Source organism: Roseibium sp. AWQ4_254 (assembly GCF_056161025.1).
In genome coordinates this window covers 1-57,671 of record NZ_JBSWYH010000022.1, presented here as the reverse complement: position 1 = coordinate 57,671, position 57,671 = coordinate 1, and the positions used below count along the sequence as shown (strand labels likewise).

At 60.4% G+C, this 57,671-nt stretch carries 53 protein-coding genes (1 of these 53 running past the window's edge); 30 read left to right on the top strand and 23 right to left on the bottom strand.

Annotation, left to right across the window (positions count from 1 at the left end; genetic code table 11):
• On the bottom strand, positions 1-290 hold the beginning of the coding sequence (locus ACXAIC_RS17135) for a V-type ATP synthase subunit B (RefSeq protein WP_475182609.1). The gene continues 1,081 nt to the left of window position 1, outside the view; 290 of the gene's 1,371 nt are visible here — the first part of the coding sequence; the start codon lies at positions 288-290; the stop codon falls past the left edge of the window.
• 890 nt (positions 291-1,180) lie between these two features.
• On the opposite strand from ACXAIC_RS17135, the gene ACXAIC_RS17130 reads away from it, so the two are divergent.
• Positions 1,181-2,968 (top strand): ethylbenzene dehydrogenase-related protein, encoded by a 1,788-nt coding sequence (locus tag ACXAIC_RS17130; RefSeq protein ID WP_475182606.1) that lies wholly within the window; start codon positions 1,181-1,183, stop codon positions 2,966-2,968.
• A 29-nt stretch (positions 2,969-2,997) separates the two neighbouring features.
• The gene (locus ACXAIC_RS17125) at positions 2,998-4,014 is read left to right on the top strand and encodes a 2Fe-2S iron-sulfur cluster-binding protein (protein ID WP_475182601.1); all 1,017 of its coding nucleotides are present in this window, start codon (positions 2,998-3,000) and stop codon (positions 4,012-4,014) included.
• A 203-nt stretch (positions 4,015-4,217) separates the two neighbouring features.
• On the opposite strand, the gene ACXAIC_RS17120 is transcribed toward ACXAIC_RS17125, so the two are convergent.
• The 3 genes from ACXAIC_RS17120 to ACXAIC_RS17110 all read right to left on the bottom strand — a co-directional run bounded on the left by ACXAIC_RS17120 (position 4,218) and on the right by ACXAIC_RS17110 (position 9,293).
• On the bottom strand, positions 4,218-7,109 hold the full coding sequence (locus ACXAIC_RS17120) for a bifunctional diguanylate cyclase/phosphodiesterase (protein WP_475182598.1): 2,892 nt from the start codon (positions 7,107-7,109) through the stop codon (positions 4,218-4,220).
• A 14-nt stretch (positions 7,110-7,123) separates the two neighbouring features.
• Complete coding sequence (locus tag ACXAIC_RS17115; protein ID WP_475182594.1) at positions 7,124-7,927, bottom strand: PstS family phosphate ABC transporter substrate-binding protein; 804 nt, start codon at positions 7,925-7,927, stop codon at positions 7,124-7,126.
• A gap of 331 nt (positions 7,928-8,258) precedes the next feature.
• On the bottom strand, positions 8,259-9,293 hold the full coding sequence (locus tag ACXAIC_RS17110) for a LacI family DNA-binding transcriptional regulator (protein WP_475182590.1): 1,035 nt from the start codon (positions 9,291-9,293) through the stop codon (positions 8,259-8,261).
• A gap of 186 nt (positions 9,294-9,479) precedes the next feature.
• On the opposite strand from ACXAIC_RS17110, the gene ACXAIC_RS17105 reads away from it, so the two are divergent.
• From ACXAIC_RS17105 to ACXAIC_RS17065, 9 genes are all read left to right on the top strand, one after another.
• Positions 9,480-10,712: an ABC transporter substrate-binding protein gene (locus tag ACXAIC_RS17105; RefSeq protein ID WP_475182588.1), complete on the top strand. Its 1,233-nt coding sequence runs from the start codon at positions 9,480-9,482 to the stop codon at positions 10,710-10,712.
• 72 nt (positions 10,713-10,784) lie between these two features.
• On the top strand, positions 10,785-11,678 hold the full coding sequence (locus ACXAIC_RS17100) for a carbohydrate ABC transporter permease (RefSeq protein ID WP_475182584.1): 894 nt from the start codon (positions 10,785-10,787) through the stop codon (positions 11,676-11,678).
• 88 nt (positions 11,679-11,766) lie between these two features.
• Positions 11,767-12,594 (top strand): carbohydrate ABC transporter permease, encoded by an 828-nt coding sequence (locus ACXAIC_RS17095; RefSeq protein ID WP_475182784.1) that lies wholly within the window; start codon positions 11,767-11,769, stop codon positions 12,592-12,594.
• A gap of 83 nt (positions 12,595-12,677) precedes the next feature.
• Positions 12,678-13,766, top strand: a complete 1,089-nt coding sequence (locus tag ACXAIC_RS17090; protein ID WP_475182780.1) for an ABC transporter ATP-binding protein — start codon at positions 12,678-12,680, stop codon at positions 13,764-13,766.
• 31 nt (positions 13,767-13,797) lie between these two features.
• The gene (locus ACXAIC_RS17085) at positions 13,798-14,544 is read left to right on the top strand and encodes a sugar phosphate isomerase/epimerase family protein (protein ID WP_475182580.1); all 747 of its coding nucleotides are present in this window, start codon (positions 13,798-13,800) and stop codon (positions 14,542-14,544) included.
• A 9-nt stretch (positions 14,545-14,553) separates the two neighbouring features.
• Positions 14,554-15,690 carry a Gfo/Idh/MocA family protein gene (locus tag ACXAIC_RS17080; RefSeq protein ID WP_475182577.1) on the top strand — a complete coding sequence of 379 codons (1,137 nt, stop codon included), beginning with the start codon at positions 14,554-14,556 and terminating at the stop codon, positions 15,688-15,690.
• On the top strand, positions 15,687-16,730 hold the full coding sequence (gene mgrA / locus ACXAIC_RS17075) for an L-glyceraldehyde 3-phosphate reductase (protein ID WP_475182574.1): 1,044 nt from the start codon (positions 15,687-15,689) through the stop codon (positions 16,728-16,730). Before ACXAIC_RS17080 ends, mgrA begins: the two co-directional genes overlap by 4 nt.
• Positions 16,730-18,325, top strand: coding sequence for a glycoside hydrolase family 43 protein (locus ACXAIC_RS17070; protein WP_475182571.1), 1,596 nt, complete (start codon positions 16,730-16,732; stop codon positions 18,323-18,325). The genes mgrA and ACXAIC_RS17070 overlap by 1 nt, the downstream gene beginning before the upstream one ends.
• 44 nt (positions 18,326-18,369) lie before the next feature.
• Positions 18,370-19,425 (top strand): sugar phosphate isomerase/epimerase family protein, encoded by a 1,056-nt coding sequence (locus ACXAIC_RS17065; protein ID WP_475182566.1) that lies wholly within the window; start codon positions 18,370-18,372, stop codon positions 19,423-19,425.
• Positions 19,426-19,695: 270 nt separating this feature from the next.
• Here ACXAIC_RS17065 and ACXAIC_RS17060 read toward each other — a convergent pair whose 3' ends face one another.
• The 7 genes from ACXAIC_RS17060 to ACXAIC_RS17030 form a co-directional block, all read right to left on the bottom strand.
• Positions 19,696-20,820, bottom strand: coding sequence for an enolase C-terminal domain-like protein (locus ACXAIC_RS17060; RefSeq protein ID WP_475182562.1), 1,125 nt, complete (start codon positions 20,818-20,820; stop codon positions 19,696-19,698).
• Between the two features lie 60 nt (positions 20,821-20,880).
• The gene (locus ACXAIC_RS17055; protein WP_475182559.1) at positions 20,881-21,315 is read right to left on the bottom strand and encodes a universal stress protein; all 435 of its coding nucleotides are present in this window, start codon (positions 21,313-21,315) and stop codon (positions 20,881-20,883) included.
• A 71-nt stretch (positions 21,316-21,386) separates the two neighbouring features.
• Positions 21,387-22,700 carry a TRAP transporter large permease gene (locus ACXAIC_RS17050; RefSeq protein ID WP_475182556.1) on the bottom strand — a complete coding sequence of 438 codons (1,314 nt, stop codon included), beginning with the start codon at positions 22,698-22,700 and terminating at the stop codon, positions 21,387-21,389.
• A 4-nt stretch (positions 22,701-22,704) separates the two neighbouring features.
• Positions 22,705-23,232, bottom strand: coding sequence for a TRAP transporter small permease (locus tag ACXAIC_RS17045; protein ID WP_475182551.1), 528 nt, complete (start codon positions 23,230-23,232; stop codon positions 22,705-22,707).
• A 69-nt stretch (positions 23,233-23,301) separates the two neighbouring features.
• Positions 23,302-24,300: a TRAP transporter substrate-binding protein gene (locus ACXAIC_RS17040; RefSeq protein ID WP_475182546.1), complete on the bottom strand. Its 999-nt coding sequence runs from the start codon at positions 24,298-24,300 to the stop codon at positions 23,302-23,304.
• A 66-nt stretch (positions 24,301-24,366) separates the two neighbouring features.
• Positions 24,367-25,620: an NAD(P)/FAD-dependent oxidoreductase gene (locus tag ACXAIC_RS17035; RefSeq protein WP_475182543.1), complete on the bottom strand. Its 1,254-nt coding sequence runs from the start codon at positions 25,618-25,620 to the stop codon at positions 24,367-24,369.
• Between the two features lie 4 nt (positions 25,621-25,624).
• The gene (locus ACXAIC_RS17030) at positions 25,625-27,322 is read right to left on the bottom strand and encodes a thiamine pyrophosphate-binding protein (RefSeq protein WP_475182776.1); all 1,698 of its coding nucleotides are present in this window, start codon (positions 27,320-27,322) and stop codon (positions 25,625-25,627) included.
• Between the two features lie 280 nt (positions 27,323-27,602).
• Between ACXAIC_RS17030 and ACXAIC_RS17025 the strand changes: the two genes are divergently transcribed.
• Positions 27,603-28,301, top strand: a complete 699-nt coding sequence (locus tag ACXAIC_RS17025; RefSeq protein ID WP_475182539.1) for a GntR family transcriptional regulator — start codon at positions 27,603-27,605, stop codon at positions 28,299-28,301.
• Positions 28,302-28,325: 24 nt separating this feature from the next.
• Here the strand turns inward: ACXAIC_RS17025 and ACXAIC_RS17020 are convergent, their stop codons facing one another.
• The 9 genes from ACXAIC_RS17020 to ACXAIC_RS16980 form a co-directional block, all read right to left on the bottom strand.
• Positions 28,326-29,069, bottom strand: a complete 744-nt coding sequence (locus tag ACXAIC_RS17020; RefSeq protein WP_475182535.1) for an aspartate/glutamate racemase family protein — start codon at positions 29,067-29,069, stop codon at positions 28,326-28,328.
• Positions 29,070-29,225: 156 nt separating this feature from the next.
• On the bottom strand, positions 29,226-29,777 hold the full coding sequence (locus ACXAIC_RS17015; protein WP_475182531.1) for a cytochrome b: 552 nt from the start codon (positions 29,775-29,777) through the stop codon (positions 29,226-29,228).
• A 247-nt stretch (positions 29,778-30,024) separates the two neighbouring features.
• Positions 30,025-30,810, bottom strand: a complete 786-nt coding sequence (locus tag ACXAIC_RS17010) for an SDR family NAD(P)-dependent oxidoreductase (protein ID WP_475182527.1) — start codon at positions 30,808-30,810, stop codon at positions 30,025-30,027.
• 8 nt (positions 30,811-30,818) lie between these two features.
• Entirely contained in the window at positions 30,819-32,057 is a 1,239-nt protein-coding gene (locus ACXAIC_RS17005; protein WP_475182523.1) for a Tm-1-like ATP-binding domain-containing protein, read from the bottom strand.
• Between the two features lie 17 nt (positions 32,058-32,074).
• Positions 32,075-33,031, bottom strand: a complete 957-nt coding sequence (locus tag ACXAIC_RS17000; RefSeq protein ID WP_475182520.1) for a phosphotransferase enzyme family protein — start codon at positions 33,029-33,031, stop codon at positions 32,075-32,077.
• Complete coding sequence (locus tag ACXAIC_RS16995) at positions 33,028-34,323, bottom strand: aspartate aminotransferase family protein (protein WP_475182517.1); 1,296 nt, start codon at positions 34,321-34,323, stop codon at positions 33,028-33,030. The genes ACXAIC_RS17000 and ACXAIC_RS16995 overlap by 4 nt, the downstream gene beginning before the upstream one ends.
• Positions 34,316-35,806 (bottom strand): tripartite tricarboxylate transporter permease, encoded by a 1,491-nt coding sequence (locus tag ACXAIC_RS16990; RefSeq protein WP_475182513.1) that lies wholly within the window; start codon positions 35,804-35,806, stop codon positions 34,316-34,318. The genes ACXAIC_RS16995 and ACXAIC_RS16990 overlap by 8 nt, the downstream gene beginning before the upstream one ends.
• Positions 35,807-35,812: 6 nt before the next feature.
• A complete protein-coding gene (locus tag ACXAIC_RS16985; protein ID WP_475182509.1) occupies positions 35,813-36,355 on the bottom strand; it encodes a tripartite tricarboxylate transporter TctB family protein in 543 nt (180 codons plus the stop codon).
• 65 nt (positions 36,356-36,420) lie between these two features.
• Positions 36,421-37,356, bottom strand: a complete 936-nt coding sequence (locus ACXAIC_RS16980; protein ID WP_475182505.1) for a tripartite tricarboxylate transporter substrate-binding protein — start codon at positions 37,354-37,356, stop codon at positions 36,421-36,423.
• A 119-nt stretch (positions 37,357-37,475) separates the two neighbouring features.
• Between ACXAIC_RS16980 and ACXAIC_RS16975 the strand changes: the two genes are divergently transcribed.
• The 4 genes from ACXAIC_RS16975 (at position 37,476) to ACXAIC_RS16960 (ending at position 42,120) form a co-directional block, all read left to right on the top strand.
• A complete protein-coding gene (locus tag ACXAIC_RS16975) occupies positions 37,476-38,285 on the top strand; it encodes an IclR family transcriptional regulator (protein ID WP_475182501.1) in 810 nt (269 codons plus the stop codon).
• A gap of 307 nt (positions 38,286-38,592) precedes the next feature.
• Positions 38,593-40,077, top strand: a complete 1,485-nt coding sequence (locus ACXAIC_RS16970; protein WP_475182497.1) for an aldehyde dehydrogenase — start codon at positions 38,593-38,595, stop codon at positions 40,075-40,077.
• A 31-nt stretch (positions 40,078-40,108) separates the two neighbouring features.
• Positions 40,109-40,765: an HAD-IA family hydrolase gene (locus tag ACXAIC_RS16965; RefSeq protein ID WP_475182495.1), complete on the top strand. Its 657-nt coding sequence runs from the start codon at positions 40,109-40,111 to the stop codon at positions 40,763-40,765.
• Positions 40,765-42,120 carry an aminotransferase class III-fold pyridoxal phosphate-dependent enzyme gene (locus ACXAIC_RS16960; protein WP_475182491.1) on the top strand — a complete coding sequence of 452 codons (1,356 nt, stop codon included), beginning with the start codon at positions 40,765-40,767 and terminating at the stop codon, positions 42,118-42,120. The genes ACXAIC_RS16965 and ACXAIC_RS16960 overlap by 1 nt, the downstream gene beginning before the upstream one ends.
• 54 nt (positions 42,121-42,174) lie before the next feature.
• Here ACXAIC_RS16960 and ACXAIC_RS16955 read toward each other — a convergent pair whose 3' ends face one another.
• A complete protein-coding gene (locus ACXAIC_RS16955) occupies positions 42,175-42,660 on the bottom strand; it encodes a MarR family winged helix-turn-helix transcriptional regulator (protein ID WP_475182489.1) in 486 nt (161 codons plus the stop codon).
• Positions 42,661-42,832: 172 nt separating this feature from the next.
• On the opposite strand from ACXAIC_RS16955, the gene ACXAIC_RS16950 reads away from it, so the two are divergent.
• From ACXAIC_RS16950 to fahA, 6 genes are read left to right on the top strand one after another with little or no spacing between them, the layout of a single operon-like run.
• On the top strand, positions 42,833-43,783 hold the full coding sequence (locus ACXAIC_RS16950; RefSeq protein WP_475182487.1) for an MBL fold metallo-hydrolase: 951 nt from the start codon (positions 42,833-42,835) through the stop codon (positions 43,781-43,783).
• A gap of 23 nt (positions 43,784-43,806) precedes the next feature.
• Positions 43,807-45,429, top strand: coding sequence for an FAD-dependent oxidoreductase (locus ACXAIC_RS16945; RefSeq protein ID WP_475182484.1), 1,623 nt, complete (start codon positions 43,807-43,809; stop codon positions 45,427-45,429).
• Between the two features lie 3 nt (positions 45,430-45,432).
• A complete protein-coding gene (locus tag ACXAIC_RS16940; RefSeq protein ID WP_475182480.1) occupies positions 45,433-45,627 on the top strand; it encodes a DUF2783 domain-containing protein in 195 nt (64 codons plus the stop codon).
• A 19-nt stretch (positions 45,628-45,646) separates the two neighbouring features.
• Complete coding sequence (hmgA, locus tag ACXAIC_RS16935) at positions 45,647-47,005, top strand: homogentisate 1,2-dioxygenase (protein ID WP_475182475.1); 1,359 nt, start codon at positions 45,647-45,649, stop codon at positions 47,003-47,005.
• Positions 47,002-47,631, top strand: a complete 630-nt coding sequence (maiA, locus tag ACXAIC_RS16930; RefSeq protein ID WP_475182469.1) for a maleylacetoacetate isomerase — start codon at positions 47,002-47,004, stop codon at positions 47,629-47,631. The genes hmgA and maiA overlap by 4 nt, the downstream gene beginning before the upstream one ends.
• A gap of 18 nt (positions 47,632-47,649) precedes the next feature.
• A complete protein-coding gene (gene fahA / locus ACXAIC_RS16925; protein ID WP_475182464.1) occupies positions 47,650-48,885 on the top strand; it encodes a fumarylacetoacetase in 1,236 nt (411 codons plus the stop codon).
• 40 nt (positions 48,886-48,925) lie between these two features.
• Here the strand turns inward: fahA and hpaR are convergent, their stop codons facing one another.
• On the bottom strand, positions 48,926-49,378 hold the full coding sequence (hpaR, locus tag ACXAIC_RS16920; RefSeq protein ID WP_475182459.1) for a homoprotocatechuate degradation operon regulator HpaR: 453 nt from the start codon (positions 49,376-49,378) through the stop codon (positions 48,926-48,928).
• 102 nt (positions 49,379-49,480) lie between these two features.
• On the opposite strand from hpaR, the gene ACXAIC_RS16915 reads away from it, so the two are divergent.
• The 8 genes from ACXAIC_RS16915 to hpaI are packed head-to-tail and all read left to right on the top strand — an operon-like array spanning position 49,481 to position 57,162.
• A complete protein-coding gene (locus tag ACXAIC_RS16915) occupies positions 49,481-49,867 on the top strand; it encodes a 5-carboxymethyl-2-hydroxymuconate Delta-isomerase (protein WP_475182455.1) in 387 nt (128 codons plus the stop codon).
• 3 nt (positions 49,868-49,870) lie between these two features.
• Positions 49,871-51,382 carry a 5-carboxymethyl-2-hydroxymuconate semialdehyde dehydrogenase gene (gene hpaE / locus ACXAIC_RS16910; protein ID WP_475182452.1) on the top strand — a complete coding sequence of 504 codons (1,512 nt, stop codon included), beginning with the start codon at positions 49,871-49,873 and terminating at the stop codon, positions 51,380-51,382.
• A 39-nt stretch (positions 51,383-51,421) separates the two neighbouring features.
• Positions 51,422-52,276: a 3,4-dihydroxyphenylacetate 2,3-dioxygenase gene (gene hpaD, locus ACXAIC_RS16905; protein ID WP_475182448.1), complete on the top strand. Its 855-nt coding sequence runs from the start codon at positions 51,422-51,424 to the stop codon at positions 52,274-52,276.
• Between the two features lie 17 nt (positions 52,277-52,293).
• Positions 52,294-53,274, top strand: a complete 981-nt coding sequence (gene hpaD, locus ACXAIC_RS16900) for a 3,4-dihydroxyphenylacetate 2,3-dioxygenase (protein ID WP_475182442.1) — start codon at positions 52,294-52,296, stop codon at positions 53,272-53,274.
• 53 nt (positions 53,275-53,327) lie between these two features.
• On the top strand, positions 53,328-54,725 hold the full coding sequence (locus ACXAIC_RS16895; RefSeq protein WP_475182440.1) for a pyridoxal phosphate-dependent decarboxylase family protein: 1,398 nt from the start codon (positions 53,328-53,330) through the stop codon (positions 54,723-54,725).
• On the top strand, positions 54,722-55,576 hold the full coding sequence (locus tag ACXAIC_RS16890) for a fumarylacetoacetate hydrolase family protein (RefSeq protein WP_475182436.1): 855 nt from the start codon (positions 54,722-54,724) through the stop codon (positions 55,574-55,576). Before ACXAIC_RS16895 ends, ACXAIC_RS16890 begins: the two co-directional genes overlap by 4 nt.
• Positions 55,573-56,373 (top strand): 2-oxo-hept-4-ene-1,7-dioate hydratase, encoded by an 801-nt coding sequence (hpaH, locus tag ACXAIC_RS16885; protein WP_475182432.1) that lies wholly within the window; start codon positions 55,573-55,575, stop codon positions 56,371-56,373. The genes ACXAIC_RS16890 and hpaH overlap by 4 nt, the downstream gene beginning before the upstream one ends.
• Before the next feature lie 12 nt (positions 56,374-56,385).
• Positions 56,386-57,162, top strand: a complete 777-nt coding sequence (gene hpaI / locus ACXAIC_RS16880; protein WP_475182428.1) for a 4-hydroxy-2-oxoheptanedioate aldolase — start codon at positions 56,386-56,388, stop codon at positions 57,160-57,162.
• A 5-nt stretch (positions 57,163-57,167) separates the two neighbouring features.
• On the opposite strand, the gene ACXAIC_RS16875 is transcribed toward hpaI, so the two are convergent.
• Positions 57,168-57,473: a hypothetical protein gene (locus tag ACXAIC_RS16875; protein ID WP_475182425.1), complete on the bottom strand. Its 306-nt coding sequence runs from the start codon at positions 57,471-57,473 to the stop codon at positions 57,168-57,170.
• Positions 57,474-57,671 lie beyond the last annotated feature (198 nt).

Sequence of the window (57,671 nt, the reverse complement as noted above, 5' to 3'; positions counted from 1 at the left end):
TCAAACACCCGTCCAAGGATATTACCGGAATAGGTCACCTTGGCCGCTTCGCCGAGAAACCGCACAGAGGCGTTGTTGGCCAGCCCCTTGGTGCCCGAATTCACCTGGAGCGACACCATTTCCGCATCAATATTGATGACCTGGGCGAGGGACGCCGCGCCATTGCCGGCGTCCACCACGGCCAGATCACCCAGACAGGGGCGGCCTTCAGAGTCCGCGTTTGAAGCAGACACCTGAATGCGGATGATATCTCCGACAATGTCGACAATTCGGGTATGCGAGACGAGCATGACGGCCCCCTGGGAATGCACTGCTTTTTTCAAGAGCCTGATCCGGCCCATCGGATAAAACACGGCCCTGCAATCGCAAAACTCATTCTAGACGTGCAATTGACACCACAACAACCCGTTTCAAGCCTCTCCGGATTACTCTTAAAGAAACCGGAGTGAGCGTAAGCGAGAATAGATTACGCCAGTATGACCTGGATCATTGCCGGACCAATCATTCTGAGGAAGGCCAGAGGCTTGTCTCGAACAACACGACGCAAGGGCAAATGCTGAGGCGAGGTTATACCAACCTCACTAGATAGGAACCGATCAATCCGGGAATGAAACTTTGGGAAGTGGCTGCGTCTCTTTCCAAGACCCGGCGCAATGCGGCACAGCAGCGAGAGGACAGCAGCAGAAGGATCCACTTGCGGCAGTCTCATCTGCTTGTCATTCCTGCGGCCGCAGAAACTCAGCAAACATCTTCAATCCCACACATTGCGGTCCCTGCAGCAAGCTGAATCGCGGCATTTTGCTTCTCGGCGACCGGCACGCACTGGAGGCCGCAGCCCTTTCCTTCGAAATTGTCCCCTTGCGATTTTCACCTCTGCGAAAATTAGGAAATTACCTTTGATTATATTCAGTAAACCAATCAGCATATCTGCAAGTCAAAACTGCAACCCGCATCACAATTAACAGTTATGAACGCTTCTCTTTTTGCACTATTTTGCAGATAATGCATGCATTGCTTCGCTTTTTTGCTTCCGTAAATTTCAGAATAGCGGTTTTATCCTTTCCTTTTCTGTTGAAATCAGCTTCTTAGACATCAAGAGAATAGTGTTCGATTAGTCATTGACTGACGAATCGAAACACAATCCTGAGATGCGGTGCCAAGACGATGTCGGGAGAGGCCTTTGTCGGATCACGTAAACGAGCGCAACCTTAACCTAACGGACGCACAAAGCTCCGCTAGGAGAGTTTCTGCAGACACGGCCGCAGGGCATTCCGGCCGGGCGTCCCGGAGCCCGAACGCTCCGCAAGCCGTGGTGCGCAGCGATGTCGGCACAATTGTGCTGCACTGGACCCTTGTGGCCGCCATTGTCACCAGCCTCGTAACCGGCCTCCGCCTGTCTTCGGACGCGGAAGGCGCGTGGTTCTCAAAACTGTTCGAGCCGATACTTCCCCAAGGGGAAATCTGGACCTGGCACTATGTGTCCGCCGTCTTCGTGCTTGCTCTGATCTTTTCCTATGCTCTCTACATGTCCGCCGCCCGGCTGAAGCGGCGGATATCGTTGAAAAAAATCGTGGTGCTGTCCCTTCCGGCCAGCACCAAACTGCGCCTTGCCGCAGTCAATGTGATTGCCTACTGGCTGATGTTTGCCGCCATTCTCACCCTGACCGCCACTGGCGTTCTTCTCTATCTCGGCCATGGAGGGGGCTGGGTGACCGTGCATTATGTCTCTGCCCTTATGGTGATGGGCTACATGGTGGCCCATGTGGGGCTGCATTATTTGTACGGTGGCCTTGCCCAGCTTGTGCGCCTGTTCCGGCCGCAAAGCCTTCGCCAGTTCCCCGGAATGAGCCGCTATCCGCTGCTGAAATCGGCGGCCATCGGCGCGGTCGTGATTGCCGCAGCCGTGTCGCTGGATTTTGCCACGCGCGGAAATCTGGTGGTCGCTCAGGCCGAGGCCCTGCCCAAGCTGGACGGGATCCTGGATGACCCGGCCTGGCGGGATGCCCGTCCGGTGTCCTTAAGGACCCACCAGGGCTCCAATCTGGATGGCATCGGGACCTCCAAGGTCGAAGCCAGAGCCGTCCAGGTCGGCGACAAGATTGCCTTCGCCTTCCGCTGGCAGGACGCGAACCGCTCCTTGAAACGCCACCCCCTGATCAAGACCGGAGACGGCTGGAAAATGCTCAACAACCGAGCGGATATGTCCGATGAAACCGCCTACTATGAGGACAAGTTCTCCATCGCCTTTTCGAAAACGGATACGTTTGGCGGTGGCGGCTCAACCCATATGGGCCCCAAACCGCTGGCAGGAAAACCGTCGGCCTTTCACGGGCGTGGCCTGCATTACACGACCGATGGCAGCCTTCTGGACGTGTGGCAATGGAAAGCCTCGCGCGGGGGCATGCTGGGCCGGGTCGACGACATGTGGTTCGGCACGCCGAAAGAGCCGGACGAGGCCCATTTGGCCGGGCAGAAGCGATACAGCGCCGGCTATGGCGCCGACAAGGGCACCTCCTTCTATGTCTATAACTACAAGAAGCGCAGCGGCTCGGACTACAAGCATGCCGTTGACGTGCGCCGCCTGCCGGCCGACTACCGCAAGACTGCGGCCCTGATGGGCAAGATCGATCTGGATCTGGAAGCCAGTGACGATGCAGGCTCGCAATGGTGGATGTTCGACGCGGAGAGTGTTCCCTATTCACCGGAAAAAGATGCCGAAATTCCCGTTGGCACGATCATTCCCGGCGTCCTGATTACCGGAGACTATACCGGCAGCCGGGCCGACCTGACCGGCGGCGCCAGATGGCAGGACGGCTACTGGACCCTGGAGGTGATCCGGGCCATGGACACCGGCCACGTCCAGGATCTGGCCATGGCGGACGGGCTTTATGTCTGGCTGTCCGTCTTTGACCACAACCAGACCCGCCACACGCGGCATTCCCGGCCGCTCCGCCTGACCTTCAACTGATGCCGCAACGCCCAGCACGGACCCTCTTCATGTCAAAAAGCACCTGCACCGTCACCATCAACGGAAAGAAAATAAAGGCCAATGTCGGCAACACGCTGATCGATGCAGGGCTGGGAGGCCGGCTGGTCCTGCCCCATGACTGCTGTTCGGGCCAATGCGAGACCTGCCGTGTGCGCGTTCTGAATGGCAAGGTGGACGCCCTTGGAACCGAGGAGAAGAGCACCGTCCTGGGATGCCTTGCGGTGCTGGAGGGGGATGCGGAGATTTCCTACGATCCGGTGCCGATTGTCAAAACCGTCAAGGGAACGGTGGACAGCATCCGGACCATCAAGGAGGGCTATCTGGAAGTCAGGGTCCAGGTCGACAAACCGGTGCCGTGGCTGCCGGGGCAATATCTGCGCACCACATTCTCCGGCTTTCCTTCAAGGGACTACAGCCCGACCACCCCTCTCAATCTGGATGCGGAGCAGGATGTGGTCGCGTTTCACATCAAAGTCTATCCCGGCAGCGTCGTCTCCTCCCGGCTGGGAACGGAGATCGGCAAGGGCCACAGCGTCAAACTGCGCGGACCCTTTGGCAACGGCTTCCTGCGCCGCCAGTCGGAACCTCTGGTCCTGACCTCAACCGGCACCGGCTTTGCTCCGATCTGGGCCATCGCTGTTGCCGCCGTGATGGGCCAGCCGGAGCGGGACATCCGGATGATCGTCGGCGCCCGAGCACGAGACGGCCTTTATATGCGCGATGCCATCCGCTGGCTGCGCAACCGCGGTGTCGATGTGACCCTGACCGCGGGCGATGGCGACAACGAAACGGTCATGACCGCCCGGCCTTATGAACTTCTGGGCGCACTGACACCTGACCATGTTGTCTATTCGGCAGGGTCGCCGTCCCATGTGGAGACCACGCGCGACGCCGCCCGCCACGCCGGGGCCGTTTTCTATGCCGATCCGTTTTATGTGGCGGAGGAAAGCTCCGGGCTGCGCAGCCTTGCCACCCACTTGCTGCGCAAGGCCAGAACCCCGTTCTCAGGCGCGCCTGTCAATTAGAGCGCCCCGCTTTCCTATAGGGCAGAAGCGTTTTGGCTTTTGCATCGAAATCTTTTTCTTCAGACAGCGAGCGGCCAATCGATCGAATGCGGACTGCACTCAAACAAACTGCAAGCTATAGGGGCAGTTGCGCCCAAGTGCGTCCGCGCTCCCTCAAGGGCAGGCGAAGTCACCTGTGACGTCCACCGGGACCGGCCGGCTCCTTATTGGGCAGCCACAGTCAGGGGCCGCCTGCATTCAAACAGCAACTCATCCATTTCGCAGACGGGCATGGGACGGCCCAGGAAATAACCCTGCGCATCGGTGCAGCCGATATCCTTGAGCATCTCCAGAAGAAGCTCGGTTTCCACGCCCTCGGCAGTCGTGGTCATGTCCAGGTTCTTGGCCAGGTCGATCACCGCCTTCACGATGGAGACGGATTCGTCCGAATAGGCCATGGAACGCACGAAAGACTGGTCGATCTTGATCTTGTCGAAAGGGAATTTGCGCAGATAGCTGAGAGACGAATAGCCCGTCCCGAAGTCGTCCATCGACACTTTCACTCCAAGCGCCTTGGCATGGTGCAGCGCATCCAGAATTTCCTCTGAATCGATCAAAAGGACACTTTCGGTCACTTCCAGTTCCAGCCGCTCCGCTTTTAGGCAGGACTTGGTCAAGGCCCCGATCAGAACCGGCCCGAACGCATGGCCGCGCAACTGGCGCGGCGACAGGTTAACGGCCACCCGCAAATGCCCGGGCCAGCTGGCCGCAAGCCGGCAGGCCTCGTTCAGCACCCATTCGCCAAGCTGCACGATCAGGCCGGTATCCTCGGCAAGCGGAATGAACTCCATCGGCGGCACCTTGCCGCGTGTTGGGTGATTCCAGCGCAACAGCGCCTCAAACCCGGTTACCGTACTGGTTTTCAGCGCATATTGCGGCTGGAAATACAGCTCAAACTCCTCATTGGCGATCGCCCCGCGCAGGTCGGTGATCAGCTCGCGCCGCTGATTGACGGCCGTGCCCATGTCCGCCTTGAAGAAGCGGTGGGTGTTGCGCCCATCTTCCTTGGCCCGGTAGAGTGCCAGATCAGCCTGTTTGAACAGGTCGTCTCCCGCAACCCCGTCGCCCTTCGATACGGCAATGCCGATGCTCGCGCCGATGACGATCTCGTGGTCGGCGATACGGAATGGTTTCGACAGGTCCCAGATGACCGACTGGGCCAGTTCATCCACGGTGTATAGGTCCACGGGCAGACTGGTGAGGATGGCAAATTCATCACCGCCGAGCCGCACCACAAGCTCCCGTTCGCTGACCAGTCTCTTCAGGCGTTCGGCAACCTGGCGCAGCAACTCATCTCCGATCGGATGGCCAAGGGAATCGTTGACCGTCTTAAACTCATCCAGATCCAGGCAAAGGATCGCGAACTCGCCCCCGAAGGACTCCTGCCGCTTCAGCAGCGCGTCCAGCTGGTCGCGAAATTCGATCCGGTTGGGCAGTTGGGTCAAGATATCGTGCCGGGCCAGGAACGCCAGCCTATCCCGGGCCTCCTGGCGCTCAGTGATATCTTCTGAAATTTCAACCCAGCCTCCGTCGGACAGGGGCTGGCGGGTGGTCAGTATGATCCGGCCGGAGCGCAACTTGACCATTTCCGTGCTGTGCGGGACCGATCCCGCGCGCGCACCGGGAAGGCGTCCATCCACGGAAACCGGCGCGTCTGCCTCAATAGGCTCCACTTTCAAGATCGCGGCAAGATCGGCGGCCGTCATGCCCGGCAGGACCGTTTCGGGGGCCAGATCAAACAGAGACGTGTAGCGCTGGTTGGAGACGATCAGTTTGCCCTTGGCGTCAAACATGCACAGACCGTGGGACATGTTGTTCAAGGCTGCATCAAACAGGACATTCTGTTTCCGCAGCTTGGTTTCCTGGGATTTCAGGATCGTGTTCTTCTCATGCACCCTTGCCCGCAGCGCATCGCGCTCACGCACCGACTGCTGCAGGGAGACCACAGAACGGGCGATATCCCCGACTTCATCAAGGCGTTCCGTACCTGCCACCCGGTTCTCAAAGTCACCATCCACAATCCCGGACAGGACCCGGGTGATCTTGGTCAGGGGCGAGGTGATCCGGCGGGACAGGAGATAAGCCATCGCCGCAAAGGCAATCAGGGCCAGACAGCCGAACAGCAGCAGCTTCTGCAAAAGCTTTGCCTCTTCTTCCGCCCCGATCCTGGTCAGCTCGCTCTGGGTTTCCGTCAGCTTCCCGATGGGCAGAAGGGCGCAGATCTCGATCGGTGGCACCGGCATACCGCATTTGATGACATGTCTGCCATTCAGCGTGATATTGGGTGTCTCGGGAGACACTTTCAGATCGGCCAGACTCCCATTGAACCCGGCTCTTGAAATGATCCGGCCCTCGTGAACAATCACCAGACCAAAGGCGTTGATGCTGGTCAGATCCGCCAGCAGGGGCTCGTTCTCCCGCAGCCAGCGCTGCGCCAGCAAGCCACCGATCACATAGCCGAAATCGTCAAAGACAGGCACGAACATAACTTCCGAAACGGTGTTTTCGTTCCGGCCCGGAACAAACACCTGACTTTCGGAAACCGGCAGGACCGCGCTATAGCTCAGCTCCGTTCCGGGCAGGCTTTCCTCAAGCGATCTGGTGATGTCCTCATAAAAGTCCAGTTTGGTGAGTTTCGCGCCCAGGGCCACCATGTCTGTCTCATAAGACGACGCGCCGATGATCCGGCCCGCCTCATCCAGAACAACGATGCCGTCAATATCGTCCAGCGCGGCCAGGGGCCCGAGCAATTCGGACATGGCCACATTGTTCCGCGATTCGATGGCCCGGACCGTATCCGGATCCGCGCCAATGGCGCTGAGGCGGCGCAGCCGGTCCTCGAACAGGAAGTCCAGGCGCTTTCCGGCCAGTTTCACATCCGCCGTCAGCGTCTCCAACAGACGGGTATGGGATAGTCTTAGCAGCTCCGTCTGCTGGCGCTGCATGCTGTCTTCCAGCTGATAGGCCACCAGTCCGATCAGCCCCGCAAAGGCGCAGAGCGCTGTGAAGACGGCGCCGTAGGTAAAGTGCCAAAGAAGAGACGCGTGACGGATCATCAGAACTGCAAAGGTCAGGGCGCGGCGGGAACGCCGCCAAAATCCCGGATCAGTTCTTTCGCTTTTCCGGAACGGATGAAGTCGATAAAGGCCTGCATGGTGTCATCCATGGTGCCTTGCTTGTAGATCAGGGCCAGGGTGACGGTACTCGGATAGGCCGCATCGGTCGGATGGTGACCATCGATCTTGAGCACGGACAGCCCTTCCTCCAACGGACGTGAATAGGGTCCGAACGCAATTGCTCCTTCCACGTCCCGGGCCGTGGAAATGGCCTCCTGGGTTGTCACAGCCGTTTTCGAGCGGGGCGAGATTTTCAGATCTGTCCAGCCGGGCATGGTGGCCCTGAGAACCTGCAGGGTGCTGTCCGCATCTTCCCTGCGCACGATCTTGACACGCAAGTCCGCCCCTCCCAGTTCGGACCAGTTCTGGATCTCACCCGCATATAGCTTCGCGAGATCTGCGCTCGACACTTCTGTGACCCCCGTCGAGGGATGTGCAAAAACAGCGCTCGGGATCTTTGCGACCGGCACATAATTGAGACCGAACTCGACTTCGCTGTCCTTCAGCGGCCGTGCGACCCGGCCCATACGCTCCGTGCCGGAACTGACGGCGGCAATCCCGCCCCCAGAGCCAATACTGGGAGGAATCTTGATACCGATGCCAGGATGGGCTGCCTTGAAACCTTCACCGATCTCCTGAAGCATCTCCAGACCATCACCTGTTCCGACAACGTTCAGAACCGGCCCTGCATGCGTTTTTTCTGAAAGCAGCGCTATGACGCAGAGAAACAGCGCCCTCTTCAGGCTTAACATCCGCATTTTTGACAATCCCTGTATATTTTACTGAACATACTGGCGGACCTAAGTTAATTAAGGGCTAAATTACCGACATTTTTCACTATAACGCTGCTGTATGCGGCCAGAATGATAATAAATACCAAACCATTTACAACCTCGACGCAACTCTGGACTGTGAAATTTTCATGAGACTGGCAAATAGTTTCCCGATTTTTCATTGCCTCGACCCTCTTCCACGCTGGTTAAATTTGAGATTAAACATATTTTAAACAGATTTTTCCGTTCTCTTCTCCCTGCGTTGTGAGAAATCATTGGACAATCCAGAATTCTCTGCGCGGGAGAAATGATCTGGTCATGACGAAAGCCTTGCCGTGCTTTCGCGAACCACCAGTTCAACCCCTATTATCATCGGGCCTTCCGGCTCCGGCCCGCCTGCATGTGGCTGGCTGATACGCTCCAGAAGCAGACGGGCCGCCCCCGCCCCCAGCCCGTGCCGGTCCTGCCGGATCGTGGTCAAAGGTGGTCCGAAATATTCCGACAGCTCGATGTCATCGAACCCGATAACCGAGATATCCTGCGGCACCTGAAGACCCTGCGCGTTCAAGCCCGAGATCAGACCAAAGGCCACCTGGTCCGACGCGCAAAAGACGGCGGTCGGACGGTGCTCCATGCGCAAGATGGCCTCTGCCGCCTGTCGGCCAGAGGCCAGGGAGAAGTCACCGCGCAGGATCCAGTCCTGCCGAAAGGGCAGGCCCAGACGGGCCCGCTCTTCCAGCATGCCCTTGCGGCGCGCATGGGTTAGGACATTGTCTTTCGGCCCGGTCACATGCGCGATCTCGCGGTGGCCCAGATCATAGAGATGCCGGACCGCCAGGCGCGCTCCTTCCCGATTGTCGCTGCGCACGGACGGCATCAGCAAGCCCTGAGGCCACTCACAGGCAAAGACAATCCTGCCATCAACCCCATGGTCCCGGCACCGCAGAAGCTCCTCCTCAGGCAGCGCTCCGTCCAGGCAGATCACTCCGTCAATCCGGGCATCTTGGAAATAATCCTCCAGAGAGGTCCCGGAGGCCGCACCGTCCTTTGTGTCTGCGATCAGAACCGATATGTCATGCTCCCCCAGATCCGCACTGATCCCCGCCAGAATTCTGGAAAAGAACGGATTACCGAGATTGGGTACCAGAACCAGAACGGCGCCAGCCCGGCGGGTTCTGAGCGTGCGTGCCGCCTTGTTAACCCGGTAGCCGGTGGCCCGGATCGCTTCAAACACGGTTGTGCGGGTGCCTTCGCTGAGCAATTCCGGATTGCTGAGTGCGCGGCTGACGGTCGCGGTCGACACTCCGGCCGCTGCGGCAACATCGCGTATGCGTGCGTTTTTCTGAACCAACCCCATCTCCGGTGCTTGCGATGCCCCTGTCTCACATTCCGGGTTGACAGAAAGACGTTTCGGGCAAATGATGATGAATGTAATCGATTACATGATACATACAACAAAATGTAATCGATTACAAAATCCGGCTTCTGTTCCGCCGGGAGGAGATTTCGAACAGCCAAAGTTCGATGGGAGGAAAACATGAAAGCTTTACGCGCGGCTCTTGTCGCAACAACAACCTTTTGCCTGGCCGGAGCGGCCCAGGCGACGGATCTTGAAGTGACCCACTGGTGGACCTCCGGCGGCGAAGCGGCCGCTGTGGCTGAATTCGCCAAGGCCTTCAACAAAACCGGCAACAAATGGGTGGACGGCGCCATTGCAGGCGGCGGAGGCACCGCGCGTCCGGTCATGGTCAGCCGCATCATTGGCGGAGACCCAATGGGAGCAACGCAGTTCAACCACGGCCGCCAGACCGAAGAACTGATTGAAGCCGGCCTGCTGCGCGATCTGACCGAGCTTGCCGAAGCCGAAGGCTGGAAGGATGTGGTTAACCCGCCTTCTCTCCTGGACAGCTGCACCAAGGACGGGCGGATTTACTGCGTTCCGATCAACATCCATTCCTGGCAGTGGCTGTGGCTTTCCAACGAAGCCTTCGAAAAGGCCGGTCTGCCTGTGCCGAAAAACTGGGATGAATTCGCCGCTGCCGCGCCCAAGCTGGAAGACGCCGGGATCATCCCGCTCGCCCTCGGTCAGCAGCCCTGGCAGAATTCCGGCCTCTTCAACGTTCTGATAGCCACCCTTGCCGGCCCGGAGACGCTGGTTCAGGTCTATGGCAACAAGGATACGGAAGTCGCCGCAGGCCCGGAAATTGCCCGGGTGTTCAAGGCCGCCGAAGATGCCCGCCGCATGCGCCAGGGCTCCAAGGTGCAGGACTGGAACCAGGCCACCAATCTGGTCATCACCGGCAAGGCAGCCGGTCAGATCATGGGGGACTGGGCCCAGGGTGAATTCCAGATCGCCGGAAAGGTCGCCGGAAAAGACTATACCTGCCTGCCGGGCCTTGGGGTCCATGAGGTGATTTCCACCGGTGGTGATGCCTTCTATTTCCCGGTGATTGACGATCCGGAGGTCAAAGAGGCCCAGGACCAGCTGGCAGCCTTGATGATGTCCCCTGAGGTCCAGGTCGCCTTCAACCTGAAGAAAGGCTCCCTGCCGGTGCGCGGTGACGTCGATCTGGATACGGCCAATGACTGCATGAAGAAGGGACTGGACATCCTGGCCTCCGGCAACACGCTGCCAGACGTCAACCAGCTCAACACCGAAGACACGAACACGCAGCTGAATGATCTTTTCGTTGAGTTCTTCAATGACGAGAGCATCACGCCGCAGGACGCCCAGGCCCGGTTCGTGGATATCATCGCTCAGGCGGATTGAGCCCATTCCGCCCAACTCCGCAGGGCCCGGAGGGCTCTGCGGTTTTTCTCTCCCTTCTTCAGGACGTAGCAGATGGCGACCGCAAACCGCCCGTTTCAGCCGTTCCGGAACCTGAATGCCAAGATCGCCTCAATCCCCATGGTGCTGACCGCACTGGTGATCTTTGTCGGGTGTACGGCCTGGACGATCTTTTATTCGTTTACCAATTCAAAGCTGCTGCCAAAGGCCAAGTTCGTCGGCTTCGACCAGTATGAACGGCTTTGGGGCGCCCGCCGCTGGCTGGTGTCCATCGAAAACCTTCTCATCTATGGCAGCCTGTCCCTGATCTTCTCCCTGGTGATCGGCTTTCTTCTGGCCGCCCTTCTGGACCAGAAGATCCGGTTCGAGGACACGTTCAGAACAATCATGCTCTACCCCTTTGCCCTGTCCTTCATTGTCACAGGGCTGGTCTGGCAATGGCTGCTCAATCCGGATCTCGGCATCCAGAACGTTGTGCGGGGCCTTGGTTGGGAAAGCTTCAGTTTCGACCCGCTCTACAATGCCGACATTGTCATTTACGGGGTTCTGATTGCCGGCCTATGGCAGGGCACGGGCTTGGTCATGTGCCTGATGCTGGCGGGGCTGCGCGGCATTGACGAGGACATCTGGAAGGCGGCCCGGGTCGACGGCATTCCCATGTGGAAGACCTATCTTTTCATTGTCATTCCGATGATGCGGCCGGTCTTCATCACCACCATCGTCATCATCACTTCCGGCATTGTGCGGGTCTATGATCTGGTGGTGGCCCAGACGGGCGGCGGGCCGGGCATCGCCTCGGAAGTGCCCGCCAAATATGTCTATGACTACATGTTCCAGTCGCAAAATCTCGGCCAGGGTTTTGCCGCCTCCAGCATCATGCTGCTGACGGTCGCCATCATCGTCATTCCCTGGGCCTATCTGGAATTCGGAGGGAAGCGCCGTGCTTAAGACCACGACCGAACCCGGAGCGTCCACGATCTATGTGCAAGGTCCGCGCGGGCAGCGGCCAAAACCCGTTCTGTCCCGCCGCAACATCATGCTCTACGGCACACTGATCGTGATCAGCCTCTACTATCTGCTGCCGCTTTACGTGATGGTTGTGACCTCATTGAAGGGCATGCCGGAAATCCGCCTTGGCAACATTTTCGCCCCGCCGGTCGAAATCACCTTCGAACCCTGGGTCAAAGCCTGGGCGGAGGCCTGCACAGGGCTCAATTGCGACGGCCTCAGCCGGGGGTTCTGGAACTCGGTCCAGATCACCATTCCCTCCGTGCTGATGTCCATCGCCATTGCCTCGGTCAACGGCTATGCGCTGGCCAACTGGCGCTTCCGCGGATCGGAAGTGTTCTTCACCATTCTCATCTTCGGGAGTTTCATTCCTTATCAGGTGATGATCTACCCGATCGTGATCGTGCTCCGGGAGATCGGCGTCTATGGCTCGCTGAGCGGACTGGTGATCGTGCACACGATCTTCGGCATGCCGATCCTGACGCTGCTGTTCCGCAACTATTTTGTTTCAGTTCCCGAGGAACTGTTCAAGGCGGCCCGGGTCGACGGGGCCGGGTTCTGGGGCATTTATTTCCGCATCATGCTGCCCATGAGCCTGCCCATCTTCGTGGTGGCGGTCATCTTGCAGATCACCGGGATCTGGAACGACTTCCTCTTTGGTGTCGTCTACACCAAACCGGACACCTACCCGATGACTGTGCAGCTCAACAACATCGTCAACTCGGTCCAGGGCGTGAAGGAATACAACGTCAACATGGCCGCAACGATCCTGACCGGCCTTGTCCCGCTGCTGGTCTATTTCGTCTCCGGTAAACTCTTTGTGCGCGGCATCGCCGCAGGCGCTGTGAAAGGCTGAGCCCCATGCAACCGACAACCGCATCTGTTCCCGCCACTCAAGACACCGAAGAGCCGGTGAACACGAGCGCAGCCGGGCAGGCTCTGACACCCAGCATCTCGATCAACAACCTGTGCCTGAGTTTCGGTGCCCTGGAGGTGCTCAAGGATCTCAGTCTGGATGTGCACCAGGGAGAGTTCCTGGTCCTGCTCGGCTCCTCCGGCTGCGGCAAGTCCACTTTGCTGAACTGCATTGCCGGACTTCTGGACATCACCGACGGCCAGATCTTCATCGGCGGCCGCAATGTCTCCTGGGAGGAGCCGGCCAAGCGCGGTATCGGCATGGTCTTTCAAAGCTATGCCCTTTATCCGCAAATGACTGTGGCAGGGAACCTGAGTTTCGGCCTGAAAAATGCCGGTCTGCCCAAATCGGAGATCAAGGAGCGGGTGGCGCGTGCGGCCAAAATTCTGCAGATCGAACCGCTCCTGAACCGCAAGCCTGCGGCCCTGTCCGGAGGACAGCGCCAGAGGGCCGCCATCGGCCGGGCCCTTGTGCGCGATGCCGATGTCTTTCTCTTTGATGAGCCGCTGTCCAATCTGGACGCCAAACTGCGGGCGGATCTGAGGGTCGAGATCAAGCAGCTGCACCAGAAGCTGAGCAACACCATGATCTACGTCACCCATGATCAGGTCGAAGCGATGACCCTGGCCGACCGGATCGCCATCATGCGCGGCGGCCAGATTCTGCAGCTCGCCCCCCCGAAAGAGATCTACAACCACCCGGCCAGCAAATATGTTGCCGAATTCATAGGGTCCCCGACCATGAATTTCTTCGACGGCACGGTGACCGGCGGAGACGCACCGCGCTTTCTGAGCGGACCGCATGACTTCGCCCTGACCGGTTATGCCTTCAAGACCGGCAAAGCCCTGCCGGGAGACGCCTGGCTCGGCATCCGGCCGGAACACATGGTGACCAGCGCAGAGGCGGACACCGCCCCGGTCCGCCTGTCCGGCAAAGTTGTTCTGGTCGACCCGCTCGGCTCCGACACCCTGGCTCAGGTGGCTCTTTCAGACCGCTCTGTCTGGGTGCGCCTGGACGGGCAGGCCAATGTCGCGCCCGGTGACACCCTTCAGGTCGGTTTCGAACCGGCCCGTGCCAATCTCTTCAGCAAATCCGGTGAAGACCGGATCTGATCGTCTTCCTCCAACCTTCAGGACATCAGTCATGGACGTTTCCTTTCAGCTCTATTCCGCCCGCAACTTTGCCCCATGGGACGGGGTGATCGCCTATCTGGCCAAGACCGGCTACACCCAGGTCGAGGGCTTCGGCGGCAACTACGAAGACCCGGCCGCCTTCCGCAGCCTGCTGGATGAGCACGGGCTGACCATGCCGTCGGGCCATTTCTTCCCGCTGGCCCAGTTTGAAGACGACCCGGACACGGTTCTGGCCACCGCCAGGACCCTTGGCATGGAACGCCTGTTCTGCCCGGCCTTGCCACCGGAAGAGCGGGTGGCCGATCCGGACGCCTGGGTGGCCGTTGGCAAGCGGCTGGAGGCCATCGGCGCACGGGTGCGGGACGCCGGCCTGCGCTTTGGCTGGCACAATCACGATTTTGAGTTTGCCGCCTGCTCAGACGGCCGCCTGCCGATGGACATTCTGCTGGACAGCGCCCCGTCCATTGAATGGGAGGCCGATATTGCCTGGATCGTACGCGGCGGACAGGACCCGATTGCCTGGATCGAACGCTATCAGGAGCGCATCACCACCGCCCATGTGAAGGACATTGCCCCGGACGGCCAATGTGCGGATGAGGATGGCTGGGCCGATGTGGGCCACGGGGTCATGGACTGGAGCGGCATCATGGCGGCCCTTCAGAAGGCCGGTGTCGATCTGTTCGTGATGGAACACGACAACCCGTCCGATTTCGAACGCTTCGCCCGCCGCTCCCTGGCAACGCTCAAGACATTCTGAGGACACACCATGACGGAGAAACTCGGTATCGGCATTCTTGGATGCGGCAACATCTCGGCGGCCTATATGCGCCTTGCACCACTGTTCCGCGGCATTGAGGTGCGCGCCTGCGCCGATCTCAACCCGGACGCCGCCAAATCCCGTGCTGAAGAATTCAATCTGCGGGCAGAGACGGTGGACGGGCTGCTGGCAGCACAGGACATTGACATCATCGTCAATCTCACCGTTCCGGCGGCCCATTTTGAGGTGTCCCGGAACATCCTGACAGCCGGAAAGCACGTCTATTCCGAAAAGCCGTTTGTGCTGAGCGTGAACGAGGGCAAGGCGCTTGCGGCCCAGGCGTCGGAAATGGGTCTTCGGGTCGGGTCCGCCCCCGACACGTTCCTGGGCGGCGCCCACCAGCTGGCCCGCCAGCTGATCGATGACGGCTCTGTCGGCAAGGTGACCTCTGGCACCTGTTTCGTGCAGAGCCCGGGTATGGAAATGTGGCATCCCAATCCGGACTTCTTCTTCCAGCCCGGCGGCGGCCCGGTCCTTGATCTCGGCCCCTATTACGTTTCCAATCTGGTGCAGCTTCTGGGCCCTGTGAAGCGGGTGACGGCCATGAGTTCATCCGGATCGGAGTACCGCACGATCACCTCCGAGCCGCGCTATGGCGAGAAGATCAAGGTCGAGACCCCAACCACGATCCACGCCATCCTGCAATTCCATTCCGGTGCCCAGGTGACCTATTGCGCCAGCTGGGATGTGTGGCAGCACGGCCATTCCAACATGGAGCTTTACGGCCAGGCAGGCACCTTGCATGTGCCCGACCCCAATTTCTTCGGCGGTGAGGTGCGCATGACCGAGCAGGCCGGGTTTGTGAATGTGTCCCGGAACTGGGATCACCCGTTCTCCAAGGTCAATGACAGGGGCCATGCGAACTACCGCACCGCCGGGCTCGCGGATATGGCGCTTGCAATTCTGGAAAACCGGCCGCACCGGTGTTCCTGCGAGTTCTCCTTGCATGTTGTGGACGTGATGACCGCCATTCTGGCCTCCGGGGAGACCGGCAACGGTGTGGACATCGGCACGACCTGCGACCGGCCGGCCGCCCTGGATCCACAGGCGGCCAAGAGCCTTCTGGCCCCGGTGGAGAGCGCATGACCTGGCACGCCGCATCTTCCCGCTATGATCATATGGAGTACCGACGCTGCGGACGGTCTGGCCTGAAACTGCCGGCCGTCTCGCTGGGTCTGTGGCACAATTTCGGGGACGACACGCCCCATGCGCGGAAACTGGAAATTGCGCGCACGGCCTTTGACCTCGGTATCACCCATTTCGACCTGGCCAACAATTACGGGCCGAAACCGGGGGCGGCAGAGACCGCCTTCGGCGACATGCTGAAACGGGACTTCAAGCCCTACAGGGACGAGATGATCATCTCGTCCAAGGCGGGGTATCTGATGTGGCCCGGACCTTACGGAGAATGGGGCAGCCGCAAATATCTGATTGCGTCCTGTGACCAGTCCCTGAAACGGATGGGTCTGGACTATGTCGATATCTTCTATTCCCACCGCTACGATCCTCAGACGCCTTTGGAAGAAACCATGATGGCGCTCGACCATATCGTCCGCTCCGGCCGGGCGCTTTATGTGGGCCTGTCGTCCTACAATTCCAAACGGACCCGGGAAGCAGCCGCGATCCTGAAGGAACTGGGCACCCCCTGCCTCATTCATCAACCGAGCTATTCCATGCTCAACCGCTGGGTGGAGGAGGACGGGCTTCTGGACACGCTGGATGATTTGGGCATCGGCTCCATTGCCTTTACCCCGCTCGCTCAGGGCATGCTGACCAGCAAATATCTGAACGGCATTCCAGAGGGCAGCCGCGCCACCCAGGGCAAGTCTCTGAAAAACGAGTTCCTGACCGAAGACACCCTTGCCGCGATCCGGGGCCTGAATGCCATAGCCGAACGGCGCGGGCAGACCCTGGCCCAGATGGCTCTTGCCTGGGTCCTTCGCAACGGCCGGGTGAGCACGGCCCTGATCGGCGCCAGCCGGGCCGAACAGGTGCGCGACTGCGCGGCTGTGGTCAACAATATGGACTTCACCGAAGCGGAGCTTCAGGAGATCGAGGCCACCACCGTGGACGCCAATATCAACCTGTGGGCTGCCTCTTCGGAACGCACGGGGCCGTCGCGCTGATGATCCGCAATCCGATCCTGCCGGGCTTCAATCCGGACCCGTCCATCTGCCGGAAGGGCGATGAGTATTTCATCGCGACCTCCACATTCGAGTGGTATCCGGGCGTTCAGCTCCACCGTTCAAAGGATCTCGTCAACTGGGATCTTGCCTGCCGGCCGCTGTCACGGGCCAGCCAGCTAGACATGCGCGGCAACCCGGATAGCGGCGGGGTCTGGGCGCCCTGTCTGAGCTATGCGGATGGGCGATTCTGGCTGGTCTATACAGATGTCAAACGGCTGGACGGCAATTTCAAGGACGCACATAACTACATCGTCTCTGCCCCTGACATTGACGGCCCCTGGAGTGATCCTCTCTATGTATCCTCCCACGGCTTTGACCCGTCCCTGTTCCACGATGACGACGGCCGTAAATGGTACATGGTCCTGCAATGGAACCATGTGTCGAATTCCGTCGGCGGCAAACCCCGGACGTCCGCCTTTGACGGCATTTTGCTGCAGGAGTGGTCGGAAACAGAGGGGCTGATCGGGCAACCGAAAAAGATCTTTTCCGGCAGCGCTCTCGGCCTGACCGAGGGACCGCATCTTCATAAGCGCAACGGCTGGTACTATCTGACCGTGGCCGAAGGCGGCACAGGCTATGGCCATGCGGTGACCATGGCCCGTTCCCGGTCGATTGACGGGCCCTATGACTTGCACCCGCAAACCCATCTGATCACCGCCAGGGACCGGGAGGACTGGCCGCTTCAACGGGCCGGTCACGGCCAGATCATCGAGACACCCGAGGGCGCAGTCTATCACACCCACTTGTGCTCCCGGCCCCTGCCCGGCCGGTTCTCGCCGCTCGGGCGCGAAACCGCCCTTCAAAAGTGCGTCTGGAAAGACGATGACTGGCTCTATCTGGAGAGCGGCGGCACATTGCCGCAAATGGAGGTGCCCGCCCCGTCCGGGGCCCAGCCCCGGCCGCCGAAAAAAATCGTGCGCCGGTTTGAGGACAAGATCCTGCCGCCGGAATTTCAGTGGCTGCGCACGCCGGAGCCCTCGCGGCTCTTTTCCCTCACCGGCTCGGCCCTGCGCCTGACCGGACGCGAAAGCGTCGGCAGCTGGTATGAACAGGCACTGGTTGCCCGCCGCCAGGAGCATCTGGCCTACTGGGCCGAAACACTGCTCACAGCCTTTGAGCCGGACACCTATCAGCAGGCGGCAGGCCTTGTGACCTATTACAACCGGCACAAGTTTCACGGACTTGTCGTGAGTTGCACGGAAGAGACCGGGCGCTGCCTGATGCTGCTGTCCTGTCCCGGCGTCTGGCCGGACAGCCGGATGGAATATCCTGCAGATCATATCCCGGTCAGCGAGGGTCCGGTTGAGCTGGCCGTTGAGGTGGACGGAGCCAGCCAGCAGTTTTTCTGGCGCCAGGAGGGCAGCTGGCTGGCCGCCGGCCCGGCGCTTGATGCCAGCGTGATTTCAGATGAGGGTGGCCGTGGGGAACACGGCTCCTTTACCGGCGCTTTTGTCGGCATGCTGGCATTTGATGTGACAGGTCGCGGCAAGACGGCCGATTTCCTCAGATTTACATATGCGCCTTCCGGAACCTGACCGGCTTTGCCGCCGCTCTTTCCAAGGACAACAGGGAGACACCCATGGCTGGACTGATCAAAGGCCCCGCAATTTTCCTCGCCCAGTTCGGCGGCGACGACGCCCCGTTCAACACCCTGCCCTCCATTGCAGAATGGGCGGCCGGTCTTGGCTATAAAGGCATCCAGATCCCCACCTTCGACAGCCGCCTGTTTGATCTCGACAAGGCTGCAGACAGCCAGACCTATTGCGACGAAGTCAAGGGTATCTGCGCGGATGCGGGCGTGGAGATCACCGAATTGTCGACCCACCTCCAGGGCCAGCTTGTTGCCGTTCATCCGGCTTATGACCTTGCCTTTGACGGCTTTGCCCCGGCCTCTGTTCACGGCAACCCGCAGGCCCGTCAGGAATGGGCTGTCAGCCAGATGAAAAAGGCCGCCGTAGCGAGCCGGAACCTGGGCCTCGATGCGTCGGTCAGCTTTACCGGCTCGCTCGCCTTTCCCTATCTCTACCCCTGGCCCCAGCGTCCGGCCGGGCTGATCGAAGAAGCTTTTGCGGAACTGGCCCGGCGCTGGAAGCCGATCCTCGATGTCTATGAAGACAACGGGGTTGATGTCGGCTACGAGATCCATCCGGGGGAAGACGTTTTTGACGGGGCGACCTTCGAGATGTTCCTGGAGGCCCTTGGAGGACACAAGCGATGCCAGATCAACTATGATCCGTCCCATTTCCTGCTGCAGCAGCTCGACTATCTGGCTTTTATCGACATCTATCACGAGCGCATCTGCGCCTATCATGTGAAGGATGCGGAGTTTAATCCCGATGGCCGCCAGGGGGTTTATTCCGGCTATCAGGGCTGGGTGAACAGGGCCGGACGGTTCCGCTCCCTCGGCGACGGGCAGGTCGATTTCTCCGCGATTTTCTCCAAGCTCGCCCAATATGGTTATGACAGCTGGGCCGTTCTGGAATGGGAATGCTGCCTGAAGTCCCCGGAACAGGGCGCAGCCGAAGGTGCACCTTTCATCGAGAGCCACATTATTGAAGTCACCGACAAGGCCTTTGACGATTTTGCCGGCGGCGAGACGGACCGAGACCAGATCCGCAAAATGCTGGGCCTTTAGAGCGCCTCGGGCGATAAGTCTGCACAACGTAAGTGAGCCCGGAGCCAGATCGCCCTCCAGCCCCTCCCCACAAGGGGCTGGAAGGCCAGAGAGAGAGTGGTTTTCTTCAAGAAAAGTTCGCTCTCTCTGCTTTTGCTGAATGAAGGTCAGACCCTTTGAAAGGGTGATCTAGCGCAAATTGCGCGTCATCGGAGTTGCCGTGCCAAGCCTGACATCAGAGTTTTCAACGCAAAAGACAAAAAACTTGAAACCGGATCGACGCGGCACGCCCTAAACCAAAGGCTCCGTGACCGCATATTTCGCAAGCTTGTCCGGATCGACCTCAACGCCGAGCCCTGGACCTTCGGGCACATGGACCCGCCCGTTCCGGACTGGAAACGGCTCGGTGAGGATATCGTCCTCGGCGTAATAGGTTGCCATATAGAACTCGCATTGAAGGATCAGGTCCGGAACGGCGGCCATCAGATGCGCACCTGCGGCATGGGCAAGACCGGTCTCGAACATGCAACCGCCGTAGATTTCGATCCCGGCCGCCCGGGCAATGGCCGCAACTTCCAGTGCGCGGCGGATCCCGCCGGATTTCATGATCTTCAGGGAAAAAATATCTGCCAGCCGGATCTGCGCCCCATAAAGCGCACCTTTCGGGTCAAAGACACTTTCATCCGCCATGACCGGTGTATCGATCACCCGGCTGATATGGGCCAGCGCCTCGCGCTCGTGCATCTTGACCGGCTGCTCGACAAAGGTCGGACGGAACGCTTCCAGATCCTTGATACGCCGGACCGCATCGTAGGCGGGCAGGCCCTGATTGTAGTCGATGCGCAGATCCGCCTCCTCCCCATAGATGCCGCGCATTTTCTCCAAGCGCATCAGATCGAAGCGGTGATCCTTGAAGCCGGTCTTGAACTTGAAGATCCGGACCCCGTCCGCCCACATGGCAGCCACATCTTCCAGATCCTTGCCGAAATCCGGATTGGCGATGGAAAAGCTCATGCCCATGTCATCACGCATCCGCCCGCCAGCCAATTCGCAGACGGAAAGGCCGGTGATCTTGCCGGTGATATCAAGAAGGGCCATTTCCAGGCTGGCCTTGGCTTCCGGATGCCCGACCAGAACCTTGTCAGCCATGGTCATGTGCTTTTCCACCTGCACCGGGTCCTGGCCAATGAGATGGGGCCGCAAATGCACATGAAGGGCGGCCGCACAGCCCTCCGCAGTGCCGGTGAAGACCGGCCAGGGCGAGGCCTCTCCCCAGCCGGTCAGGCCGGTATCGGTGGTAACTTCCAGAACCGCCACGTGAATGCCAGCCACATCACCGCTGCCATGGGAATGCACGGCCTTGGCCGGAATTTCGATCCGGTGGACCCGGAGGGTTTCAATTTTATGGTCGCTCACGGGAGGCTCCGAACATGACAAAAGAAAAGGGTGAGCCGCGCAACCCTGCCGGTTGGGGCCTCAAGACGGGCGGACGACCAGAACGCTGCAGGAGGCAAAACGGGACACCCGGGCAGCATTTGGCCCGATAAAGAGGTCCTTCACACTTGGACGGCTGGCTCCGATGACGATAAACCGGGCCGAAAGCGCATCCGCATGGCCGATCAGCTTTTCATAGACCCCGCCACGCAGCACTTCGGTTTTGTGGGGCACGCTGCCCCAGTCGAAGTCGGCCGCATAGACCGAAAGATCCCGGCGGGCATCTATTTCGACCTGATTGCGCATGTCTTCGGGGATATAGGCCTGCACATAGGTGTTTTGCTCGTCGGGAATGACAAAGACGAGTTCAACCTCGGCCCCGTGGCTCTGGGCCAGCATGATGGCCTCCTGCACCACACAGGAATCCGCTTCCCTGTGATGCAGATCGACGGCCGCAATGATCTTGCAGGTTGCCATGATGCCCCCTTCAGGCTGTTTAAGAAGAAACGGGCCGGAGACGGACCCCCGGGCCCGCCACCAGCGCTCTGTCACCGCCCGGCTGCGTTGCGCATGCTCTCGGGCAGATAGGTCGCCAGTTCGGGAAAGCCGATCATCACAAAGACCATGAACACCATGATCAGGAACAGCGGCAGCGCGGTTTTGGCGATATAGCCCATCTCGTGTTTGGTGATCCCCTGCATGACGAAGAGATTGAACCCGATGGGCGGGGTGATCTGCGCCATTTCCACCACGATCACGATGAAGATCCCGAACCAGATCATGTCGATCCCGGCGCCTGCCACCATGGGCTGGACAATGGCCATGGTGAGCACAACCGAGGAGATGCCGTCCAGGAACATGCCCAGAATGATGTAGAACACCATCAGCGCCATCAGCAGCGAGAACCGGGAGAGCTGCAGGCTCTCGATATATTCGGCAAGCGCTCTGGGCAGACCGGTAAAGCCCATTGCCAGCGTCAGGGCGATGGCGCCCATCAGGATCAGGGCGATCATGGCGGAGGTGCGCGTTGCGCCCAGAAGACTGTCCAAAAAGGTGTCCCAGGTCAGGGACCCTTGCACGGCGGCCAGCACAAAAGCCCCGATTACCCCGATGGACGCGGCTTCCGTCGCCGTGGCAAAGCCCAGATACATGGATCCGATCACGAACAGGATCAAAAGGATGATCGGGATCAGGAACCGGCTTTCCTTGATCTTCTCGCGAAAGGTCATGGGATTGGCAATCTTGGGCACTTCTGCCGGCCGCAGCACCGACCAGCCGGCCACATAGGCCATGAACAGCCCGGCCAGCACAATGCCCGGCAGGATGCCCGCCATGAAGAGCTTGGAGATCGACTGTTCCACGGCCACCCCGTAGACGATCAGAGTCAGGGAGGGCGGGATCATCAGGCCCAGGGTTGCCGCGCCCGTCAATGTGCCGATGGTCATATATTCCGGATAGCCGCGCTTGCGCAGCTCCGGGATCGACATCTTGCCCACAGTGGTCAAGGTGGCGGCGGAAGATCCGGAAACGGCGGCAAAAATGGTGCAGCCGACAATGTTCACATGGACCAGCCCGCCGGGCAGGCGCTGCATCCAGGGACTGAGCCCCCGGAACATGTCCTGGGACAGCCGGCTTCGGAACAGGATTTCCCCCATCCAGATGAACAGCGGCAGGGCCGTGAGTGTCCAGCTGGAGGAACCGGTCCAGATGCGCGTCAGCATGGCATCGCCCGCCGGACGCGTGGTAAACATCTCAAGCCCGAGATAGGCAACCCCGAACAGGGCGAGGCCCACCCAGACCCCCGTTCCCAAAAGCAGGAACAGGACGAACAGGAAAATCGCAACCAGGTAGAACTGTTCCATCGTGTCACTCCCCGTGCGGGTTCATGCCGGCCGCCTTGATATTGTCGCGGCCGGTGAAAAGGGTGCAGATCAGATTGTCGAAGGCGCAGACTGCCAAAATCACCGTTCCTGCGGCCATGGACAGCTGCGGGATCCAGATCGGCCAGGCATCCTGCCCCTGACTGATGTCGTTGAACCGGTAGCTTTCATAGGTGAGCTTGATGGCATAATAGGCGAACAGGAAGGTGAGATAGCTGGCAATTCCCCAGCACCAAAGTTCCCCGAACTTCCGGTATCTGCCAAGCTTGGTCAGAAACAGATTGACACGGATATGGCTGCCGGAATTCAGCGCATAGGGCAAAGCCAGAAACGAGGCCGCCGCCATGCAATAGCCGGTGAAATCCGGCGCTCCGGTGATGATGCCCCCGCCCCAGCGCGCCACCATCTGGGAGGCGACGAAGAACAGGATCATGATGAGAAAAACCGCCCCGAGATATCCGGCGCCCTTGTAGAGCCCGTCAAGAATGGTGCGCAGCACCCGGAATATGGCCACTGCCGTCCCCCTTCCCATAAAAGAGTGTGCCCGGCGGAAACCGCCGGGCCATGCTTTGCCGGATGACGGTTATTTGGCCGCCTTGGCGGCCTTGGCCGCTTTGTAGGCGTCGACAATGGCCTTGCCTTCTTCGCCTGCGGATTCCAGCCATTCTGCGGTCATGGTTTCGCCAATCGCCTGCAGTTCGGCCGCCATGGTGTCACTGACGGGGCCGGTGGCCATGCCGTTCTTGGCCAACTCACCAACGGTGAATTCAGTGTACTGGATGGAGCGCCAGTCCCCGGCATATTCCGCCAGAGCCGCGCAGCCGTTGATGACATTCTTGGTGGCGTCATCAAGACCGTTCCAGCTGTCCATGTTCACCATCACGTAATTGCGCGGCATCCAGGCGTCAGCGGAATAGAAATGGGTCAGGCTTTCCCAGATCTTGCGGTCATAGCCGGTAGAGCCGGAGGAGACCATGCCCTGCGCGACGCCGGTGGCGAAGGCCTGGCTGATTTCAGCGGCTTCGATCTGGACCGGCTGCATGCCGGCCAACTCGGCCATGCGTGCGGAGGCGGTGTTGTAGGTGCGGAATTTCAGGCCCTTCACATCTTCCAGAGAGTTCACCTCCCGGTCGAAATAAAGCCCCTGGGCCGGCCACGGCACAGAATAGAGCAGGTGCAGGTTCTGGTCTGCCAGGATCTTGGTCAGCGGCTCCTTGGCAACTTCCCAAAGCGTCTCGGAATCCTCAAAGGACGTGGCCAGGAACGGCACGCTGTCAAAGCCGAAAATCGGGTTCTCGTTCTGGTGGCCTGACAAGAGCCGCTCGCCGATTGGCACCTGGCCGGTCTGGATTGCGCGCTTGATTTCCGAGCCCGCATAAAGAGAACCGCCCGGGTGCGTCTTGATTTCAAGGGCACCGCCCGTGCCCAGTGTTACGCATTCGGCAAATTTTTCGCCGGTGGCGGAGTGAAAATTGGTTGCCGAATAGGCCATGGGCATGTCCCAGGTTTCGGCGGAAACGGGGCCTGCTGTCAGCGTGGCAACAGCAACGCCGGTCATAAGTACTTTTGCAAATCCGGACATGGAAAACCTCCTGCTTTTGTCCCCTCGTGCCCCACTCCGGCGGGACACAGTCTTTTTCAGGCCAGCCTAGAACCGCTGCGGGTCATAGGCCGACAGGTCGATATTCTGCCGGTCCCCGGAAATGAGGCCCGCCAGGATACGGCCGGTCTTGGGTCCGGCCGTCAGGCCGATGTGATGGTGCCCGAACCCGGCATAGATGCCGGATGCCCTGATTTCTCCGATCAGTGGCAAACTGTCGGAAGGCGCTGGCCGGTGCCCCAGCCAGCTGTCTTCCTGTTCGAACATCAAACCCGGGAAGGTCTCCTGGACCTTCCGGCGCAGCAGATCAAAGGGCGCGCTGGATGCGGGCGCCTTCAATCCGCCGAATTCAACAACACCTGCGCAGCGCAGGCCATCCTTCATGGGGGTCGCGACGAATTTGCCGCTTGTGACCATCATGGGTGTGCCCGGCCCGTTTTCAGCCGACCGGAACACAATGTGATAGCCCCGCTCCGATTCCAGCGGCACCCGAAGCCCGAGTTTCGCCGCCAGGGGCTTGGACCAGACACCGGTGGCCAGGATGACCTTTGAGCAGGTCAGCTCCCCCCCGTCCGTAACAACGCTTTTCACCCGCCCGTCCGCCAGTGTCACGTCCTTGACCTCCGCTGTGACAAACCGGGCGCCCAGCTTGCGGGCTTCCTGGGCCAGAGCGGCCACATAACGGCCCGGATCCCGGACATACCCATGGTCCTTCATGACGGCCAGCAGTTGCATGTCTTCCGACAGGTTCGGCTCATAGTCGCGCACCTTGCCGCCTTCCAGCAGGTCAGGCTCAAACCCGGCCTTGCGCCGGAGCATCCAGGTATAGTGATCCGCCTCAAAGGCCTGGCGGGTCGGATAGACAAAGCTGTAGTCGGAGGAGACCAGCCAGGCCTCGGCTTCGGTCCCGGAGGCAAGCGCTTCATGCTGGGACGGGGCATCGTAAAGGATCGGTGTCAGGCCTTGCGAAATCCGGCGTGTGTCCTTGTCATTGGCATTTGCGAGATATTTGAGGAGCCACGGCATCAGCCTGGGCAGATAGGACCAGCGCAGAAACAGCGGAAAATCCGGGTTCATGAGCATGCCCAGGCTCTTGGCAATCAGACCCGGCGCCGTGACCGGCGCCACCGAACAGGCCGCCAGGACCCCGGCATTGCCATAGGAGGTGGAGGCGGAGGTCCCCGGTTCGACCCGGTCGACCACAGTGACGTCCAAACCCGCCCGGCGCAGCCAGATTGCCGACGAAACACCGACAATCCCGGCGCCAATTACCACGACATTGGGGGCAGCGTCTCCGGCCATTTTATCAGCCCATCCAGCGGCGCACTGGGGCGGCCGCCTCTTCAAGAGGTTGGCAAATGACGTCGATCAGCGACGGTCCGTCATGGTGCAATGCCTGTTTCATTGCCTCGTCCAGATCCTCAGGCCGCTCCACCTTCCAGGTTTTCAGGCCAAAGGCAGCCGCAACGGCGGCCTGATCGGTCCGGTTGAAATCCACATTGTAATAGCGTTTGCCGCAGTCGGCATGTTGGCTGGCCTTGATCCAGCCAAAGGCCGCATTGGAAAAAACGATATAGGTGATGGGCGCATTGGCCCGCACGACGGTTTCCAGTTCGCCACAGGCAAAGGCGAAAGACCCGTCCCCCATCAAGGCCACAACCTTGCTGTCCGGCCGGCCATACCAGGCACCGAGCGCTGCGGAGAGCGCATAGCCCAAGGCCCCATGGGCCCGGTTGGTGATGTAAAAACGGCCAGCGTTTTTCTGCTGCGAATAGGCATTGTAATAGGGACAACTTGTTCCGGGATCAGAAACGACAATCGCACTATCTGGAAGATTTTTGTTCAATGTGTCAATGATCTGTTCCGGAATCACCTGCTCCTTTTCGCGGCAGGCCAATGCCTGGAATTTTTCGAATTTGCGCGCCTTGATATCGGCCACCTGTGCTGCGCCGCCAAAAGACGGCAGCGGGTCCGTCACCTCATCGAGACAGGCGTTGACCGCCGCCAGCGCCAGTTTCAGATCGGCAACCACCCCAACCTCGGTCGGATAATTCGCGCCGATGACCATCGGGTCGTTGTCGAAATGCACGATACGCTGCCCCGGCTTCGGTGCTTCCCAGCGGGAGGTTGTGGTGGACCCGGCCCGACATCCCATGAAGATCACCAGATCCGCTGCTTCCATCATTTCCCAGGTCTCGTCCGTACCGCCATTGGACCCGACAACCCCAAGCGAAAGCGGATGGGTGTCGGCAAGCGACCCCTTGCCTGAAATCGAGGTGGCAACTGCAAGATCCAGCCGGCTGGCAAGCCGGTCCAGTTCGTCCATGGCCCCGGCGATCACCACGCCGCCGCCGCAAACGATCAAGGGGGATTTTGCACTGAGGATGGCATTTACAGCCGCCTCCGCCACCCCCGGCTCCGGGGCAGCGCGGTAGGCGGGAAAGGTCTTGTGTTTGGGATCCGCCCAGATGTCGTCCACCGATACCGGGTCATATTGAATATCATAGGGCAGGCCCAGATGGGCCGAACCGGACCGGCCCGTGGTCATGGCCCGGAACGCCTGTCGCACCATGCGGGGGATGTGATCGGCGCGCCGCAAAACCGTGTTGAACTTGGTCAGCGGCCGCATCAAGGCTTCCTGATCCACTTCGGTCAGGGGATATTTGCCGTAAGACGCTACGGAAATGTCTGTCGTGATCGACAGGACCGCATAGGAGCTTTCATTGGCTTCAATCAGGCCCGGCAGAATATAGGTGGCGCCGCCACCGGACGGGCCTTCACAGACCCCGACGCGCCCGGTCACCCGGGCATAGGCATCGGCCATATAGGTGGCGCTGCGTTCATCGCGGGTCAGAACATGGGTGATACTGTGATCCAGAGTGTGCATGGCATCATAGAAGGGCAGGGTCGTGTCCCCGCACAATCCGAAAATGTGCCGCACACCATGGGCTTCGAGGGTCCGCACCAATGCTTCGGCCCCATTCAGAGTATTTCGCAACGTCACCCCCACAGTTTTACTTCTTGAAACGCCCTTGATCCCAACGGCTTTCAAAATTGTATACAGTTCTGTAGGCACTTGTGAAGACGCAAATGTTCCCAAACGGCTTTTTTTGATTTAAGCAAGGGCACATCGCATTTGGCCGGATTTGATCGGCTGCCTGAAGTCGGAGACGTCAGCGCAACGGACAAACCGGTTTGAAACCGCATAAACGCGGTGCGCACTCAGGAGCCACTTCAGGACGCACCGTCCGGAAAGGGGCCATTTGCCAAGGGGCAGGAAACCTATGTCAGACCGGATCAGCAGCGTGGACCGGGTTTATGAAACCCTCCGCGACATGGCGATCAACTTCGATTTCAAGCCCGGGGAGCGGATCAACGAATCCGCCCTGTCCACGCGGCTTGGTGCCAGCCGGACCCCACTGCGAGAAGCGCTCAACCGGCTGGTGGCCGAAGGTTTTCTGACGCTTGCCAAAGGGCAGGGCTTTTTCTGCCGGCCGCTTGAACCGGCGAAAGTCCTGGAACTTTATCAGGCCCGCTGCGCGGTGGAGACGGAAGGCATCATCCGAGGCATCGAAAACGCAAGCGACCAGCAGATCGCGGACCTGCGCGCCTATCTGGATGCGTTCGAAAAAACCTATTTCACCTGCGGCGACCTGAGCGAGGTGCTGCTGCAGGACGAGGAATTCCACCTGCGGCTTGCTGCCCTTTCCGGCAACAGTGAACTGGTCAGAATGCTGAGCAATCTGAACGAGCGGATCCGTTATGTGCGGATGATCAATTTCAAGCAGATCCGGGCACAGGTGCCCGAGGACCGGGTGGAAGACCCGTCGCTTCCTGCCCATCGCAAGATTGTGGAAGCGGTGCAACGGCGGGACAAGGACACAGCTGTGGCAGCCTTGCGCAACCATATCGAGCGGCGCAGCGAGGAAACCGTTGAACTGGTCCGGCTCGCCTATTCCCAGCTTTATGTGCCAAGCGTCTGAGACTGCCTTTCAACGGCACACCAGTTACCCGAAACGCGGATCGTCCAGGTCCAGGGAAAAGCGGCTGGGGGCCAGACTTTGCTGGAACCAGAGCACATAATTGTAGATGGAATAGACCGGCAAGCCGGTCAACCGGCGGATGTCGGCGGCATAGGGCACCATGTTGGTGCATTCCAGCACAATCGCGCCAATGTCCTTGTGGGCCGACACAAGCTCATCAGCGGCCGCAAGCAGGTCCTCCCTGCAGGCGGCAAAATCGATCTCCGGCGCATCGCCCAGAATATCGCGCGTGAATACCTTGCCGCCTTCAGTGCCGACGACGGGTGTGTCCAGCGGTACATTGGCAGCGGCCAGATGGGCCGGGGTCAAGGTCTCGCGGGAGACCGTCAGAATGCCCACCCGCCTGCCCGGTGAAAGCGTTGACTGGACCATGGGCACTTGCATCAGGGAGGAGGTTGCCAGCGGCACACCGACTTCGGCGGCCAGCCGGTCCTGCAGGATCGACAGAAATCCGCAATTGGTGGTCAGGCCGTCACAGCCGCTTGCCACCAGATCCCGCGCTGCCGCTATGAAATCCTCCAGAAGCGGGGAGGCGTCATCCCTCACCACCCGGTCCGGGCTTGCCCCCCGGACAACCCGGTACTGCACCGGAAAGGGCCAGGTCAGCGCATTCCCCATATCGCCAGGAATGCGGGGAAACCGGGTTTCCAGCATCAAAATGCCAACACTCGCACCATAGACGGTCTTGCCGCCATGAAGGGTTGTCACTGCCCGGTCCTCCGCTTCACGTTCGTTCCGACGGTCTTATATAAAATCGGATGCAGTGCTGTATACAGTTTTTGCAAATGACCCGGAAAGCTCCCCGTCTCCCTCGCAAACAGAAGGGAGACACCGGCGAACCGCCGGGGCTGGTGCGCGTCAGACCTACAAGATGCGGTAGAGCGTCGTGTCCCGCTGGATCATGTGGTGGAAGAGAACCCCGCCAATGTGAAGAGCAAAGAGCCCCAAAAGGATCCAGGCGCTCCATTCATGAACCGCCGAAAGGGTCCAGGCAATGTCGGGGCTTTTGCCAAGCGGGCTCCAGACCTCAACCGCGCCGAACCACTTCAGCGGGAAGCCGTGGGCATTGGTTGCAAGAAAGCCGGAGACCGGCATGATGATCAAGAACACATACAGCAGACCATGGACACTGGCGGCCGCGATGCGCACAAACGCCGGCCCCTCATGGAGCGGTGCCTTGGTCAAAAGTGTATTGCCCACCCGCAACAGCATCAGCCAAAGCACCAGGAAGCCGAAACTTTCATGTAGAAGATAGAATGCGGAGGAGAATTCCTGTTTCACGAAGCCAATCATCAGGCCAAGGGGCCAGGTGAGCAGCACCAGCACCGCAATGACCCAATGCAACAGCCGTGCGGGCACCCCATACCGCTCGACAATCCCGCCTGTTCCAGACGATGCCCCAGGCAGCTCACTCATCTTGTCTCCCTCACGCTTGCGAACGCGCCGCATCTATAAACGCGGCGCGCTCCAAAGACTAACGCAAAGAGTGTGAAGCTGAAAAGGGACACGGGTCCGACCCCGTAGAATTTTGCCTTCAAACCGCACGGCAAACGAGTCTCTTCAATGCGTGAAAGCACAGGAAACCGCGTTTTTTCTGGTTGTTACAGCGCAGAAATGGCCATTTCCTCTGCGATCAAACAAGCGTCATTTCAGGAGACAGCCCCTAACCAAAGGCAAGTGTCGGCACATCCACAATGGTTGACCCGCCATCGGCGGTCAGAACAGCCCCAGTGATGATCGAGGCATCTTCAGAACATAAAAACGCAATTGCAGCGGCCACTTCTTCAGAGTCTGCCGGGCGGCCCAGGGGCACATCCCTGGTGACATGGGCATAGGCGGCGTCCACCGAGACAAGATCCGAGCGCTCCATCAATTCCGCCATCTCCGCGTCGGCCATTTCCGTGCGGACCCAACCAGGGCAAATGGCATTGCAGCGCACACCCATGCTGCCATAGTCGCGGGCAATGGACCTGACCAGCCCGATCTGGGCGTGTTTCATGACCGTATAGCCGAACGCATCGGCTGGTGCGGCCAGACTGGCGATGGAGGCAGTAACGCAAATGGCCCCCTTGCGCGCGATCAAGTCCGGCATTGCGGCGCGCAGCAGGACCATGGACGTGTCCAGATTGGCGGCACCGGACAGGCGCCACTCCTCGTCCGAGGTCGCCGTCAAGGTGCCGAAGCCATGCCCGCCCGCATTGGCAACCACCACATCCAGCCCGCCAAACCGATCTTTGGCCTGGGCAATCGCAGCGGCGGCCTGATCCGGATCGGCCGCATCGCCCGTCACCACCAACCCGCCGGTTCTGGCGGCGACCGCCTCAAGCGGTTCCTTGCGCCGGCCCATCAGAACGACCTGTGCGCCCTCGCCGGTCAGCCGCTGCGCCGTCGCAGCCCCGATCCCCGTGCCAGCTCCCGAGATGAGCGCTGTCTTGCCTTCAAATCTCATAGGCCCACTCACCTTTTTCCTTGCGGCACGATACCTTCGGCCACCCAGGCATCCAATTGCGTCAGGACCGCGGCACAGAAATCCGGGTCGTTGATGTGGCACGCGAGATCCGTAGTGGGCACCGTGCCCTCAAGCGCTTCTGCGGCGGCCCCAACAAAGGCCGTCAGCGCCTCCGGGTCATGAGCGGCTTCGCCGGGCCGGTCCCATTCCTCAATCCCGCCCCGCGTCAGGAAGAAGTGGGTCGGCCCCTTGGCCGCAGCAAGCCGCTCCACCATGCGTCTGGCGATGCTGATCCGCTCTTCGGCGTTAAAGGCAATGTTCTTGATCAGACGGTTGTGCTGGTGGAAGGGGCGGTCCTCAAAAATGGAGGGGATCTCCTGCCAGCCTGCCAGATCGAGAATATCCATCGCTCCCGGCGCCACCATTTGCGGTGTGCCGCTGCGGCCCGCCCCGGTCAGCCGGTCCGCCCCGGCGCTGACCACCGAGCCGTGCAGCACATTGACCAGTTCCTGGAGCGAGAAATCCATGACACAGGCAAAAGCGCCTTCCGCCGCCAGACGCTCAAACGCCATACCGCCCATGCCGGTCGTATGGAAGACGGCAACATCATAGCCGCGCTTGGTCAGCTCCGCATGAAGAGGCTTCATGTATTTGAGGCAAGACGACCCCAGCGAGGTCATGCCGATCATCGGCCGGTCAAATGCCGGAGGCTCCACCAGCTGGGCAGCCCCCAGAACCGCGCCTGCCGCCTGGCTGAGGGACGATTTGCACAAGGGATTGAGACCATAGAGCCCACCTGCCCACAAGATGAACTGGACATCGGCGGCCATTCGGTCCGCCGCAATCAAGGGGGAGCCGGCTACCGTGGAGACAATATATTTAGGAACCCCAATGGGCAGCGCCTGGGCGCAGTCGAGCGCAAGGTCGGTGCCCATGGTGCCACCGAGCGAGATCATGCCGTCAAACCGGCCTTCGTCATAAAGACGCCGGGTGGTCAGTGCCGCACCGGAGCTCATCCTGGCAAAGGCCTCGCCTTCCTCTCCCAGAGCAATCAGCCCGTCGATCGTCTCGTCAACCGCGGCCACCACATCATGTTTGGATATGTCGACCGGCATTGGCGGGTCGCCCAGGACACTGACATCCATGGTCAGCACCTTTCCGCCACCGGCCTTGATGCGCCCGATCAGATAGACGAGTTCATCCGCCTTGGTGTCGAATGTCCCAATCACGAGGATGGTTTTGGTCATGACTGTTTCTCCCTGGATCAACCGCAGCTTTGGCGGCCCGGCTGCTCAAGATACTGGCTGCACAGCTCACGGGCATGATTGATGAACCGGACATTGCGCGCTGGCGCCCCGTCTTCCTCCATGCGGGGCACAATCCAGCCCACATAGGTGACCGCGCGCAAGGCCATGAACAGATCCAGCGCCTGGATATCCAGCGGCCGCACCGCCTGATAGCCCTCAAGCAACGCGGCCTTGAGCTGAGCGAAATCCGGCTCGGCCATGTTTTTCAAAAGCGCCGTTGCAATGTCGAAGAGACGGAAGCCATAGCCGCCATCGTCAAAGTCGATCATGCGGAGGGCCGGTCCGTCCAGCATGACATTCTCCCGCACCAGATCCGCATGGATCAGACCAAAGTCCAGAGCGTCTACGCGGTCTGCAAGATCCCGCCGCGCCGTCTCCCGGAACTCTGTCAGAAGGCCTGCCGTCTCGCCGTCCAGGGTCGGGTTGTCCCAGAAACGCCCCCAAAGAGGTGCTTCACCCAACAGCCCGTCCAGATCCCAGTGACAACGACTGAAGGTTTCCGGCGCCTGCCAGGCATCACAGGCCGCATGCAGCTTTGCCATTTCCGCCCCCAGGGCGCGGAATGTGGCCTGAGCGTCATCCAGCTTGAGCGGATCGCGGCTGCGGCCGAGGGGCTGGCCGGACAGCCAGCCGATCAGATCCACCTGCAATCCGTCCACCTCTTCCAGAAGCGCGCCGGAGAGAGACGGCTGCGGCCGGGGAACGGACAGCCCGGCCCGGTCCATGGCCTCCAGCCATTGCAGTTCAGACAGCAGCTCGGCCCGCGTGCGGTAGCCCGGCCGCTTCAAGCGCAGAGCGAAATCGCCACTGTCCGTGCGCACATGGTAAACCCGGTTTTCCCGTCCAGCGACAAAGGTACAAACAGCCGTTTCATGGCCCCAAAGCGCCAGGGCCTTTGCAAGCGGATCCTTCACGCTGCCCCCACCGGTGTTTCGGCCATGACGGCTTCCAGGGTGGTGATCAGAAGATCCAGATGCTCTTCGCCAAAGGGCATGGGCGGGCGGATCTTCAAGGTGTTCTTGTGCCGGCCCAGCTTGGACAGGATGATGCCGCGGTGGCGCATGGCATTGATCACCCTGTCCGCATAGTCACTGGCCGGGTCTTTCGTATCGCGGCTTTGCACGAATTCAGCCCCGAACACCATGCCGCTCTGGCGGACATCGCCAATGACGTCAAATTTTTCAGCCAGAGCCGACAGGCGGTCTGCCGCAAGACGGCCGATGCGAGCGGCATTTTGCTGAAGGTTCTTGTCTTCCAGCTCGTCCAGCACCGCCATGGCCGCCGCGCAGGACACCGGGTTCCCGCCGAACGTGTTGAAATAGCGGAAGGACGAGCGGAAGCGTTCCATGATATCCGAAGTGGTCACCAGCCCGGCCACCGGATGGCCATTGCCCATGGGTTTGCCCATGCAGACAATGTCCGGCACAACGCCCTGCTTCTGATGGGCCCAGAAATGGCTGCCGCAGCGCCCGAACCCGGACTGAACCTCGTCACAGATCAAAAGACCACCCGCCTTGCGCACCACCTCTGCCGCCGGACGCAGCCAGCCATCCGCCTGGGCCGGAAACCCTTCATTGAGGAACAGCGGACACACGATGAGCGCCGCAAAGCCTGTGCCATCTGCCTCCAGATCCGCAACAGCAGCCGCCACCTTCTGCGCAAAGCGCGTTCCGTCAGGGTCTTCGATCCGGTAGCTGTCCGGCGCCTCCACATGGCGCAGATACCCGCCCAGGCCAAAGCCGACTTCCGGCACATTGCTCTTGGACAGGTGACTGACCAAAGTGGTGTTGCCGTGATAGGTGGCATCCGTTGCCACAAGGCCGCGCTTGCCGGTCATGGCTTCGGCCATGCGCAGGGCAATGTCATTGGCCTCGGAGCCGGTGCAGGTCAGGATCGCCGTGTCGAGTGGTGTGTCAAACGTCGCCGTCAGCCGCTCCACATAATCCAGAATGCCCTCATGCAGATAGCGGGTGTGGGTGTTGAGAGTGCGGGCCTGCCGGCACAGCGCGTCGACCACCCGCTCGTTGCAATGGCCCACATGAGGCACATTGTTGTAGCAATCCAGATAGCGGTTACCATCTGCATCCCAGAGCCAGACCCCCTCGCCCTTCACCATGTGAACCGGGTCCTGATAGAAGGTCGAGACATTAGGCCCCAGGAGCGCCCGGCGGCGCGCCAGCAGTTCGGTCACGGAGCTGTCAGTCATGGGCGGTCTTGCCTTTCCAGGCCTTGTAGACAGTGTAGGCCTGCACCACGAGGGCAATGACGATCATGGCAAAAAGAATGAAGGCGATGGGACGGTCGATGAAGTCCCAGGGCTCGCGCACCCGCGCCATTGCGGTGCGCAGCTTGTCTTCCATCAGCTTGCCCAGAACAATGCCCAGAATGATCGGTGAGGTCGGATATTCCAGCCGCTTCAAAATGAAGCCGAACACACCAAACCCGGCCGCAATTGCCACATCGGTCAGGGAGTTGCGCAGGGAATAGACCCCGATCAGGCTGAAAGTCAGGATCATCATGCCCAGAAACCGGTTCGGGATCAGGATGACCTTTGTCAGGATGTCGGTCGCAAAAAACAGGAACACCACGACAATGACATTCAGAAGCAGCAGGCAGATATAGAGTGCCAGGACAAAGTCCATCTGGTTGGCAAACAGCTGCGGACCCGGAATGACATTGTGGACATAGAACACCGCCAGCATCATGGCGGTCAGCTCCTCGCCCGGAATGCCGAGAGCAAGAAGCGGGATCATGGCAGCGGCCGGAACCGAATTGTTGGCCGCTTCAGAGGCGACGATCCCTTCCGGATTGCCCTTGCCGAAAAGTTCAGGCGTCTTGGAGGTCCGCTGCGCGTAGCTGTAGGACATGAACTGGGACATGAATTCACCGACGCCGGGGATCATGCCGCAAAAGACGCCGAAGGCCGAACCGACGGTGGCCACCCGCTTGTAGATCCAGAGCTCTTTCACCTGCGCCAGGATCTTCGGCCGCTCCACATGGGGAAAGGTCATCGGCTTGTCCTTATCCATGAACAGGATCAGGGCCTGGCTGATGGCAAAAAGGCCAAGCACCACCACGATCAGGTCAATGCCCGATTGCAGCCAGCCTAAGCCGAAGGTAAAGCGCTGACTGTAGGCGGTGGTCTCAATGCCGATGGTCTGCAAAAAGATGCCGACACAGGCGAGCATGCCAGCGGCCAGCACCTGGCCCCGGTGGGTGATGATCACCAGCGTGATGCCGAAAAGCGCTGCCAGAAAGATCTCGCGGGCACCGAACATGGGTGCGACACTGGCGAGAACAGGCGCCAGCAGCATCAGGGACAAGATGGAAAAGACGGCCCCGTAAAAGGACGCGGAATAGGCGAGGCTGAGCGCCCGCCGGCCTTCGCCCCGCTGGGTCATGGGATAGCCGTCATAGGTGGTCAGCGCATTGACCGGTGTTCCGGGCGTGTTGACCAGGATCGCCGGGATGGCCCCGCCGAACATGGACGACCCGTAAATGCCCAGAAGGGCGGTGAGGCCGACAATCGGCTCAAGGGAGAAGGTTACGGGCAGGACAATCGCGATGGCGACGGCCGCGCCGACGCCAGGCAGTCCGCCCACGATGACGCCCCCGATGGAGCCAATGACGAGCGCGGCAATCACATCCCAGCGCGCGATCAGCTCAAGGCTGGAGAACAGGAGATCCATGGGTCCTCAGAAGTAGCGTAGGAGGAAATAACGGAGGCTTTCAGGGGCAAGGTCGTAGATCGCCCCGCCCGGAATTTTCACATTCATCGCCGACTTGAAGAACAGCACCACGAAGAGCGCAAAGCCAAAGGCCGACCAAAGGGCCAGTGCCTGCCGGTAGCCGAGGCGTAGCGTCAGGCCGATGCAGAAGAAAATGGTGGCCAGCAGATAGCCAATGACTGGGATCGACCAGACATAAAGCAGATACCAGCCGACATATTCCAGCGACCTGATCCAGGTGAAGGCTTCCCGCCAACGGCCCGGTGTGCGCATGACCTTGGACCTGAGCATCCAGTTCAAAGCCGCAAAGAGCACGATGCCGCCAAGGGCAAGAGAGGGCCAGAGCCGGGGCTGGGCGGCCAATCCCTTACCCGGAAGCCAGGTGGTCTGCCATCCGATGGCGGCGATCAGAAGACCGCCTATGACCAGCATCAGGGTACAGAAGAGCATCTCCCCGGGCCGGCGCCCTTCGGGGAATACATGGGGCTCGTGATTGACATCGTCACTCATGCCCGGACTCCTTCCTGCAGCCCTATTCCGGCCGCCCGGAGGCGGCCGGAATAGGGCGCAACGGCTTAGTTCGAGATCATGGTGTTGATGCGGGCGGAGGTTTCGATGTCGGACTTGATCCGGGCTTTCGAATCCTCAACATCCATCCAGTAGATGATGGCACCGGTCTGTTTGGCCAGGTCCTTGGCCCGGTCAGACGCCATCGTTTCCTTGGCGGATTCGATGATGCGCTCGCGCACCTCCTGCGGCGTGTCGCTGCGTACGAACAGGCCGTTCCAGAGCGAGATGTTCAGATTCGGCGCAACGGAGGCCAGGGTCGGGGCATCCGGCACGACAGAAATCGGGCTTTCCGTGATCGTCGCCAGGATGTTCACCTTGTCGAGGCACGGCAGAAGCTGCTGGATGGTGGTGTTGATCACGTCAAAATCGCCGGAGGCCAGCGAGTTGCAGTCCAAAGCCCCAGCGGAGGCTTCCCCGCCCCATTCAAAACCAAGTTCCTTGGCAGCGGCAAAGGTGGCCTGCGTCGGCAGCAGGAAGGCACCGAAGTGACCGAGCACTTGCGGATTTTCCTTGGAGTAGCCTGCCAGTTCTTCCATGGTGGAGAAAGGCTTGTCAGCGCTTGCGGCAATGACAAACGGATAGGTCAGGAAGATGCCGAGCGGGTCGAACGGATCCGGGTTGAGGCCCGGCACACCGACTTCCGGCCCGACAACCGGCACATCCACCACGAAGGAACCGATGGTGTAACCATCCGCGGGGGCGGCGGCGACGGAGGCTGCGCCCGGGAACGGCCCGCCATCGGACGGCCGGTTCACCACTGCAGCGGCCACATTGTATTTCGCCTCAAAATCTTCCGCGATCATGCGCGTCAGAACGTCTTCAAGATCCCCTGGGGGAAACGGCACAACAAAACTGACCGGACGGTCCGGGTACTCGGCAAAGGCCGGTCCGGCAAGGGCCAGCATCAGAATTCCGGTTAAAGCAGATTTTCCCTTCAACATTGACAGTACCCCTCTGGTTCATTATTATCAACGTCGGTTCAATTATAGTTTGCGCCAGATCAAAGTCAACAAAAAGAGAAGACCTCCCCGCCAAGCGGGAAATCTTTGAGGAAACACCCATGTCGTCTACTGTTGCCAAAGCCCTCGCTCTTCTGGACTATTTCTCTGAAGATGAACCGGAAATCGGCCTGTCGGACCTTGCCCGCCGGGCCAGAATCGACAAGGCAACAGTCCACCGGATGCTGGGGTCCATGGCCGATGCCGGGCTGGTGGAACAGCGCAGCGACAGCAAACTCTACCGGCTGGGCGCCGGGGTGCTGCGCCTTGCGCGGGTGCGGGAAACCTGCTTTCCCGTTTCATCAATTGTTCAGTCCGGCTTGGAGACCATATCGGAACACACCGGCGAAACGGCCCATGCGTCTCTTATTTCAGGCCGTGCGCTTGCCACGATCGGCATCAGCGAAAGCGCGCGCAGCAACCGGGTATCCCTGATTTCAGGCGAGATTCTGCCCCTTCATTCCACCGCCTCGGGGCTGGCAACACTCGCTTTCGGACCGGAAGATCTGAGCAAGAAGGTTCTGTCTGACCGTCTCGAAGCCAAAACCAGCCGGACCGTGACGGAAGGCAATGCCCTCGTCAAAGCCATCGACAGGACCCGCAGCCAAGGGTTTGCCGCTGCGGACCAGACGAATGAGGATGATGTCTACGGTATAGCCGTTCCGGTCTTTGACCGGGAGGGGCTTGCCTGCGGTGCGCTGGCCGTTGCAACGCCGGCCCACCGTATGACAGAGGCCCTGAAAGCCACAATCCTGACTGCCCTGATGAATGAAGCGCGAACAGTGACCAATGGCACTGGCGGGCGCGTGCCTGCCAGTTTTTCGAAAGCCGCCGAGAAGACCCTGGCCGGACTGAACGCAAACGCGGGCTGACCCGACCAAGGCACCTCAGTGACCATCAGGGCCGCACCGAGATGGCCGGACTGGCACTCTCCGACTGCGGGCACTCTTGCGCCCTCCTTCTTGAAACCCCAAGACGCTGCAGGCTGGCCACCGCCGCCGCAGCGCTGTGCTCCAGTATGCGCACTCCACTTTCGGCCCCCGCTTCCTTTCCTTGCCACTTTCTCCCGATCCTGCTCGCCCCTCAAGCCTTGCCCGAGGGAACAAGGCCGATTGACTTTCGCAGATAGATCCGTCATCATTAAAAATGAACCGACGTTGATTATATCGAACCGAACCTATGACCCCAGACGACATCGCCCGTTTCAGCACACGCCCCATCCCCCCGGCCGCGCATCTGATCAATGGGGAGCCCTGCCCTGCCTCAAATGGCGAGGTGATGAAGACTGTCTCTCCCCTTGACGGCAAGGAGCTGACCACCCTGCCGAAAGGAACGGCAGAGGATGTAGCGCGCGCGGTTGCCGCCGCCCGGCAGGCGTTTGATGATGGCCGCTGGTCCGGCCTCGCCCCGGCCACGCGCAAGAAGATCCTTCAGAAATGGGCGGATCTGATTGAAGCCAATGCGCTGGAAATTGCCGTTCTGGGCGTACGTGACAACGGCACGGAAATCGGTATAGCCCTGAAGGCGGAGCCGCTCTCTGCCGCCGGAACTATCCGCTATTACGCAGAAGCCATCGACAAGGTCTATGGTGAGATCGCCCCAACCGCGCCCGGCACACTTGGGCTGGTACACAAGGACCCTGTCGGGGTGGTCGGCGCCATCGTGCCCTGGAACTTCCCGCTTATGATCGGCGCCTGGAAACTGGGACCGGCCCTGGCAGCAGGCTGCTGCGTTGTTCTGAAACCGGCCGAAACAGCCTCCCTCTCCCTTTTGAAGATTGCCGCCCTGGCTCTGGAGGCCGGCCTGCCTGCCGGCGTTCTCAATGTGGTGACCGGGGACGGCGCAACCACCGGGGCCGCTCTGGCCCTGTCCCCGGATGTGGATGTGCTGGTTTTTACCGGATCGGGCGCCACTGGCCGCCGTCTTCTGGAAGCCTCCGCCCGCAGCAATCTCAAGCGGGTTTATCTGGAACTTGGCGGCAAGTCGCCCAACATCGTCTTTGCCGATGCCCCGGATCTGGAGGAGGCGGCGAAAGTCTCCGCCAACGGCATTTTCCGCAATTCCGGCCAGGTCTGCGTTGCCGGGTCCCGCCTTCTGGTGGAGCGCAGCATTCACGATGCCTTTGTCGAAAAGCTCGCCGCCCATGCAAACGCCATGGTCATTGGCGATCCGCTGAACCCGGCCACCCAGGCCGGGGCCGTGAATTCGCTGCGCCAGCTGGAGCAGAACCTAGCCTTTGTCGAGGAGGCCCGCGCAGCAGGCCGCACCATCGTGACCGGAGGCACCCGCATTCTCGAAGAAACCGGCGGCTATTACATGGCCCCCACCGTGGTGGCCGGGGTTCACCCCCAAGACCGGATCGCACAACAGGAAGTCTTCGGCCCCGTGCTGGCCGTGATCCCCTTTGACACGGAAGACGAAGCGGCCGCGATCGCCAACGGCACGGATTTTGGCCTGGCGGCGGCGGTCTGGACCGCCAGTCTCAGCCGCGCCCACACCATGGTGCGCCGGATCAAGGCCGGGGTGGTTCATGTGAACACCTATGGCGGCGCCGATGTCACGGTGCCCCTTGGCGGGGTGAAACAGTCAGGCAACGGCCACGACAAATCTCTGCATGCGTTCGACAAATATCTCGACCTGAAAACAGCCTGGATCAAACTGTGATGGTCAGGCACGCCTTTCCGGAGGGACCTAAATGAGCAAAGCACTGGTGCTGGATTTCGGCGGCGTGATTTCCAAGACGCTGTTTGAAACCCACGACCTTTCCGAACAGGCCCTTGGCCTTGCGCCGGGAACGCTGACCTGGCGCGGCCCCTTTGCGCCGGACACCGACGACGCCTGGCGCGCCATGCAGGCCGGGGAGATGAGCGAGCGCGACTACTGGGCGCTGCGGATGCGGGAAACCGGCAAGCTGGTTGGCGAGGAGTGGACGGAATTTCCGCAGTTTGTCGGCCGCCTGCGCGGTGCAGAGCCTGCCGCTGTCATCCGCCCGGAAGCGCTGGCAGCCATTTCCAAGGCCCGGGCGGCCGGATGCAAACTGGCCATCCTCTCCAACGAGCTGGATCTCTTTTATGGTGCGGATTTCCGGGACAAGCTGCCCTTCCTGGCAGATTTCGACCTGATTGTCGACGCGACCTACACCAAGATCCTCAAACCCGATGCGCGCGCCTATGGCTTCATCACAGATGGTCTTGAGATCGCGGCCAAAGACTGCGTTTTCGTGGATGATCAGATGAAGAATATCCGCGGCGGCGAGGCCGCCGGGATGACGCTCGTGCATTTTGATGTAACCCGTCCGGGGGAAAGCTATGACCGCGCCCTGGACCTGCTTCTGTCTGAAAAGGTGACGTGATGAAGGACGGCAATTTTCTGAAAGAGAACAATGCCCGCCATCTATGGCATCCGATGGCTCATCCGGCGGACAGCCTAAACAACCCGCCCGACATCATTGTCGGCGGCGAAGGCGTGGAAATCACCGATGTGGACGGTCACAAGACCGTGGACGCGGTTGGCGGCCTGTGGAACGTCAATCTGGGCTATTCCTGCCAGCCGGTGAAAGACGCAATTGCCGCCCAGCTCGACAAGCTACCCTATTATTCCATCTTCCGGGGCACCTCCAACGACGGGGTGATCGAACTCAGCTGGATGCTGAAAGACTTTTTTGCCCCCGATGGCCTGTCCCGCGCCTTCTTCACCTCCGGCGGGTCCGACAGTGTGGAAGTGGCGCTGCGCCTTGCCCGGCAATATCACAAGATCCGGGGCGAAGCCGGCCGGGTGAAATTCCTGAGCTTGAAAAAAGGCTATCACGGCACTCATACATTGGGGGCCTCAGTCAATGGCAACGCCAATTTCCGCACCCAGTATGAACCCCTGATGCCCGGCTGCTATCACATTCCGGCGCCCTATCCCTATCGCAACCCGTTTAACGAGACCGACCCGGAACGGCTGGCCCAGCTCTGCCTTGCCGCCCTGGAGGACGAGATCAAGTTCCAAGGCGCGGCCACCATTGCCGCCTTCATCATGGAGCCGGTTCTGGGGGCCGGTGGTGTCATGCCGCCGCACAAAAGCTTCATGCCCGGCGTGCGTGAGATCTGCTCCAGACACGGCATTCTCCTGATTGCCGACGAGGTCATCACCGCCTTCGGCCGCACTGGCGACTGGTCCGGATCCCGGCACTGGGGCGTCCAGCCGGATCTGATGTGCACGGCCAAGGCGATCACCAACGGCTATTTCCCCTTTGGTGCCGTCATGGTGTCGGACGGGGTGGCAGAAACCTTCGAAAGCGACACATCCGGCAAGGGCGCCATCGGCTCGGGCTACACCTATTCCGGCCATCCGGTGGGGGCGGCAGCCGCCATTGCCTGCCTGAAGGAAACCGAAAAGCTGAACGTAACCGAGAACGCTGCCACGCGCGGCACGCAGCTCCATCAGGGCCTTCTGGAATTGCAGAAAAAGCATTCCGTGATCGGCGATGTGCGGGGAGGGCACGGCCTGATGTGCGCGCTGGAACTGGTTTCGGACGCCGCCGACAAAACCCCTATCGACAAGAAAACCATCGGCCAGGTGCACCGCACCGCCTATGAGGCGGGCGCCATGGTGCGGGTGTCGGGCAACAATATCATCCTGTCCCCGCCCCTGATCCTGACAGAAGCACATGTGACCACGGTCTTGAACGCGCTCGACAAGGGGCTCGCAGCTGTTTCCTAAGCCTCATGGCGGGGTTTGCCCCCGCCCGTCACGCCCGGCTTTGAGGGTGCGCCCTCAAAGCCCTTCAAGATCCATCCGCGCTCTTGGTTTTGCCCTCGGATCCTGATCGAGGGTCGTGTGCAGTTTTTCCATGATCGCGCATAGGCTTTCATATTCCGCGTCGCTCAAGCTTGAGATCAGATGATCCTCCACCGCTTGCGCGGTGGGCAGGATGTCTGCCAACACCGAGCGGCCCTTACCGGTGAGCGACACGGCCACCAGCCGTCCATCCGTTTCTCCCTGCCCTTTCCTGACAAGCCCTGCCTGTTCCAGCCGGGCCACCGCACGGCTGACCCTGGGCTTGTCCAGATTGACGCAGTCATGGATCTCCCGCACCGAGACTTCCGCGCAGCGCATCAGATGGACCAGCACGCGCCATTCGGCCATGGTCAGCTTGTGCATGCGCTCATAATCGACAGACAGGCGCCGGCTGACCCGCTCGGCCAGCACCGCCAGCCGGTAGGGCAGAAACGCAGAAAGATTAAACGTGGTTCGGGACATGCACAGGCCTTATGGTTGTTGCAGGTGAAATGATATTGACTTTCGTTGCAAATGCAACGATAACCATGTTGTTACATTTGCAACTAACTGATCCTGACCGGATCTAACCCCCGCGCCCCATCCGTCACGGGCGGCTGCGAGCGCGGACCGTTTAATGTTGGAGGAGCCACCCATGGCAAAGGCGTTCGCATCACAAGGGGACACGGGCGAGAAGAAGATATCCTTCACCGAGATCGGAGAAGGGCTGTATGCCTTCACGGCGGAAGGCGACCCCAATTCCGGTGTGATCATCGGCGACGACAGCGTGATGATCGTCGAGGCCCAGGCGACCCCGCGTCTGGCACAGAAGGTGATCGACTGTGTGCGTGAGGTCACCGACAAGCCGATCAGCCATGTGGTGCTGACCCATTATCACGCGGTTCGGGTTCTCGGGGCCTCCGCCTTCAGCGCGCCACAGATCATCATGTCCGATGCGGCCCGCGCCATGGTGGTGGAACGGGGCCAGGAGGACTGGGACAGCGAGTTCCAGCGTTTCCCACGCCTGTTTGAAGGCCATGAGAGCATTCCGGGCCTGACCTGGCCGACCACCACCTTCTCCAAGTCCATGACCGTCTATCTGGGCAAGCGCAAGGTGGAGATCACCCAGATCGGCCGGGCCCATACGGCCGGAGACAGCGTGATCTGGGTGCCGGATCAGCAAACCATGTTCACCGGCGATATCGTGGAATACCACTCCGCCTGCTATTGCGGCGATGGCCATTTCAACGACTGGGGCAAGACCCTGGACGCGGTGAAAGCCTATGACCCGCAATCGATTGCCCCCGGACGCGGCGATGCGCTGGTGGGCCGGGAAATGGTTGATGCAGCGCTTGCCTCCACCCGCGACTTTGTGGACAGCACCTACCGGCCGGTGCAGCAGATCGCCTCCAGGGGCGGCAGCCTGAAGGATGCCTGGGACGCGGTACGGGCCGAATGTGATCCGAAATTCCAGGATTACGCGATCTACGAGCACTGCCTGCCGTTCAACGTCGCCCGCGCCTATGACGAGGCCCGGGGCATCGACACGCCGCGGATCTGGACCGCGCAGCGCGACCTGGACATGTGGGAGCAGCTTCAGGGCTAGGCAGCAAGAGGGAGGAGACAAACATGTTTGATGATCGCTATTCGCTGGCATTCAAACTCTACCCTTATGAGCGCTCACCGGATCAGGACGCGGCCGAGCCCGTCCGCCATCCGGTGGTGGTTATGGGGGGCGGCCCCATTGGCGTGGCGACCGCGCTTGATCTGGGACTTCAGGGCATTCCGGTCGTGGTTCTGGACGACCATGAGGGCATCGGCATGGGCAGCCGGGCCATTTGCTTTGCCAAACGCAGCCTGGAAATTGCGGACCGATATGGCTGCGGCCAGCCCATGCTGGACAAGGGTGTGGTCTGGAACCTGGGCAAGGTTTTTCATCAGGACCGGAAGGTCTATGAATTCAACCTGCTGCCGGAAGAGGGACACAAATATCCGGCCTTCATCAACCTGCAGCAGCCCTATTTCGAAAAATTCATTGTCGAGCGGGTGCGCGCAGCCCAGGCGGAGGGTGCCTCGATTGACTTGCGCGGCAAGAACCGGGTCGACAGTGTCGATGTGCGGGACGACCACGTGGTCCTCAGTATCACCACTCCGGATGGCCCTTATCAGCTGGAAGCAGACTGGCTGATCGGCTGTGACGGGGCCAACTCCCCCTTGCGCGGCATGCTCGGGCTCGATTTCGACGGCCGGGTGTTTCAGGACAGTTTCCTGATCGCCGATATCCGCATGACCGCCGATTTCCCGACCGAGCGCTGGTTCTGGTTCGAGCCCTCCCATGGCTCCGGCGCCTCGACCCTGTTGCACAAGCAGCCGGACAACACCTGGCGGATCGACTTCCAGATCGGCTGGGATGTGGACCGTAAGGAAGAAATGAAGGAAGAGAACATACGCCGCCGCCTGGACGCCATGCTCGGGCCGGATGTGGACTATGAGATGGTCTGGTCGTCCATCTACACATTCCAGTGCAAGCGCATGGAAAAATTCCGCCATGGCCGGGTCATCTTTGCCGGTGATGCCGCCCACCAGGTGTCCCCCTTCGGGGCGAGGGGCGCGAATTCCGGCATGCAGGATGCGGACAATCTGGGCTGGAAGCTGGGTCTTGTGATCAAGGGCAAGGCGCCGGAAACCCTGCTGGACAGTTATGACGAAGAACGCATCCATGGTGCGGATGAGAACATTTTAAATTCGACCCGGTCCACGGATTTCATCACGCCGAAATCCAGGGTCAGCCACCTCTTCCGCAATGCCGTGCTGGACCTTTCCGAGCATTTTGACTTCGCCCGGCCGCTGGTCAATTCCGGCCGTCTGTCCATGCCCTGCACCTATGGCGGCCTTTCCCTCACCGGTGAAGACGCTCTGACTGGCGGTCCGGACCGGACAAGGCCGGGCAGCCCCTGCCCGGATGCACCGGTCAAAGACGGCTATCTGCTCTCGCAACTGGGCACTGCCTTTGTGCTCTTGACCCTTGATGCGGACGCCCCTGACCGGCTGGAAGAAGACGGCATTGCTGTTCTGCGCCTCAAGCGCTCCGCCGCAGATGACCCGTCCGGAGCCTTGGGCGAACGCTATCTGGGCTCGGCACCGTCCGCTGTCTACCTGATCCGGCCCGACCAGCATGTGGCCGCGCGGTGGGACCGGTTTGACGAGGCTGCCGTGCGCGCAGCTTTGCGCACAGCCTGCGGCAAGGAGTAAGCCATGTCTGATCTGAACACACGCCCGAACATCGAGGACCCGGACGGATTTTACGCCGAGCTTCTTGCAGCCCATGAGGGGTTGAGCGACGAGGACAGCGCGGCCCTGAACGCCCGCCTGATCCTGATTCTGGCAAACCATATCGGCGACCGCGCGGTGCTCAGCCGGGCGATCTCGGCCGCAGCGCAGCGCGCATGAAGGGAGAAGGACAAACGTCATGAACGTACCGCACACCAATACCGATCTCATCCAGGCCAGCGGAACCACCACGACCCCTGGCTACATGCCCGGCTTCGGCAATGACTTTGAAACAGAAGCCCTGCCAGGCGCCCTGCCCCAGGGCATGAACAGCCCGCAGAAATGCAACTACGGGCTTTACGGCGAACAGCTGTCCGGCACCGCCTTCACCGCGCCGTCCCACCAGAACGAGCGCACCTGGTGTTACCGCATACGCCCCTCCGTCAAACATTCCAGCCGCTATGAAAAGATCGATCTTCCCTACTGGAAATCGGCGCCGAATGTGGTTGAGGACGTCACCTCCCTCGGCCAGTACCGCTGGGACCCGGTGCCCCATAGCGAAGCCCCGCTTACCTGGCTGACCGGCATGCGCACTATGACCACGGCCGGGGATGTGAACACCCAGGTCGGAATGGCAAGCCATGTCTATCTTGTCACCGCTTCCATGAAGGACGAATATTTCTTCTCCGCCGACAGCGAGCTCTTGGTGGTGCCCCAGGAAGGCCGTCTGCGCTTTGCAACGGAACTGGGCATCATCGATCTGGAGCCGCAGGAAATCGCGATCATCCCGCGCGGCCTGGTCTACCGGGTGGAGGTTCTGGAAGGCCCTTGCCGGGGCTTTGTCTGCGAGAATTACGGCCAGAAATTCGAGCTGCCGGGCCGGGGCCCCATCGGCGCCAATTGCATGGCCAACCGCCGGGACTTCAAGACCCCCGTGGCCGCGTATGAGGACCGGGAAGTGCCGTCGACCATCACCGTGAAATGGTGCGGCCAGTTCCATCGCTGCGACATCGGCCAGAGCCCGCTGGACGTGGTCGCCTGGCACGGCAATTATGCGCCGTGCAAATATGACCTGAAAACCTACTGCCCGGTCGGCTCGATCCTGTTCGACCATCCGGACCCGTCGATCTTCACGGTCCTGACCGCCCCGTCCGGCGTGCCGGGCACGGCCAATATCGACTTCGTGCTCTTCCGTGAGCGCTGGATGGTCATGGAAGACACATTCCGTCCGCCCTGGTACCACAAGAATGTCATGTCTGAGCTGATGGGCAACATTTATGGCCAGTATGACGCCAAGCCCCAGGGCTTCGTGCCGGGCGGCATGTCGTTGCACAACATGATGCTGCCCCATGGGCCGGACCGGAACGCTTTTGAAGGCGCCTCCAATGCCGACCTCAAACCGGAAAAGCTCGACAACACCATGTCGTTCATGTTCGAGACCCGGTTCCCGCAGCACCTGACCGCGTTTGCCGGAAATGAAGCCCCCTTGCAGGACGACTATATCGACTGCTGGACCACCCTTGAGAAGAAGTTTGACGGCACGCCGGGCACGAAATGAAGCTTTACACCTATTGGCGGTCAACAACCTCTTACCGGGTCCGGATCGCCCTCAACCTGAAAGGGGCCGCCTATGAGGCGGCCCCTGTGGACCTTGTGGCCGGGGCGCAGAGGGCGCCGGATTATACGGCCCTGAACCCGGCGCAGGGCGTGCCCGCGCTGGTGCTGGATGACGGCACGGTTTTGCGCCAGTCCATGGCCATCCTGGAATGGCTTGAAGAGACCTTGCCCGAACCGCCTCTTTTGCCCCGTGATCCGCTGGACCGGGCCCATGTGCGTGCTGCCGCGCAGGTGATCGCCGCGGACATCCATCCGGTGAACAATCTGCGGGTGATCTCGAAGCTGAAATCTCTCGGCCACAGCCAGGAGACGGCAGTGGCCTGGATGAATGACTGGATGACACGGGGATTGACGGCCTTTGACAAGATGATCGACGTGTCCGGCCCCTATTGCTTCGGTGGGACACCCGGCCTTGCGGATCTCTGCCTGGTGCCCCAGCTTTATAATGCCCATCGCTGGGGCTGCGATCTGACACCCTTTCCCCGCCTGACCGGGATTGAGGCCCGCTGCCTCGACCTTCCCGCCTTTGCAGCTGCCCGTCCGGACAATCAGCCCGACGCCGCCTGAAACAAGGATCTTAAACCAATGACAGACCTTCTTCCCTCCTGGGTGGAGAGCGCCAATAAGCCCGAATCCGGGTTCCCCTTGAACAACCTGCCTTATGGTGTGTTCTCCGCAGTGGACGGCGCCAGACATCAGGGCGTTGCCATTGGCGACTTCATTCTGGATGTGCATGCGCTGGAAGCAGACGGCCTGCTCGGCTTTGACGGCACGTTGATGCAGGGCAGCTGGAACGGCTTCATGGCCTCCGGCCGCAGCAACTGGGCGCGCCTGCGCGACACACTAACAGCGCTTCTTGCTGAAGGCTCCGCTGACAGGCATGCACTGGAACTCCATCTTGTTCCGCAAGACGGCGCGGCACTGCATATGCCGTTTGCGGTCAGCGAATACACGGATTTTTATGCGGGCAAACATCACGCCTTCAACGTGGGCACCATGTTCCGGGGTCCGGAAAACGCCCTGCCGCCGAACTGGTTGCACATTCCGATCGGCTATAATGGCCGCGCGTCCTCCGTTGCCGTTTCAGGTACGCCCGTGCGCCGCCCTAATGGCCAGCTGAAGGGCCCGAACGATACGGCTCCCCGTTTCGGTCCATCCCAACGGTTTGACATCGAACTGGAAATGGGCGCGATTGTCGGCAAGCCCTCCGATGGCCCGATCTCTGTGTCCCAGGCGTTTGAGAATATTTTTGGCTACGTGCTTTTGAACGACTGGTCCGCCCGGGACATCCAGGCCTGGGAATATCAGCCGCTTGGCCCGTTCCAGGCAAAGGCCACCCTGACCAGCATCTCCCCGTGGATCGTGACGGCAGCAGCCCTGGAAGCCTTCCGCGTTCCGACACCTGAACGGGAAGTGCCGCTTCTGCCCTATCTGGAAGAGCCGGGACCGATGCTCTACGACATCAACCTGGAAATCGGCCTGACCCCTGAGAACGGCACCGAGACAGTGATTGCCCGGACCAATTACAGGGAAATGTACTATTCGGCCGCCCAGCAGCTGGCCCACCACACCACGTCCGGTTGTCCGATGCGGGTTGGCGACCTGCTCGGCTCCGGCACTATTTCCGGCCCGGACAAGGACAGCCGCGGCTCGCTTCTGGAACTCAGCTGGGGCGGCAAGGAGCCCGTCGAGATTGCGGGCGGCAGCCGCAGCTTCATTGAGGATGGCGACACCATGACCCTGCGCGGCCACGCCCAGGGCAACGGCTTCCGCATCGGCTTTGGCGATTGCAGCGGCACGCTTCTGCCGGCCTTGACATAAGCAGCAAAGACACTTTCCAACCGGAACGCGTTGCAAAACCTTAGAGCTTCTGGAAATCCTCAAGGATCTCCAGGAGCTGATCCAGCTTGTCTTCACCGATCACGGTTTCGATGCGCCGGGCGATGGCTTCCGCCTCCTCCAGCTTGCCGTGGATGATTTTCTGGCCCGCGTCGGTGATCGCAACTGTTTGCTTGCGCCGGTCCCTTGCATCGGGCTGGCGGATCACCAGACCCTTTTCAAACAGCGTCTGCACAATCCGTGTCTGGCTCGGCAAGAGCAGGCAGGCCCGGTCAGCCAGGGACGAGGCGTCCTGAGGGCCGTATTCCTCCAGAACCCGCAGGATGCGCCACTGTTGTTCGGTAATCCCGGAATCGGACAGCATCTCCCGGATCGGTCCCATGACTTTTTCCCGCGCCCGGATGAGCGCGATGGGAACCGAGCGCCGGGTTGGGGGCAGGGCGTGGGCGCCCTCGCGTTCTTTTTTGTCGGTCATGGTCGGCTCTTAGCGGAAACGTGGAACGGTTGACACAAAAAGTTTGACATTTGGCCTCTCATATATTTAACATAGCAAATATTATCTTGTTAAGGAACTTTGATGCCGCACCTATCCATCGAATATTCCGCCAATCTGGAGGAACGGGCCGATATTCAGGCTCTGTGCGGGCATTTGCGGTCGGTGGCCACCGGGATCGAGGCCCTGCCGATGGCGGGTCTGCGTGTGCGGGCCTTCAAGGCCGACCATTGCAGCATTGCAGATGGCAACCCGAAACACGCCTTTCTCGACATATCTGTCCGCCTTCGCGCCGGTCGGTCGAAGGCTGTGAAACAGGCCGCAGCGCAAACTTTGTTCGATGCTGCCAGGGACTTTCTGCAGCCGGTTCTGAACACCAGTTCGCTCGCCCTGTCGCTGGAAATGCGCGACATTGACGCGGACCTGTCTCCCAAGACCGGCACCATCCGCGACCACCTTGGGGAGGGTTGAACCATGTCAGATCTTCAAACCAACATTCAGAAACTGGACGGATATCTTGCCCGCTTCCGCGAAACGGGGATCTTGAACCAGATCAACGGCGAAGCTCTTCCCGCCCTGTCTGGAGACACATTCCAGACCACCTCTCCGGTGGATGAAAGCCTGATCTGCCAGGTTGCCAAGGGTGGAGCTGCCGATATTGACGCAGCAGCCAAGGCGGCTCGTGCCGCCTTCCCTGCCTGGCGCGACCTGGGCGCGGCCGAACGCAAGAAAATCCTTCACAAAATCGCAGATGGCATTGTGGCCCGGGCAGAGGAAATTGCCCTGTGCGAGTGCTGGGACACCGGCCAAGCCCTGCGGTTCATGTCCAAGGCGGCCCTCAGAGGCGCTGAAAATTTCCGTTTCTTTGCAGACAAGGCCCCCAGTGCACGGGATGGCCAAGCTCTGCCCTCTCCAACCCTCATGAATGTGACGACACGTGTCCCCATCGGCCCGGTCGGCGTGATCACTCCGTGGAACACGCCCTTCATGTTGTCCACCTGGAAAATCGCTCCCGCGCTTGCCGCAGGCTGCACGGTCGTCCACAAACCGGCGGAATTCTCCCCGCTGACGGCCCGTATCCTGATGGAAATCGCAGAAGAAGCCGGTCTTCCCAAGGGGGTTTGGAACCTTGTGAACGGGTTTGGCGAAGACGCCGGCAAGGCGCTGACCGAACATCCGGACATCAAGGCTATTGCCTTTGTCGGGGAAAGCCGCACAGGCTCCATGATCATGAAACAGGGCGCCGACACGCTCAAGCGGGTCCATTTCGAACTGGGCGGCAAGAACCCGGTGATCGTCTTTGACGATGCGGATGTGGACCGGGCGCTGGATGCAGCAATTTTCATGATCTATTCGCTCAATGGCGAGCGGTGCACCTCGTCCTCCCGCCTGCTGGTTCAAGCTTCAATCGCTGACGACTTCGAAGCCAAACTGGTTGAGCGGGTCAATGCGATCAAGGTTGGCCATCCGCTGGACCCGGCAACAGAAATCGGGCCGCTCATTCACAAGACCCATTTCGACAAGGTCACCAGCTATTTCGGCATTGCCCGGGAAAATGGCGCAACCGTTGCCGCTGGTGGCAGCCAGGTAGGCGAGGAAGGCTATTTTGTCCGCCCGACCCTGTTCACCGGGGCTACCAATGACATGACCATTGCCCAGGAGGAGATTTTCGGGCCGGTTCTGACCAGCATCCGCTTCCAGTCCGAAGATGACGCCCTTCAGATGGCCAATGACATTGACTACGGGCTGACGGGCTATGTCTGGACCAATGACCTGACCCGGGCCCTGCGTTTCACCAACGCGCTGGAAGCAGGAATGATCTGGGTGAATTCGGAAAATGTCCGCCACCTGCCGACCCCGTTCGGCGGGGTGAAGGCCAGCGGTATCGGCCGCGACGGCGGCGACTGGTCCTTCGAATTCTACATGGAACAGAAAAACATCGCCTTCGCCACAGGACATCACAAGATCCCGCGCCTCGGCGCCTGAACCACTTAGAACTGAACGACAGGATTTCGGGAGGAAATCATGGGAGAAATCGTTCTTGCCGCCAAGGTCACGCACGTTCCGACCATGCTGATGTCGGAACAGGACGGTCCGGTGAAAGGGACCCGGCAGGCGGCCATCGACGGCCACGCTGAAATCGCCCGCCGCGCCAAGGCGCTCGGGGCGACGAGCGTTGTTGTCTGCGACACCCATTGGGTGATCAATGCCGGGTTTCACATCAATGCCAACAAGCAGTTCGAAGGCCTGTTCACCTCGAATGAATTCCCGCAATTCATTCAGAATTTGCCCTACAGTTATGAAGGCAATCCGGCCCTTGGCGATGCGATTGCAAAAGCAGCCAGCGACAAGGGCACCTATACCCTGTCGCACCAGCTCGACAGCCTGGAACTGGAATACGGCACCCTGGTGCCGATGCGCTTCATGAGCCGGGAACACAAGATGAAGGTTGTCTCCGTGGCGGCCTGGTGCACGGTGCACGCTCACGACGAAAGCCGCAGGATCGGCGAAGCGATCCGCGAGGCCGTCGAGGCCAGCGACGAAAAGGTTCTGCTGCTGGCCTCCGGGTCCTTGTCTCACAAGATCTGGGCCAACAAGGACTATGCCGCCAACAACGGCACCTTTACCATCAGCTCCGAGTTCAACCGGCAGATGGATCTGCATGTGCTGGACATGTGGCAGCGCGGCGACCACGCCACCTTCCTGAAGATGCTGTCCGAATATGCCGATCACTGCTGCGGTGAAGGCTCCATGCATGACACTGCCATGCTCTACGGCGCCCTGGGCTGGGATGCCTACACGGCCAACTGCGAGGTGGTTACGGAGTATTTCCCAAGCTCCGGCACCGGACAAACCAACGTCATTTTCCCTGTCCAATAGACTAGCAGGAGACCGCCATGCCGATTCCGGCGCCCAATCTCTATCCGCCCTTCAACATAGTGCGCCTCAGCCACGTGGAGCTGGCCGTTACGGACCTATCTAAAAGCCGGGCCTTTTATGTCGACACGCTCGGCCTGCAGGTGACCGACGAAACCGACGAAAAGATTTTCCTGCGCGCCATGGAGGAACGCGGGCACCATTGTATCGTATTGCGTCAGGCAGGCACTGCAGAAGCCGGTGAACTTGGCTTCAAGGTCTATGACGAAGACAGCCTGGACAAGGCCGCCCATTTTTTTGAACGCAAGGGCCTGCCGGTCGACTGGGTGGAACGACCGCACCAGTCCCGCACCTTCCGCACGCGGGATCCCCATGGCATTCCACTGGAATTTTACGCCCGCATGGACCGCCTGCCGCCCATTCACCAGAAATACGAACTCTACAAAGGTGTGAAGCCCCTGCGGATCGACCATTTCAACTGCTTCTCCCCTAGCGTTGACGAGTCCGTTGCCTTCTACAACGAGCTTGGCTTCCGGGTGACCGAATACACCGAAGATGAGGACAGTGGCCGGCTCTGGGCGGCCTGGACCCACCGCAAGGGTGGCGTTCACGACATTGCCTTCACCAACGGCAAGGGCCCCCGTCTGCACCACACCGCCTTCTGGGTGCCGACCCCGCTCAACATTATTGACCTGCTCGACCTGATGTCGACCACGGGCTGGGTGTCGAATATCGAGCGCGGACCCGGCCGCCACGGCATTTCCAATGCCTTTTTCCTCTATATCCGCGACCCGGACGGCCACCGGATCGAGATCTACTGCTCCGACTATCAGACGGTTGATCCTGATCTGGAGCCGATCAAATGGGACCTGAAAGACCCGCAGCGCCAGACCCTTTGGGGCGCTCCTGCACCCAAAAGCTGGTTCGAGGAGGGCTCCACCTTCAAGGGCGCGGAACTGAAAGCGTCCACTCTTTCCGCCCAACCGATTGTCGCGCCCTGAATTAGGTTCAATAATCGCGCTTGACTGAGACGGAAAGCGATTGGGAAGAGGTCATGGACTGGACCACGTTTGCACACTGGGGCAAACACATCTCGCAATGGGCGGCAGACTATCACAAGACCCTGTCTGACCGCCCCGTGCGAGCGCAGACACGGCCTGGCGAGATCGCCGCACAGCTTCCCAAGGCCCCGCCGGAGACAGGCGAGGCCATGGAAACGGTGATGTCGGATTTCGAGCGCATCGTCATGCCCGGCATCACCCATTGGCAGCATCCGCGGTTCTTTGCGTATTTCCCGGCAAATGCCGCACCGCCCTCCATGCTTGCCGACATGCTGGTGACGGCGATTGCCCCCCAGTGCATGCTCTGGCAGACCTCGCCTGCGGCCACGGAAATGGAAGGCGTCATGATCGACTGGCTGCGCCAGGCGCTCAAGTTGCCGGAAGTCTATACCGGTGTCCTCCAGGACAGCGCCTCCTCCGCAACTCTGTCAGCCGTCCTGACCATGCGCGAACGCGCAACGGGCTATACCGGCAACAGGGACGGTCTTTCGGGCAAGGGCAACCTGCGCCTTTATTGTTCCGATCAGGTGCACAGTTCCGTCGACCGGGCGTCCTGGGTGGCCGGGATCGGCCAGGAAAACCTGATCAAGCTGCCCACGTCCGGCCCACGCCATGGGCTCAAGGTCAGCGCACTGCGTGACGCGATTGCCGCTGACCGGACCGCTGGCCACATCCCCGCAGGCCTCATCGCGATCACTGGCGGCACTGGGATCGGCGCGTCCGACACACTGAGCTCCGTTCTGGCTGTTGCCCGGGAATACGAGCTCTATACCCATCTTGATGCGGCCTGGGCAGGAGCCGCCATGATCTGCCCGGAGCTGCGGGCAGATTTCTGGAACGGCGTGGAGGGATTCGACAGCATCGTCTTCAATCCGCACAAATGGCTCGGTGCCCAATTCGACTGCTCCGTCCAGTTTCTGGCAGACCCAAAGCCGCAGCTCAACACCCTGAAGATCGAGCCGGATTATCTGAAAACCTCGGGCGGCGCGGTGACCAACTATTCTGAATGGACCATTCCCCTCGGCCGCCGGTTCCGGGCCCTGAAGATCTGGTTTCTCATTCGTTCTTACGGGCTTGAAGGACTGCGTCGGCGGATCCGGAACCACATCGCATGGTCCCGTGACCTGTGCGAATACATCCGGAAGCTCGATGGCTTTGAGATCGTGAGCGAGCCGGTCCTGAGCCTGTTTTCCTTCCGCTGTCCCGGCGATGACGACTCACAGCAGCGTCTGGTGGACGCTCTCAACGCCGACGGCCGCATTTACCTCACTCAAGGAAGCCTCGAGGGGCGCAAGGTGATCCGGTTCCAGGCCGGTCAATTCGATACAACACGAGAAGACGTCATGATGGCTGGCGAAGTCATTGAAGATGTCTGGAGGACACAAGTGTGAAATTTGCAACCTATTCCGCAAACGGCAAAACCTATTATGGCGCCGTTGCCGGCGCTGGCATGATCTGCCTGTCGGAGAGTTTCCCCGAATGGCCAACCCTTTATGATGCGGTGGCCGCCGGAGGCCTGGGCGAGCTTCAAACGGCCGCTGAAGCCAAGCCGGTCACTCACACCACCTTCACCTACGACATGGTGATGCCGACCGCCCGCCGGATCTTGTGTGTTGGGGTGAATTTTCCGGACCGGAATGCCGAATACAAAGACGGCAGCAGCCAGCCGAAATACATGTCGCTGTTCCCCCGCTTCGCCTCCGGCTTCACCGGCCATGACCGCCCGCTGATCCGGCCGCCGGAAAACCACACGCTCGACTATGAAGGCGAAGTTGCCATCGTGATCGGAAAAGCGGGGCGCAGGATCAAGGCCAAAGACGCCTATGACCACATCGCTGCCCTGACCCTTTGCAACGAGGGCACGATCCGCGACTGGGTGCGCCATGCAAAATTCAATGTTACCCAGGGCAAGAACTGGGACCGGTCCGGCGCCATTGGCCCGTGGCTGGTGCCCTTCACCCATGCCTCCCAACTGGATGAGGCCCGCATCATCACGCGGGTCAATGGCGAGGTCCGACAGGACGATTACCTGAAGCGGATGATGTTCCCGATCCGCGAGGAAATCGCCTACATTTCCACCTTCATGACCCTGCAGCCCGGCGACATCATCGTTACCGGCACGCCGACCGGCGCCGGGGCCCGGTTCGACCCGCCTCGCTACCTGGAGCCAGGAGACATTGTGGAAGTCGAGGTCGAAGGCATTGGAGTTCTGCGCAACGGCGTGGAGGACGAAAGACCATGACACCGCAGGATCACGCACGCGCAGCCGCGGACCTTCTGGAGGCGGAACGCAGCCGCACCCAGATCGGGCTTTTATCCTTGCGCCATCCCGGGATCAGCATGGATGACGCCTATGCCATTCAAAACGCCCTCTACCGGCAGAAACTGGCCGATGGGCGCAAGGTCATCGGCTGGAAGATCGGCCTGACGTCCAAGGCCATGCAATATGCCTTGAACATCGAGATTCCGGACAGCGGCATTCTGTTTGATGACATGGCGTTTGACACGGGCGCGACTGTTCCTGCTGGCCGCTTCATCCAGCCCCGGGTGGAGGCGGAGATTGCCTTTGTAATGAAGACCCCAGTCGGTGGCAGTGCCGTCACCCGCGAGGAAGTTCTGGCAGCAACGGACTACGTGGCCCCGGCCCTGGAAATTCTCGACACCCGCATTCTGCGCAAGGACCCGGCCACCGGACAGGCCCGGGTGATCTTTGACACGATCAGCGACAATGCCGCCAATGCGGGGATTGTGCTGGGCCGGGAAAAACACGATGTTGGGTCTTGCGACCTGCGCTGGGTCGGCGCCCTGGTGTTCCGCAATGGCGAAATCGAGGAAACCGGCCTGGGGGCCGGGGTTCTGAACGATCCGGTTGAAAGCGTGGTCTGGCTGGCAAGACGCATGGCCCAATACGGCCAGAGTATTGAACCGGGCCAGGTCATCCTCTCGGGCAGCTTCATCCGGCCGGTGGAATGTCCCTCCGGAACCGCAATTCATGCGGATTTCGGCTCGTTCGGAACCGTTGATATCACCTTCGCCTGAGGAGACCGGCTCATGCCTGCCCCGCACAATCCTTTCAAAGCTGCTCTGAAATCAGGCCGTCCCCAGCTGGGCTGCTGGCTCGGTCTGGCTGATCCCTATGCGGCCGAAATCGGCGCCAGCGCCGGGTTTGACTGGCTGCTGATTGACGGCGAGCACGCCCCCAATGACCTGCGCTCCATCACCGCCCAGCTTCAGGTGATTGCCGCCTCCAACAGTCATGCGGTTGTCCGGCCGGTGATTGGCGAGACCTGGATGATCAAGCAGCTTCTGGACGCAGGTGCCCAGTCGCTTCTTGTTCCGATGGTGGAAAGCGCCGATCAGGCCCAGGCGCTGGTCAAAGCCGTCACCTATCCGCCTGAGGGTGTCCGGGGCGTCGGATCGGCTCTGGCCCGGGCCTCCCGCTTTTCTGACATTCCCGACTATCTCACCACAGCGCGGGACGAGATCTGCCTGCTGGTTCAGGTCGAGAACCTGAAAGGCCTGGCCGCTCTGGACGACATTCTCGCGGTCGAAGGCGTGGACGGCGTGTTTGTCGGCCCGTCGGACCTGGCTGCCGATATGGGACATATCGGCAAAGCCGGACATCCGGAGGTCGAAGCAGCTGTCCTGTCCGCTCTGGAAAAGATCATTGCCAGCGGCAAGGCAGGCGGCATCCTGACCCTTGACCCGGTGATGCAGAAAAAATGCCTTGATCTTGGCGCCACCTTCGTGGCCACCGCGATTGATGTTCTTCTGCTTGCCACGGCGCTCCGGCAGAAAGCAAAGGATGCCCGCACCCTGCTCCGCTGAGCCTCTCAGCCAAGCAGGGTGGCACATTGAGACCGGAACATGGATTGCCGCGCGCAAAACGCCTTCAAGGCAGCGATCCGGGGCGCATCCGGCTTGATTGTCAGCGGGTTGGTGCCGACCAGGGTTACAACGGCTTGAGCTTCGTTCTGCCAGTCCAGAATCAGGGCGGCGGCGGCCACCAGTCCGGGGATCTGGCGCCCGGAAACCGATGCATACTCTTTGATGCGTACCGCATCGACCAGTTCGGAAACCTCCGCCTTGGTAACCGGAAGGCCGGGCGCCCGGGACGGACGGCGGGCAGCCCGGCGCACTTATACCAGGCGCCGCATCAAGGGATATCAGGCCACTGCTCTGGCCGGCATCCACAGTCATTCCATTTTCCCGGAACCTGTTCCAGCCTTCTGTTTATACCAACCTCCACTACTGTCCGGGAAAATTGAATTGGAATTGATATTCCGGATTTTGTTTGTCGACCCTGTCGTTTGGATTTAGCAGTCGGGTTATGTCGC

Coding starts and splice junctions, on each gene's coding strand:
- ACXAIC_RS17125 (WP_475182601.1), top strand. CDS start 2,998: ATGTCAAAAAGCACCTGCACCGTCACCATCAACGGAAAGAAAATAAAG.
- ACXAIC_RS17120 (WP_475182598.1), bottom strand. CDS start 7,109: ATGATCCGTCACGCGTCTCTTCTTTGGCACTTTACCTACGGCGCCGTC.
- ACXAIC_RS17115 (WP_475182594.1), bottom strand. CDS start 7,927: ATGCGGATGTTAAGCCTGAAGAGGGCGCTGTTTCTCTGCGTCATAGCG.
- ACXAIC_RS17105 (WP_475182588.1), top strand. CDS start 9,480: ATGAAAGCTTTACGCGCGGCTCTTGTCGCAACAACAACCTTTTGCCTG.
- ACXAIC_RS17100 (WP_475182584.1), top strand. CDS start 10,785: ATGGCGACCGCAAACCGCCCGTTTCAGCCGTTCCGGAACCTGAATGCC.
- ACXAIC_RS17095 (WP_475182784.1), top strand. CDS start 11,767: ATGCTCTACGGCACACTGATCGTGATCAGCCTCTACTATCTGCTGCCG.
- ACXAIC_RS17085 (WP_475182580.1), top strand. CDS start 13,798: ATGGACGTTTCCTTTCAGCTCTATTCCGCCCGCAACTTTGCCCCATGG.
- ACXAIC_RS17080 (WP_475182577.1), top strand. CDS start 14,554: ATGACGGAGAAACTCGGTATCGGCATTCTTGGATGCGGCAACATCTCG.
- mgrA (WP_475182574.1), top strand. CDS start 15,687: ATGACCTGGCACGCCGCATCTTCCCGCTATGATCATATGGAGTACCGA.
- ACXAIC_RS17070 (WP_475182571.1), top strand. CDS start 16,730: ATGATCCGCAATCCGATCCTGCCGGGCTTCAATCCGGACCCGTCCATC.
- ACXAIC_RS17065 (WP_475182566.1), top strand. CDS start 18,370: ATGGCTGGACTGATCAAAGGCCCCGCAATTTTCCTCGCCCAGTTCGGC.
- ACXAIC_RS17055 (WP_475182559.1), bottom strand. CDS start 21,315: ATGGCAACCTGCAAGATCATTGCGGCCGTCGATCTGCATCACAGGGAA.
- ACXAIC_RS17050 (WP_475182556.1), bottom strand. CDS start 22,700: ATGGAACAGTTCTACCTGGTTGCGATTTTCCTGTTCGTCCTGTTCCTG.
- ACXAIC_RS17040 (WP_475182546.1), bottom strand. CDS start 24,300: ATGTCCGGATTTGCAAAAGTACTTATGACCGGCGTTGCTGTTGCCACG.
- ACXAIC_RS17035 (WP_475182543.1), bottom strand. CDS start 25,620: ATGGCCGGAGACGCTGCCCCCAATGTCGTGGTAATTGGCGCCGGGATT.
- ACXAIC_RS17025 (WP_475182539.1), top strand. CDS start 27,603: ATGTCAGACCGGATCAGCAGCGTGGACCGGGTTTATGAAACCCTCCGC.
- ACXAIC_RS17015 (WP_475182531.1), bottom strand. CDS start 29,777: ATGAGTGAGCTGCCTGGGGCATCGTCTGGAACAGGCGGGATTGTCGAG.
- ACXAIC_RS17010 (WP_475182527.1), bottom strand. CDS start 30,810: ATGAGATTTGAAGGCAAGACAGCGCTCATCTCGGGAGCTGGCACGGGG.
- ACXAIC_RS17005 (WP_475182523.1), bottom strand. CDS start 32,057: ATGACCAAAACCATCCTCGTGATTGGGACATTCGACACCAAGGCGGAT.
- ACXAIC_RS16995 (WP_475182517.1), bottom strand. CDS start 34,323: ATGACTGACAGCTCCGTGACCGAACTGCTGGCGCGCCGCCGGGCGCTC.
- ACXAIC_RS16990 (WP_475182513.1), bottom strand. CDS start 35,806: ATGGATCTCCTGTTCTCCAGCCTTGAGCTGATCGCGCGCTGGGATGTG.
- ACXAIC_RS16985 (WP_475182509.1), bottom strand. CDS start 36,355: ATGAGTGACGATGTCAATCACGAGCCCCATGTATTCCCCGAAGGGCGC.
- ACXAIC_RS16980 (WP_475182505.1), bottom strand. CDS start 37,356: ATGTTGAAGGGAAAATCTGCTTTAACCGGAATTCTGATGCTGGCCCTT.
- ACXAIC_RS16975 (WP_475182501.1), top strand. CDS start 37,476: ATGTCGTCTACTGTTGCCAAAGCCCTCGCTCTTCTGGACTATTTCTCT.
- ACXAIC_RS16970 (WP_475182497.1), top strand. CDS start 38,593: ATGACCCCAGACGACATCGCCCGTTTCAGCACACGCCCCATCCCCCCG.
- ACXAIC_RS16965 (WP_475182495.1), top strand. CDS start 40,109: ATGAGCAAAGCACTGGTGCTGGATTTCGGCGGCGTGATTTCCAAGACG.
- ACXAIC_RS16960 (WP_475182491.1), top strand. CDS start 40,765: ATGAAGGACGGCAATTTTCTGAAAGAGAACAATGCCCGCCATCTATGG.
- ACXAIC_RS16955 (WP_475182489.1), bottom strand. CDS start 42,660: ATGTCCCGAACCACGTTTAATCTTTCTGCGTTTCTGCCCTACCGGCTG.
- ACXAIC_RS16950 (WP_475182487.1), top strand. CDS start 42,833: ATGGCAAAGGCGTTCGCATCACAAGGGGACACGGGCGAGAAGAAGATA.
- ACXAIC_RS16945 (WP_475182484.1), top strand. CDS start 43,807: ATGTTTGATGATCGCTATTCGCTGGCATTCAAACTCTACCCTTATGAG.
- ACXAIC_RS16940 (WP_475182480.1), top strand. CDS start 45,433: ATGTCTGATCTGAACACACGCCCGAACATCGAGGACCCGGACGGATTT.
- hmgA (WP_475182475.1), top strand. CDS start 45,647: ATGAACGTACCGCACACCAATACCGATCTCATCCAGGCCAGCGGAACC.
- maiA (WP_475182469.1), top strand. CDS start 47,002: ATGAAGCTTTACACCTATTGGCGGTCAACAACCTCTTACCGGGTCCGG.
- fahA (WP_475182464.1), top strand. CDS start 47,650: ATGACAGACCTTCTTCCCTCCTGGGTGGAGAGCGCCAATAAGCCCGAA.
- hpaR (WP_475182459.1), bottom strand. CDS start 49,378: ATGACCGACAAAAAAGAACGCGAGGGCGCCCACGCCCTGCCCCCAACC.
- ACXAIC_RS16915 (WP_475182455.1), top strand. CDS start 49,481: ATGCCGCACCTATCCATCGAATATTCCGCCAATCTGGAGGAACGGGCC.
- hpaE (WP_475182452.1), top strand. CDS start 49,871: ATGTCAGATCTTCAAACCAACATTCAGAAACTGGACGGATATCTTGCC.
- hpaD (WP_475182448.1), top strand. CDS start 51,422: ATGGGAGAAATCGTTCTTGCCGCCAAGGTCACGCACGTTCCGACCATG.
- hpaD (WP_475182442.1), top strand. CDS start 52,294: ATGCCGATTCCGGCGCCCAATCTCTATCCGCCCTTCAACATAGTGCGC.
- ACXAIC_RS16895 (WP_475182440.1), top strand. CDS start 53,328: ATGGACTGGACCACGTTTGCACACTGGGGCAAACACATCTCGCAATGG.
- hpaH (WP_475182432.1), top strand. CDS start 55,573: ATGACACCGCAGGATCACGCACGCGCAGCCGCGGACCTTCTGGAGGCG.
- hpaI (WP_475182428.1), top strand. CDS start 56,386: ATGCCTGCCCCGCACAATCCTTTCAAAGCTGCTCTGAAATCAGGCCGT.